The 41,713-nt window shown below is 72.7% G+C and carries 43 protein-coding genes; 23 read left to right on the forward strand and 20 right to left on the reverse strand.

Annotation, left to right across the window (positions count from 1 at the left end; all coding sequences use genetic code 11):
- The 8 genes from ACWEQG_RS38135 to ACWEQG_RS38170 form a co-directional block, all read right to left on the reverse strand.
- Positions 1 to 704: hypothetical protein (locus ACWEQG_RS38135; protein WP_452292400.1), on the reverse strand; the 704-nt coding region annotated here is incomplete at its 3' end.
- Between the two features lie 110 nt (positions 705 to 814).
- Positions 815 to 1,906: a cysteine--tRNA ligase gene (locus ACWEQG_RS38140; protein ID WP_452292402.1), complete on the reverse strand. Its 1,092-nt coding sequence runs from the start codon at positions 1,904 to 1,906 to the stop codon at positions 815 to 817.
- A 43-nt stretch (positions 1,907 to 1,949) separates the two neighbouring features.
- Positions 1,950 to 3,815, reverse strand: a complete 1,866-nt coding sequence (locus tag ACWEQG_RS38145; RefSeq protein WP_452292404.1) for a sigma factor-like helix-turn-helix DNA-binding protein — start codon at positions 3,813 to 3,815, stop codon at positions 1,950 to 1,952.
- A 55-nt stretch (positions 3,816 to 3,870) separates the two neighbouring features.
- A complete protein-coding gene (locus tag ACWEQG_RS38150; protein ID WP_452292406.1) occupies positions 3,871 to 5,931 on the reverse strand; it encodes a UvrD-helicase domain-containing protein in 2,061 nt (686 codons plus the stop codon).
- Between the two features lie 3 nt (positions 5,932 to 5,934).
- Positions 5,935 to 7,518 carry a hypothetical protein gene (locus tag ACWEQG_RS38155; protein WP_452292408.1) on the reverse strand — a complete coding sequence of 528 codons (1,584 nt, stop codon included), beginning with the start codon at positions 7,516 to 7,518 and terminating at the stop codon, positions 5,935 to 5,937.
- Positions 7,519 to 7,588: 70 nt separating this feature from the next.
- Positions 7,589 to 8,365, reverse strand: coding sequence for a class I SAM-dependent methyltransferase (locus ACWEQG_RS38160; protein WP_363462083.1), 777 nt, complete (start codon positions 8,363 to 8,365; stop codon positions 7,589 to 7,591).
- A gap of 125 nt (positions 8,366 to 8,490) precedes the next feature.
- Positions 8,491 to 9,591, reverse strand: coding sequence for an ABC transporter substrate-binding protein (locus tag ACWEQG_RS38165; protein ID WP_452292410.1), 1,101 nt, complete (start codon positions 9,589 to 9,591; stop codon positions 8,491 to 8,493).
- A gap of 86 nt (positions 9,592 to 9,677) precedes the next feature.
- Positions 9,678 to 9,914, reverse strand: a complete 237-nt coding sequence (locus tag ACWEQG_RS38170; RefSeq protein ID WP_396706218.1) for a putative acetyltransferase — start codon at positions 9,912 to 9,914, stop codon at positions 9,678 to 9,680.
- Positions 9,915 to 10,008: 94 nt separating this feature from the next.
- Here ACWEQG_RS38170 and fdxA point away from each other — a divergent pair, with 94 nt between their 5' ends.
- The 7 genes from fdxA to ACWEQG_RS38205 all read left to right on the forward strand — a co-directional run bounded on the left by fdxA (position 10,009) and on the right by ACWEQG_RS38205 (position 15,562).
- Positions 10,009 to 10,335 (forward strand): ferredoxin, encoded by a 327-nt coding sequence (gene fdxA / locus ACWEQG_RS38175; RefSeq protein ID WP_346228349.1) that lies wholly within the window; start codon positions 10,009 to 10,011, stop codon positions 10,333 to 10,335.
- 44 nt (positions 10,336 to 10,379) lie between these two features.
- On the forward strand, positions 10,380 to 11,459 hold the full coding sequence (gene dapC, locus ACWEQG_RS38180) for a succinyldiaminopimelate transaminase (protein ID WP_452292412.1): 1,080 nt from the start codon (positions 10,380 to 10,382) through the stop codon (positions 11,457 to 11,459).
- An 11-nt stretch (positions 11,460 to 11,470) separates the two neighbouring features.
- Positions 11,471 to 12,103 carry a DUF4178 domain-containing protein gene (locus tag ACWEQG_RS38185; protein WP_452292414.1) on the forward strand — a complete coding sequence of 211 codons (633 nt, stop codon included), beginning with the start codon at positions 11,471 to 11,473 and terminating at the stop codon, positions 12,101 to 12,103.
- 49 nt (positions 12,104 to 12,152) lie between these two features.
- Entirely contained in the window at positions 12,153 to 12,926 is a 774-nt protein-coding gene (locus ACWEQG_RS38190; protein ID WP_452292416.1) for a hypothetical protein, read from the forward strand.
- A 24-nt stretch (positions 12,927 to 12,950) separates the two neighbouring features.
- Positions 12,951 to 14,006, forward strand: a complete 1,056-nt coding sequence (gene dapE, locus ACWEQG_RS38195) for a succinyl-diaminopimelate desuccinylase (protein ID WP_452292418.1) — start codon at positions 12,951 to 12,953, stop codon at positions 14,004 to 14,006.
- A 221-nt stretch (positions 14,007 to 14,227) separates the two neighbouring features.
- On the forward strand, positions 14,228 to 14,974 hold the full coding sequence (locus tag ACWEQG_RS38200) for an LOG family protein (RefSeq protein WP_363462095.1): 747 nt from the start codon (positions 14,228 to 14,230) through the stop codon (positions 14,972 to 14,974).
- Between the two features lie 9 nt (positions 14,975 to 14,983).
- On the forward strand, positions 14,984 to 15,562 hold the full coding sequence (locus ACWEQG_RS38205) for an LOG family protein (RefSeq protein ID WP_363462097.1): 579 nt from the start codon (positions 14,984 to 14,986) through the stop codon (positions 15,560 to 15,562).
- Here ACWEQG_RS38205 and ACWEQG_RS38210 read toward each other — a convergent pair.
- Positions 15,559 to 15,831: a hypothetical protein gene (locus tag ACWEQG_RS38210; RefSeq protein WP_452292419.1), complete on the reverse strand. Its 273-nt coding sequence runs from the start codon at positions 15,829 to 15,831 to the stop codon at positions 15,559 to 15,561. The genes ACWEQG_RS38205 and ACWEQG_RS38210 overlap by 4 nt on opposite strands.
- Positions 15,832 to 15,874: 43 nt before the next feature.
- On the opposite strand from ACWEQG_RS38210, the gene ACWEQG_RS38215 reads away from it, so the two are divergent.
- Both ACWEQG_RS38215 and ACWEQG_RS38220 read left to right on the forward strand, forming a co-directional pair.
- Complete coding sequence (locus ACWEQG_RS38215; RefSeq protein WP_452292421.1) at positions 15,875 to 16,276, forward strand: hypothetical protein; 402 nt, start codon at positions 15,875 to 15,877, stop codon at positions 16,274 to 16,276.
- Complete coding sequence (locus ACWEQG_RS38220; RefSeq protein WP_452292423.1) at positions 16,273 to 16,851, forward strand: DNA-3-methyladenine glycosylase I; 579 nt, start codon at positions 16,273 to 16,275, stop codon at positions 16,849 to 16,851. Before ACWEQG_RS38215 ends, ACWEQG_RS38220 begins: the two co-directional genes overlap by 4 nt.
- Positions 16,852 to 16,865: 14 nt before the next feature.
- On the opposite strand, the gene ACWEQG_RS38225 is transcribed toward ACWEQG_RS38220, so the two are convergent.
- Together ACWEQG_RS38225 and ACWEQG_RS38230 are read right to left on the reverse strand one after the other, a co-directional pair.
- A complete protein-coding gene (locus ACWEQG_RS38225; RefSeq protein WP_452292425.1) occupies positions 16,866 to 17,645 on the reverse strand; it encodes an enoyl-CoA hydratase-related protein in 780 nt (259 codons plus the stop codon).
- A 1-nt stretch (position 17,646) separates the two neighbouring features.
- Complete coding sequence (locus ACWEQG_RS38230; protein WP_452292427.1) at positions 17,647 to 18,474, reverse strand: PaaX family transcriptional regulator; 828 nt, start codon at positions 18,472 to 18,474, stop codon at positions 17,647 to 17,649.
- Between the two features lie 126 nt (positions 18,475 to 18,600).
- Between ACWEQG_RS38230 and ACWEQG_RS38235 the strand changes: the two genes are divergently transcribed.
- Positions 18,601 to 18,768, forward strand: coding sequence for a DUF3117 domain-containing protein (locus ACWEQG_RS38235; RefSeq protein ID WP_076433904.1), 168 nt, complete (start codon positions 18,601 to 18,603; stop codon positions 18,766 to 18,768).
- Between the two features lie 162 nt (positions 18,769 to 18,930).
- On the forward strand, positions 18,931 to 20,295 hold the full coding sequence (locus tag ACWEQG_RS38240) for a leucyl aminopeptidase (protein ID WP_452292460.1): 1,365 nt from the start codon (positions 18,931 to 18,933) through the stop codon (positions 20,293 to 20,295).
- A gap of 21 nt (positions 20,296 to 20,316) precedes the next feature.
- Here the strand turns inward: ACWEQG_RS38240 and ACWEQG_RS38245 are convergent, their stop codons facing one another.
- Positions 20,317 to 20,946, reverse strand: a complete 630-nt coding sequence (locus tag ACWEQG_RS38245) for an O-methyltransferase (protein ID WP_169987219.1) — start codon at positions 20,944 to 20,946, stop codon at positions 20,317 to 20,319.
- A 185-nt stretch (positions 20,947 to 21,131) separates the two neighbouring features.
- Between ACWEQG_RS38245 and sigE the strand changes: the two genes are divergently transcribed.
- The 4 genes from sigE to ACWEQG_RS38265 all read left to right on the forward strand — a co-directional run bounded on the left by sigE (position 21,132) and on the right by ACWEQG_RS38265 (position 24,195).
- Positions 21,132 to 21,740 (forward strand): RNA polymerase sigma factor SigE, encoded by a 609-nt coding sequence (sigE, locus tag ACWEQG_RS38250; protein WP_363462211.1) that lies wholly within the window; start codon positions 21,132 to 21,134, stop codon positions 21,738 to 21,740.
- Positions 21,737 to 22,300, forward strand: coding sequence for an anti-sigma factor family protein (locus ACWEQG_RS38255; RefSeq protein WP_452292429.1), 564 nt, complete (start codon positions 21,737 to 21,739; stop codon positions 22,298 to 22,300). Before sigE ends, ACWEQG_RS38255 begins: the two co-directional genes overlap by 4 nt.
- Before the next feature lie 127 nt (positions 22,301 to 22,427).
- Positions 22,428 to 23,771, forward strand: a complete 1,344-nt coding sequence (locus ACWEQG_RS38260) for a S1C family serine protease (RefSeq protein WP_452292431.1) — start codon at positions 22,428 to 22,430, stop codon at positions 23,769 to 23,771.
- Positions 23,772 to 23,847: 76 nt separating this feature from the next.
- Complete coding sequence (locus ACWEQG_RS38265; protein ID WP_363462115.1) at positions 23,848 to 24,195, forward strand: sec-independent translocase; 348 nt, start codon at positions 23,848 to 23,850, stop codon at positions 24,193 to 24,195.
- 4 nt (positions 24,196 to 24,199) lie between these two features.
- Here ACWEQG_RS38265 and ACWEQG_RS38270 read toward each other — a convergent pair whose 3' ends face one another.
- The 3 genes from ACWEQG_RS38270 to ACWEQG_RS38280 are packed head-to-tail and all read right to left on the reverse strand — an operon-like array spanning position 24,200 to position 27,052.
- On the reverse strand, positions 24,200 to 25,339 hold the full coding sequence (locus ACWEQG_RS38270; RefSeq protein WP_452292433.1) for an Mrp/NBP35 family ATP-binding protein: 1,140 nt from the start codon (positions 25,337 to 25,339) through the stop codon (positions 24,200 to 24,202).
- A gap of 17 nt (positions 25,340 to 25,356) precedes the next feature.
- A complete protein-coding gene (locus ACWEQG_RS38275; protein WP_363462119.1) occupies positions 25,357 to 25,851 on the reverse strand; it encodes a DUF1003 domain-containing protein in 495 nt (164 codons plus the stop codon).
- On the reverse strand, positions 25,844 to 27,052 hold the full coding sequence (locus tag ACWEQG_RS38280) for a magnesium transporter MgtE N-terminal domain-containing protein (protein WP_452292435.1): 1,209 nt from the start codon (positions 27,050 to 27,052) through the stop codon (positions 25,844 to 25,846). Before ACWEQG_RS38280 ends, ACWEQG_RS38275 begins: the two co-directional genes overlap by 8 nt.
- 85 nt (positions 27,053 to 27,137) lie before the next feature.
- On the opposite strand from ACWEQG_RS38280, the gene ACWEQG_RS38285 reads away from it, so the two are divergent.
- Complete coding sequence (locus ACWEQG_RS38285; RefSeq protein WP_452292437.1) at positions 27,138 to 28,082, forward strand: EamA family transporter; 945 nt, start codon at positions 27,138 to 27,140, stop codon at positions 28,080 to 28,082.
- A gap of 5 nt (positions 28,083 to 28,087) precedes the next feature.
- On the opposite strand, the gene ACWEQG_RS38290 is transcribed toward ACWEQG_RS38285, so the two are convergent.
- The gene (locus tag ACWEQG_RS38290; protein ID WP_452292439.1) at positions 28,088 to 28,465 is read right to left on the reverse strand and encodes a hypothetical protein; all 378 of its coding nucleotides are present in this window, start codon (positions 28,463 to 28,465) and stop codon (positions 28,088 to 28,090) included.
- Between the two features lie 35 nt (positions 28,466 to 28,500).
- Between ACWEQG_RS38290 and ACWEQG_RS38295 the strand changes: the two genes are divergently transcribed.
- From ACWEQG_RS38295 to ACWEQG_RS38305, 3 genes are all read left to right on the forward strand, one after another.
- Positions 28,501 to 29,439, forward strand: coding sequence for an HpcH/HpaI aldolase/citrate lyase family protein (locus ACWEQG_RS38295; protein ID WP_452292441.1), 939 nt, complete (start codon positions 28,501 to 28,503; stop codon positions 29,437 to 29,439).
- Positions 29,440 to 29,467: 28 nt separating this feature from the next.
- A complete protein-coding gene (locus ACWEQG_RS38300; protein WP_452292442.1) occupies positions 29,468 to 30,574 on the forward strand; it encodes a CPBP family intramembrane glutamic endopeptidase in 1,107 nt (368 codons plus the stop codon).
- Between the two features lie 135 nt (positions 30,575 to 30,709).
- Positions 30,710 to 33,850, forward strand: coding sequence for a hypothetical protein (locus tag ACWEQG_RS38305; RefSeq protein ID WP_452292444.1), 3,141 nt, complete (start codon positions 30,710 to 30,712; stop codon positions 33,848 to 33,850).
- Here ACWEQG_RS38305 and ACWEQG_RS38310 read toward each other — a convergent pair.
- Complete coding sequence (locus ACWEQG_RS38310; RefSeq protein WP_452292446.1) at positions 33,837 to 34,247, reverse strand: NUDIX hydrolase; 411 nt, start codon at positions 34,245 to 34,247, stop codon at positions 33,837 to 33,839. The genes ACWEQG_RS38305 and ACWEQG_RS38310 overlap by 14 nt on opposite strands.
- A 72-nt stretch (positions 34,248 to 34,319) precedes the next feature.
- On the opposite strand from ACWEQG_RS38310, the gene ACWEQG_RS38315 reads away from it, so the two are divergent.
- Genes ACWEQG_RS38315 through ACWEQG_RS38325 form a run of 3 tightly spaced genes read left to right on the forward strand, consistent with a single transcriptional unit; the run spans position 34,320 to position 36,635 of the window.
- The gene (locus ACWEQG_RS38315; protein WP_363462135.1) at positions 34,320 to 34,964 is read left to right on the forward strand and encodes a DUF6758 family protein; all 645 of its coding nucleotides are present in this window, start codon (positions 34,320 to 34,322) and stop codon (positions 34,962 to 34,964) included.
- A gap of 14 nt (positions 34,965 to 34,978) precedes the next feature.
- Entirely contained in the window at positions 34,979 to 35,689 is a 711-nt protein-coding gene (locus ACWEQG_RS38320) for an MBL fold metallo-hydrolase (RefSeq protein WP_452292448.1), read from the forward strand.
- Positions 35,690 to 35,693: 4 nt separating this feature from the next.
- Positions 35,694 to 36,635 carry a RecB family exonuclease gene (locus ACWEQG_RS38325; protein WP_452292450.1) on the forward strand — a complete coding sequence of 314 codons (942 nt, stop codon included), beginning with the start codon at positions 35,694 to 35,696 and terminating at the stop codon, positions 36,633 to 36,635.
- Here ACWEQG_RS38325 and ACWEQG_RS38330 read toward each other — a convergent pair.
- The 3 genes from ACWEQG_RS38330 to ACWEQG_RS38340 form a co-directional block, all read right to left on the reverse strand.
- The gene (locus ACWEQG_RS38330; RefSeq protein WP_452292452.1) at positions 36,586 to 37,497 is read right to left on the reverse strand and encodes an oxygenase MpaB family protein; all 912 of its coding nucleotides are present in this window, start codon (positions 37,495 to 37,497) and stop codon (positions 36,586 to 36,588) included. The genes ACWEQG_RS38325 and ACWEQG_RS38330 overlap by 50 nt on opposite strands.
- Positions 37,498 to 37,507: 10 nt before the next feature.
- Entirely contained in the window at positions 37,508 to 38,392 is an 885-nt protein-coding gene (locus tag ACWEQG_RS38335; RefSeq protein ID WP_452292454.1) for an alpha/beta fold hydrolase, read from the reverse strand.
- Between the two features lie 304 nt (positions 38,393 to 38,696).
- Positions 38,697 to 40,658, reverse strand: coding sequence for a DEAD/DEAH box helicase (locus ACWEQG_RS38340; RefSeq protein ID WP_452292456.1), 1,962 nt, complete (start codon positions 40,656 to 40,658; stop codon positions 38,697 to 38,699).
- A gap of 419 nt (positions 40,659 to 41,077) precedes the next feature.
- Between ACWEQG_RS38340 and ACWEQG_RS38345 the strand changes: the two genes are divergently transcribed.
- Positions 41,078 to 41,641 (forward strand): ferritin-like fold-containing protein, encoded by a 564-nt coding sequence (locus tag ACWEQG_RS38345; RefSeq protein ID WP_452292458.1) that lies wholly within the window; start codon positions 41,078 to 41,080, stop codon positions 41,639 to 41,641.
- Positions 41,642 to 41,713 lie beyond the last annotated feature (72 nt).

The following is a 41,713-nucleotide window of genomic DNA, read 5'->3' on the forward strand; positions in this document are numbered from 1 at the left end:
GCCTTGGCCACCTCCGCCGCACCCGCCCTGCCCGCCAGCTCCAAAAGGATCGGCTCGGCCAAGCCGGCCTGCTCATCCGACAGACCGGCAACCGCGGCGCAGATGGCCTCGGCCACCCCCGCCGCCAACCCACCGGCGGCCAACATCTCCCGCACCCGAGGCAGACGCGCCAGCTCCACCGCCAACGTCAGCAGGCGGCCCGCACCCGCCACGCTCATCCCGCCCGCGGTGCGCAGCCAACTGCGGGTGGAGGCATGCCCATGCCGCTTGGCCTGCCCTGCCCGATGCACCCGCCCGACTCGATCAGCAAGAGCACACGTGATCCGATCCCGCGCGAACATCAACTCCTCGGCCTCGGCCAGGCAGATATCCACATCGTCCGGAACCGCCGCCAACGCCAACGCCTGCGCCGACTCCCTCAAAGAGGCCACCAACACCCACGACGACCGACCCTGGCGATCACCCGCGCCAGCGGTACCCGCCCTGGCAGAGCCCGCTCCGGCAGAAGCCGCGCTGGCGGCGCTCCCGGCATCGTCGGCCTCCTCGCCGTTGCCGGCGGCTCCTTCTTTCGGGCCTCCACAGCCGCAGACGCATGAATCCTTGGAAACCCACAACGGTGAATCGGCCGTCAGCCGATCCCACCAGCCGCCGTCGGTGCCGTTCGAACGGTGGGGACGATCAGGATCGACAGCGAACGGATCCATGACACCTCCCACCTGATTCGAACTCGTGTATGAATTCTTTCACGCCAACGCATCGCGAACACCTGTGAGCGGCGATTTGTTGGAGCGACAGGTTGGGCGGGAGGTGCCCGTCAGATCCGGCCGATGTCGGCGGGCAGGTCGAGGGCGAGCACGTGGTCGAAGTGGAGGAAGGTCTCGAACCTGGAACCCGGCGTGACCGACTCGTCGGCCTCCAGGTCGCGCAACAGGCGCAGCGCCTCCGGTGTGTCGAGGTCGTCGTCCAGTGCCCGCTGGACGCGCTCGGCGTGGGCGTCGTCGATCGGGCGGCTCGGTGACTCGGCCCATTCGGCCACCCGGCGCCGAAGCCGCCGCAGTTCCTCGTCGGCGGCGCGAAGGGCGTCCCAGGTGAGGTCGACCGGCCGCCGGTAGTGGTGCTCGAGCAGGGCCAGCCGTACGGCGAGGGGGTCGAGGCCGGCGGCGGCGATGCCGGACAGCGAGACGACGTCGCCGGTGCCGGTGGGGCGGCCGTCGAACAGCAGGCGCCCGGAGTGGGCCCAGTGGGCGGCGGCCTCCTGACCCGTCGCGGCGTTCGACTGGGCCCGCGCCCTCTCGTGGTGGGGGGAGCACAGGTCGGCCCCGCCCACGTACAGGTCGAAGCGCGCGCCGAGGAAGCGCAGCGGCGTGGCCGAACATTCGATGTCGCGGCCGGGCAGACCGCGTCCCCATGGTGCGGCCCAGACCGCCCCGGCGCCGCCGTCCGCCGAATCCCCCAGAGGCTCCCACAGGGGCCAGTCGGACGCCGAGCCCGGCTTGCCGGAGATGCCCCCGTACGCGGGGAAGGAGGCCGCGTCGAAGAACACCGCCCCTTCGGGGGTCACGTAGGCGTGGCCACGCTCGATGAGCCGTCCGATGAGCTCGATCACCAGGCCCATGGTCTCGCTGGTACGGGGGGAGTGCTCGGGGGCGCGCATGTTGAGTGCGAGCGTGTCGGCGTCCATCGAGGCGCCGTCTCCGCCGCCGAGGTCGGAGACGTTGCGGCAGGCGAGCACCCGCAGTCCGGCGCGCTCGGCGACGCGGCGGACCAGGTCGGCGAGCAGGGCGGGGCGCAGGTCGGCGAGGCCGGCGGTCTCGTGCGCGGTGCAGGTGTACACCCGCAGGATCCGCGAGCCGGCCGGGGCGGCAGGCACGACCTGCCGGGTCAGGGTGTCGTGGAGCCGCAACATGGTCCGAGCCTACGTGCTGCCCCTGACATCCCTTTACCCGGAGTCAGGCGAGGAAGGTCAGGATGTCGCGGTCGCCGCGCTCGCGCAGGCGATCGAGGACCTCCTCCCGGGCGATCCCCTCGGGCAGGCCGATGCGCGCGCCGATGAGCCGCAGGCCCTCGGCCTCCGACGCCACCGGAGCGGTGTACCCGATCAGGTGCAGCGCCTGGTTGATCGCGGGCAGTCCGGCCGCCGCGGCGGGCAGGAAACGGGTCAGCAGCTCGCCGCCGTCGGAGACCGTGAGGAAGACGTGGTCGCCCTCGGACGCGTTGTACTCGGCCAGCACGTTCCTGATCGAGCCGATCGTCGGCTGGTTGTGCCAGCTGATCACCACCTCGCCGGAGGCGGTGGAGGCGGTCAGCTGGCCGCCGGGCGCCATGCCGAGGTGCGCGGCGAAACCGGTCGGCAGCGGGGAGCCCGAGCCGCGCAGGTGCTCGGCGTTCACGTCCACCCGGTGCCACCAGCGGCCGTCCCTGCTGCGGAAGCAGCGGCGGGTCATCGACACGTCACGGCGCGGCTGGTACGGCTCGGCCTGGTCCTGCCCGGCCACCCTGATGTAGCCGCGCTGGGTCCGCTCGAAGCCCGGTCCTCCGGCGTACGCCCTGATGGAGCTCTCGCTCACGTCGTAGCGGGAGGTCAGGTTGTCGACCACTGTGCTCACGGACGCCTCGCCGCCCGCGCGCTCGATCTCCCGGATGATCATCTCCCGGATGCCGAGGTACTCGTCGCCGCCCCAGCGCCGCAGGCCGTACTTGCTGCGGTCGAGCCGGATGAACCGCTCGTCGGAGGCGAGCTGGTTGCGGATGCCGACGAGGCTGTAGTCCTCGCCGATGCGCGTCTGGATCTCCTCGGGGGTCAGCGGCGCGCGGGTCACCGCCAGTACGGCCTCCGCCTTGTCGCCCATGCTGCGCGGCCAGGGGACGACGTGGCCGTCCAGTACGCGCAGGTGCGGCACCGACGCGAGCCAGCGCTCGGCGACGTCCTCCCGGATGCCGAGCTGGGCGACGAGGGAGACCGCCTCGTCGAGTGGCCGGGGGCCGTCGGTGAAAAGCTGCCGTGTCTTCTCCCTGAGCTCGTCCGCGCCGCCCGCGACCAGCCAGCCGTCCACCTGCTCGTACCCCGTGAGCAGCGTGCGGACGAACCGCCAGGCGGGGATCGCGAGCGTGATCAGCTCGGTACGGTGCCACGGCACGGCCGCCGCGAGGTCATCGGCGGGCACGGCCGAGCCCAGCCGGGTGCGCAGCCAGGACAGGTGGGCGTTCAGCGGCGCGGCGGCCGGGCCGTTCAGCCAGTCCATCACGTGGTCGCGCAGGTCGCGCTCGATCTGCCGGATGCGCTCACGGGTGACCGAGAAGCGCTGGGCCAGCTCGTCCAGGGTGGCCCGCTGGGCCTGGCCCGGCTGCTGGGAGGCGTCGAAGTAGAGCCGGTCCCGCGCGATGGCCCGCTGGCGGTCGTCCAGCCTGGCGAAGATCTCGTCGATGATCTCGGGCATCGGCCGCTCGGGGAGAGCGGGCGGGACCGCGGCCCCGGCAGGCTCCCGTGCCGGCTCGGTGGCCAGCAGCTTGTCGATCACGTCGACGTACAGCTCGTGGACGCTCTCCCGCGGGCCGGGCGTCTGCAGGCTCTCCTCGGGATGGGTGAACCTCAGCAGCGGCAGGATGTCGCCGAGGACCAGGTGCGCCCAGCAGGCGATCGTGAGGTCGGCGAGCCGGGAGGCGACCTGACCGGTCCCCACCGCCGCACAGGCCCGGTCGAGGGGGAGCGCCTGCCACCACGCGTCGGGAAGACCGGGGTCGCTCGCGATCGGCTCTACCTGGCTGGGCGCGGTCCAGCGCAGCGGAGGCACGATGTCGCTAAGGCTGAGGTTCATGCAGGTCCAACCGGCAAGGGGAATATATCCGCAGTTCAGACTAGGGGATCCGACGTCAGGCCGGGATGAAGGGACTGGCTCGGCCGGAATAGGACACGTAGAGCAGCTCCCCTGCCCGCGTACATGCCACGTAGAGCAGCCCCCGTTCGCGTTGCAGATCGTGCGCCCGGGCCGTCGGATCCTCGTCGGCCGGGGTCAGCGCGTCCGGCGCCGGCACGATCCCGTCAGCCACGCCTATCACGGCCACGCGGCGGAATTCCAGCCCTTTCATGCCATGAAGGGACGTGACTTTGACCGTGATGCCCGCTTCGCGTAGTGCGGTACGGGCGCTACGCACGAGGTCGGGGGTGCGTGCGGCGACCGCGATCTGCGCGGTCGGCACGCCCTCCTCCAGCCACTCGGCCACGGTGGAGACGAGCCCGGCGATCTCCGCCTCCGCGCTCACGTACTCGCGCACCGTCGGACGCGGGCCGTGGTCCAGCGCGCGGTAGCCGTACATCGCGGCGTTGCCCGCGACGAGTCCGTCCGCGGGGCCGCCGCCCCGCAGCCGCACCCCCCACGAGAGGATCTCGGCGGGCAGGCGGTGGGAGATCCTCAGGCGGAACCCGCGGGCGGGGATGCCGACGTCCGCGAGCGCGACCCGCGTGTCGAACATCCGCTGGTGCGGGTCCCCCAGGATGAACAGGTCGTTGGGCGCGGCGGGGACCGCCGCGCGCAGCAGCCGCCACTGCGCCGGGTGCAGGTCCTGCGCCTCGTCCACGACGATGTGCCGGTACGGCTCCCGCCCCGGCGCCTCGTCGCCCAGCAGATCGCCGACGGCCCGCCCGAGCAGGCCCGCCGCCTCGGAGGCGAGCTGGAGCAGGGTGCGCCGGCCGGACTCGCGCAGCCGCCGTACGACGTGCTGGACGGCCTCCCACACCATCGTCCTCGACTCGGCGTCCAGGCGGACGCCGCGGCCGGGCCGGGCCGCGGTCTGGTACTCCTCCAGCGTGCGAAGGTCCTGCGCGAGGATCACCTGTTCCCACTCGCGCAGCAGGAAGGCGCTGCCGAAGCGCCCGACGGCCGCCTCCTGCCACAGGTCGGCCAGGTCGTCGGAGGAGACGAGCGCCGGCGCGCGGCCCTCCGCCGCGGCGACGATGCGGTGGGCGATCCTGTCGACGTTGCCCACCTCGACGCGCTTGCGGACCAGCTCGTCATCGATGATCATGTCGAGCCGCGCGGACAGCTCGGTCGCGAGGCCCTGCGAGAACGTGACGAGCAGCACCGGGCCGGTGGCCGCGCGGGCCAGCAGGGCGGCCCGGTGCAGCGCGATGACCGTCTTGCCGGTGCCCGCGCCGCCGGTGATCAGCACCGGCTGCTCGTACGCCGGCCAGTTGGCGTACGTGTGCTGCGGCGGGTACAGGAACGTGCACCAGGTGGGCAGCGTGAGGATGCGCTCGAGCTCCGCGGCGTCGGCGGCGAACGCGGCCCGGTCGGGGCTGCGCCGCAGCGCCGCGAGCAGGTCCTCGGGGTCGACGTCGTCGGCGACGCGCGAGCGGCAGGCGTCCAGCTCGCGCCAGGCCGCGGCGAGCGAGCCGCCGCGGGCGAGCGCCGCGAGCGGCGCGTACTGGCTCTGCGGGAGCATGGGCTCGACGGCCGCGAGATGCGACTCCGACGTCATCAGCCGCAGCAGCGGCAGCAGGCGGGCGTCGACGCCGATGTTCAGCAGGTCGGTGTCGCACCAGTGGTCGAAGAGCGGCCGGCCGCCGGACTCCGCCGCGCGGCGCAGGGCGGGCTCGACCCGCTCGAGGGCCTCGGCGTCCCAGGTCTCGACGATCCCGATCGCCGTGTTCACGCCGACCCTGTGCCGCTGGGCGTACGACCACGCCTCCGCGTCCGGGAGCACGGTGAGCAGCCAGTAGACGTCCTCCTGCCGCACCACCACCCCCCGGTGACGGTCGGCGAGCCGGAGCGTGGCGACGCGGGGATCGCGGCTGTTGCGCACCCTCTCGGGATGCGGCGCGGCGGACGCGTTCAGCAGGAACCTGCGCACCGCGACGGCGACGTCCCTGCGGACGGTCCGGGTGAGCGCGCCGAGCCCGCGCAGGAACTCCGGGGAGATCGCGAGCCGGGGCATGGGCTATCCCAGCAGGGTCAGCAGGTCGCGGTCCCCGCGTTCCCGCAGCCGCGCGAGGAGTTCCGGCCGCTCGACGGCTCCGGTCAGGCCGACGCGCGTCGCGATCACCTGCTCCGCCTGCTCGGGCGTGCCGCTCGGCGTGGTGTGGCCCACCAGACGCAGGGCCCGGCTCGTCTGGTCGCCGCCGTCGGCGGCGGGCAGGTGCCGTACGCGCAGCGTGCCCTCCTCGGACAGGGTCAGGAAGATGTGGCTGCCCTCCTCCGCGGAGATCTCGCTGAGAAGGCGCTGGAGGGAGTCCAGAGCCGGCCGCGCGTGCCAGGAGAGCGCGACCTCGCCGGCCGCGCTGTGCACCGTGCGGTCCTCGCCCGGCGCGAGGCCGATATAGGCGGCGAACCCGCTCGGCAGCGGCACCTCGACACCGTCGAGGTGCTCGCCGGACACGTCCACCCTGAGCCACCACCTGCCGTCCGGCTGCCGGAAACACCGCCGGGTCAGCGCCACGTCCTTGAGCCCGCTCTGTTGCCGGTCCGCCTTCTGTGCGCGTAGTTGCGGCACGCTCTCCAGCCACTGCCGTGCCACGTCGGGACGTACGCCGAGAGAGGAGATCATCTCCAGCGCCTGGGAGACGGTCGGCGGGCGCTCTGCCGAGGCGATCAGGTTCCGCGTCTTCTCCCGCAGTTCCTCGATGTCGCCGGCCACGAGCCAGTCGCCGGACAGGCGGTGGCCGGGGAGCGTGGCGAGCACGAACCGCCAGGCGGGCACCTCCAGCGAGCGCAGCTCGCGCTCGTGCCACTCGGCCGCCGCGACGAACCGCGCCTTGGGGACCGCGGCTCCGAGCTCGTCGGTGAGACGGGCCAGGTGCTCGTTGTACGGCGCCGCCGCGGGCAGCGCGAGCCAGCGCGACAGCCGGTCGCGCAGGGCCGCTTCCGACTCGTGGATGACGGCGGGAGGGACGGCCAGCAGTTTGGCCAGTTGCTCGGGCGCGGACGGCTCGCCGGTGAAGACCCGGTTCTGTGCCACCATCCAGGTCTGGTCGTCCAGGTCGCCGAACGCCGCGTCGATCAGCGCGGGCAGATCCTGTTCCAGAGCCGGCTCGGCCTCCTCCTCCGGCGGCATCCCTTCAGGGGGCGTCTCCTCCGGAGGCGCCTCCTCGGGAGCCGTCTCTTCGGGGGCCATCTGTAAGAACACGGCGGTGAAGAGAGCCGTCAGCACGGGCCGTGCCTTGACGAACGGCTGGTCGGCGAGTTCCCGGCCGGACAGCGCGAGCAGGCCGTGCCACGACCCCGCCCGGTCGAGCGCGATCGCGACCTGGGGGTCGTCGGCCTCGTCGGGGTCCATTACGTGCAGCGCGGGCAGCACGTCGCCGACGGCCGCCGCCGGCCAGTGGTCGAGCGCGAGCCCGGTGAGCAGGTCGCCGAGCGCCTCGGCGTCCAGGACGGCGAGCACGCGGTGCAGGGGCAGCGTCCGCCACCAGGCGTCCGGCAGGCCGGGCCGGTCGGTCAGCGCGGTGATACGGGCAGCGTCACTCCAGCGCAGCGGTGGCACGAGGTCACTCAGGCAGAAGTTCATGCTTTCCCCATCACTCACAGAGACCAGTCCATAGTCTGGCAAATCGCCCCCGCTGTGGTGGAGGTTCGGGGTTCACGCGACTCGCGGCTCAGCGGCGTTCGGCCGCGAAGCGGAGGCGGACGTAGTCGGCCATCCAGCCGGTCTCCCGGCGCAGGGCGGGGGCGGCCAGTTCGTTGACCCGGCGCAGCAGCGGCTCCACGGCCGCCGGGGGGACCCGGTCGAGCAGCGAGCCGGCGAACATCCGGACCCAGTCGGCCGCGCCGTTCGGGCACTCGTCGAGGGGGGTGGGGCGGTCGAAATACTCCAGCAGCCGGACCGTGAAGCCGCCCTTCTCCAGGCGGAGGGCGTACTCGGCGGGACTGGGGAAGTACCACGGAAACTCGGGCTCGGGCAGGCCGTACTCGCGCCAGGCGGTGAACACGGCGGCGGTCAGGGCCGCGCAGTTGCCCGCGCCGCCCATCTCGGCGACGAACCGGCCGCCCGGCCGCAGCGCCTCCCGCACGCAGCCGATCACCGCGTCGGGGTCGCGGCTCATCCAGTGCAGCGCCGCGTTCGAGAACACCGCGTCGTACGGCTGGGCGACGGTGAAGTCGTGACCGTCGCCCACCGTGAAGTCCAGGCCGGGATGGTGCGCGATGGCCTGCTCGATCATGGAGTGGGAGCCGTCGATGCCCAGGACCTGGGCGCCGCGCGCGGCGACGTCGGCGGTCAGCACGCCGGTGCCGCACCCGAGGTCGAGCACGCGCTCACCGGGGCGAGGGTCGAGCAGTTCCACCAGCGGGGCGCCGTGCGCGGAGACGTATCCGAAGGAGCTGTCGTAGGCGCGAGCGTTCCATCGGGTGAGACTGGGAGTTTCGTACCTCAAGATCGGCTCGCATTCTGACACGTGGTGCCCGGTGTCGGGATTGCCGCAGACTCATGCCGACTTGTGAGACTGCTGGGCTAACGACACACTTTACGGCTTCCGTCGCCTCCGCGAGATCAGGTGGCTCAGCCGACCATCCGGGCCCAGTTCGCGGCCATGTACGACTTGGCCCGATCCTGCTCGGGGACGCTCAGGATGACCGGGTCGCCGGACACCGTGGGCAGCCTGGCGGCGGCGCCCCTGTCGAGCGTGTCGCGCATCTCCATCGCCTCGATGCGGGCGGGGCGGGCGAACGCCTTGAGGAAGAGGTTCTGGCCCTCGTCGGACAGCAGGAACTCCTCCCAGAGCCGCGCGGCGGCGGGGTGCGGGGCGTCGGCGCTGACCGCCTGCATGTAGTAGGAGGCGAGCACCTCGTTCTTGGGGATCGTCACCCGCCAGGCCGCGGCGCCGCGTCCGGAGGCCGCCCGCGCCGCGTTCATGAAGTCCCAGTCCACCATGGCGGTCGCCTGGTCGGGCCGGCCGAGCATGCCGCCCTTCTTCAGCCGCGCGAACAGGTTCACGCCCCGCGCGGCGTCCGGCAGCCCCTTGCCGAGCGAGGCGGCCATCACGGCGTCGAACGCCGACGCCACCCGGCGCGGGTCGCCCGGCAGCGCCACCACGGTCCCGGGCCTGGCCAGCGCGCCGTACGACGCGGGGGCGGGCACCTTCCGGGGGTCGTAGCCGATCGACATGTAGCCGCCGTAGGCGGCGAACCAGCGTCCCCTCTGCTCCTTGACGTCGTCGGGGATGTCCGCCCAGCCGGTCACCCGGTAGGGCGCGAAGAGCTTGGCGTTGGCGACCGCGACCTCCAGGGTGAGGTCGAAGACGTCGGGCGCCTGCTTGGTCCCCTTCAGCCGGGCCGCGGTGTCGATCTCCTGCTTGCTGCTCGCCTCCGGCACGATCGAGGTCACCTTGATGCCGTACTTGTCGGAGAACCTGGCGATGATCTCCTTGTAGCCCACCCAGCCGCCCGGCAGGCCCACGACGGTGAGCGCGCCCTCCTTCTTGGCCGCCTCGACGAGCCTGTCCATGGTGCCGAACCCGGACGCCAGGCTGTCGGCGCGGGGGTTGAGGGGAGGCAGCGGCTTGTCCGACGAGGACGGCGACGACGGCTTCGAGCACGCGGAGGCCGCGGACAGGAGGATCGCCGCCGAGGAGATCGTCACGACGCAGGCACGTATGGTCACGCCGCGTATGCTCCCCGCGTCGCGGCGGCCGTTCGCGTCGGCGCGCTAAGGGATTACCGAGTCGGCGTCCGCACCATGCACGCCGATTACCGGGCGGGCGGCGCGGGCGGCACGATCTTGGCGGCGGCCAGGGTGTCCTCGGCGATCTCGACGAGGCTTCCGTCCCGTTTCCGTACGATGAGCACGCCATCGTGCCAGGACTCCAACACGCCGACCGCGTCCCGGTACCCACCGGGCACCCTGCGCCGCGTCGTCACCCGTTTGCCCACGTCGGCAGGGGTGACGGCGACCACGAGACGGGCTCCGAGCCGAGGGGCCACCACGATTGCCCCCCTCCTGTTCCAGCTAGTCGGCAGGCACCGCAATACTAGGGCTAGCAACCCGCGGTCGAGCCGTGCAACCCAGAAGGAGCCTGAGGTGACGTACGTCATCGCGCAGCCTTGCGTGGACGTCCTGGACAAGGCGTGCATCGAGGAATGCCCCGTCGATTGCATCTACGAGGGCGAACGCATGCTCTACATCCACCCCGACGAGTGCGTGGACTGCGGTGCGTGCGAGCCGGTGTGCCCCGTAGAGGCGATTTTCTACGAAGACGACCTTCCCGAGCAGTGGAAGGACTTCTACAAGGCCAACGTCGACTTCTTCGAGGAGCTGGGCTCGCCCGGCGGCGCCTCGAAGGTCGGCAAGATCAACAAGGACCACCCGGTGGTCGCGGCGCTCCCGCCGCAGGGTGAGGACCACTGACCGACGCCTGACCGGCGTCGTCCGTGACGACTGGGGGATTTTCTTTGCTTGCGTTGCCGGACTTCCCATGGGATCGGCTCGTGCCCTATCAGGACCTGGCACGGGCGCATCCCGGCGGGATCGTCGACCTGTCGGTCGGCACGCCGGTCGACCCGGTTCCCCCGGTCGCCCGCGAGGCGCTCGCCGCCGCCGCCGACAGCCCCGGCTATCCCCTGACGTACGGCACGCCGCGGCTGCGTGAGGCGGCCGCGGGCTGGCTGCGGCGGCGGCACGGCGTCACGGTCGACCCCGGCGACGTGCTGCCGACCATCGGCTCCAAGGAACTGGTGGCCTGGCTGCCGACGCTGCTCGGTGTGCGCCCCGGCGACCGCGTGGTCTTCCCCGAGCTCGCCTATCCCACGTACGACGTGGGCGCGAGGCTGGCCGGGGCCGAGCCCTACGCGTCCGACGGGCTCCTCGCGCTGGGCCCGGAGCGGGTCCCGCTCGTCTGGGTGAACTCGCCGTCCAACCCCACCGGGCGCGTCCTGCCCGCCGAGCACCTGCGCAAGGTCGTCGCGTGGGCGCGCGAGCGCGGCGCGGTCGTCGCGTCCGACGAGTGCTACATCGAGCTGGGCTGGGAGGAGCACCCGGTCTCCGTCCTCCATCCGGACGTGTGCGAGGGCTCCCACGAGAACCTGCTCGCGGTCCACTCGCTGTCGAAACGGTCGAACTTCGCCGGATACCGCGCGGGCTTCGTCGCCGGCGACCCCCGGCTCGTACGGCGGCTGCTGGAGGTGCGCAAGCACGCCGGCATGATGATGCCCGCCCCGGTCCAGGCCGCGACGGCGGCCGTGCTCGACGACGACGCGCACGCCGACGAGCAGCGCGAGCGGTACGCCCGGCGCAGGGCGGTGCTGCGGCCCGCGCTGGAGCGGGCCGGCTGGCGGGTCGAGCACTCGGCCGCCGGGCTCTACCTGTGGGCCACGAACGGCTCCGGCTGCTGGGACCAGGTGCGCGCCCTGGCCGAGCGGGGCATCCTCGTCGCGCCGGGAGAGTTCTACGGCGACGCCGGGCGTGGGCACGTCCGCATCGCCATCACGGCCACGGACGAGCGCGTCGATGCGGCGGTCAGCCGCCTCCAGTAGGATCGCGCGCCATGACGACAGCGATCGTGATCGTGCTGAGCCTCGCCACGGTCGTCATGCTGGGCGTCCTCGCCGTGGCCCGGCGCACGCGGGCGCGCCGGCCGGTCCGCACCCCGCCCGCCCCCGCGGGAGGGTCCTCGTCGCCCGACCCCGCGGCGGACCCGGACTTCTTCGACCCCCGCACGATCCGGGTGGGGGACACCGTCTACGTGGAGGCCGCCCGCTATCGGGCCGTCGGCGCCCTGCACTGCACCATGCAGGGCGAGAAGTGGACGGAGTACCTGCTGGACGAGGGCGCCCGGCGGTACAACTGGCTGTCGGTCGAGGAGCGGCCGGGCGTGGAGGGCGAGCCCCTCCACCTGGAGGTCCTGCTGTGGACCGATGTGCCGACCCAGGGCATGGTGCCGGCCAAGCACATGCTGATCGTGGACGGCGTCGAGTTCTCCCCGATCGAGCGCGGCACGGCCGCCTTCCGCTCCGAGGGGACGACCGGGCTGCCCGAGCGCGGCCTGCTCGACTTCGCCGACTACCGGGCGGGCGACGGCCGCCTGCTGTCGTTCCAGCGTGTCCAGGGCGGTCAGTGGGAGACGTCCTACGCCCGTCCGCTCACCCCCGGTTCGGTCCGGGTGGATCGGCTGCCCTGATCACCGGGGTAGGTTCTGCTTCGTGGAACGGCGCCTTACCAAACCTGTCGTGACCGTCGTGGTCATCGTCGTCCTGCTGGGCGCGGCCATCTTCTACGGCGCCTACCTCTTACTGAAGCGGACCGAGCCGTTCGCTCTGGGCGAACACTGCATCGTCAAGACCACCGACGGCACGCTCGACATCGACATCGAGCAGGCCCAGGTCGCCGCCACCATCGCGGCCGTCGCCGTGCGGCGCAAGCTGCCCGAGCGCGCCCTCCAGATCGCCTACGTCACCGCGATCCAGGAGTCCAAGCTGGCCAACCTGCCGTACGGCGACCGCGACTCGGTGGGCGTCTTCCAGCAGCGGCCCTCGCAGGGCTGGGGGACGGTCGAGCAGTTGCAGGACCCCGTCTACGCGACGCGGAAGTTCTTCGCCGCCCTGGAGAAGGTGAAGCACTACCGGACCCTGCCGCTGCACGAGGCGGCCCAGGCCGTGCAGCGCTCCGCCGACGGCTCGGCGTACGCCGAGCACGAGTACGACGCCAAGATCCTCTCGGCGGCGTTCATCGGGCGCGTGCCCCAGGCCGTGCACTGCTGGTACCCGCCCTCGGACAAGCCGGCCTCGCCGCAGCCGGAGGTCGCGCGCAAGCAGCTCGTGCGCGCGCTCGGGACGGACTCCGCGCCCAAGCGCGGCTGGCTGGTGGCCGCCTGGTACGTCGCCCACGCGCAGAAGTACCACCTGCGCCAGGTGCGCTTCGAGGGCGTCACCTGGACGGCCGCCAGCGGGCACGACGGCTGGCGCAAGAACGCCAAGCCCGTCGCCACCGTGCAGATCGCGTGAGCCTGTGGATTAGGGTCGGGTGACATGCGGCTTGACCTTGCCCAGGACGTGGGCGCGCTGACGGCGCGACTGGTGGACATCGAATCGGTGAGCGGCGCGGAGAAGGCGCTGGCCGACGCCATCGAGGAGGCACTCGTCCCGCTGCCGCACCTGACGGTGCTGCGGGACGGCGACGCCGTGGTGGCGCGCACCGATCTCGGCCGGGCCGAGCGCGTGGTGATCGCCGGGCACATCGACACGGTCCCGGTGGCGGGCAACCTGCCCAGCAGGGTCGAGGACGGGGTGCTGCACGGGTGCGGCACCTCCGACATGAAGAGCGGCGTGGCCGTCCAGCTCAAGCTCTGCCTGCTGGCCGAGCCGAACCGCGACCTCACCTTCGTCTTCTACGACTGCGAGGAGGTCGAGGCCGAGCGGAGCGGCCTGCTGCGGCTCACCCGCACCCATCCCGAATGGATCGAGGGTGACTTCGCGGTCGTGATGGAGCCGACGGACGGGCTCATCGAGGGCGGCTGCCAGGGCACGCTGCGGGCCGACATCACGGTGAAGGGCGTGCGGGCGCACAGCGCCAGGTCGTGGGAGGGCGTCAACGCCATCCACGGCGTCGCGCCGGTCCTGGAGATCCTGTCGGGCTACGAGGCGCGGCGTCCGGTGGTGGACGGCCTCCGGTTCCGCGAGGGGCTCAACGCGGTGGGCGTACGCGGTGGGGTGGCCGGGAACGTGATCCCGGACGAGTGCGTGGTGACGGTGAACTACCGCTTCGCCCCCGACCGCACGCTGGAGGAGGCGTTCGCGCACGTCCAGGAGGTCTTCGACGGCTTCGACGTGCGCCTCACCGACGGCGCGCCGGGCGCGCGGCCCGGGCTCACCCACCCGGTCGCGGCGGCGTTCGCGGCCGCGATCGGCGGCACGCCCCGGGCCAAGCTCGGCTGGACCGACGTCGCGCGCTTCTCCGCCCTCGGCATGCCCGCGGTCAACTGCGGCCCGGGCAACCCCGACATCGCGCACACGGCAGGGGAGAACGTGAGCCTGGCGAAGATCGTCGAGAGCGAGCGCCGCATGACGGCCTGGCTGACCGCATGACCCGTAGATAGAAGAAAGTGGCTCTCCTCGCCGGCCATTTGGCGGGGAAAGCCACTTTCGTCCCGAGCAGCACCCTCGTTCCTTAGACGGGGCCTCGGCGACGACCGGTTCCATCCTTCCGCGGATGTTTTTCAGATTTCTCCGGAACGTTTGGGGCGTGGGCGCCGGGGCAGCGCGTTCGTCTTGCACCGTTACCGATCCCGACCGTTAGCGTGACCGTCATGAACCACTCCCGACCCGAACGCCGGCAGGGTCCGTCCCTGGTCCGCGGCGGCCTCGTCCCCGAATCCACCCACGACCAGCGCCTGCTCGACCGCCGTGGTCCCACCGGCTGGCTGCACGAGGATCCCTGGCGGGTCCTGCGCATCCAGTCCGAGTTCGTCGAGGGCTTCGGCGCCCTCGCCGACCTTCCCCCCGCCGTGACCGTCTTCGGCTCGGCCCGCACCGGTCCCGACAGCCCCGAGTACGAACTCGGGGTGAAGGTCGGCTCGGCGCTCGCCAAGGCGGGCTACGCGGTGATCACCGGTGGCGGCCCCGGCGTGATGGAGGCGGCCAACAAGGGCGCCCTCGAAGCCGGCGGCGTCTCGGTCGGTCTCGGCATCGAGCTGCCGCACGAGCAGCGCCTCAACGACTACGTGGACCTCGGCATCGAGTTCCGCTACTTCTTCGTGCGCAAGACGATGTTCGTCAAGTACGCCAGCGGGTTCATCGCCCTGCCCGGTGGTTTCGGGACGCTCGACGAGCTGTTCGAGGCGCTGACCCTGGTCCAGACCCGGAAGGTCACCTCGTTCCCGGTGATCATGATGGGTGTCGCGTTCTGGGCGCCGCTCATCGACTGGGTCCGCGACACGCTGCTGACCACCGGCAAGATCTCGAAGCAGGACGTCGACCTGATCTCGGTCACCGACGATCCCGACGAGGCCGTGCGGATCATCGTGGAGGCCGACCGGCGCGCCGCCAATCAGTAGGGTTGCCCTGTGTTCGTCTGCGTGTACTGCTCGTCCAGCCAGAAGATCGACCGCAAGTACCTCGACCTCGCCCGTGAGGTGGGGACGGAACTGGCCCACCGCGGCCACGGTCTCGTCAGCGGAGGTGCGATCGTCTCCTGCATGGGCGAGGTCGCCCGGGCGGTCCGGGCCGGCGGCGGCCACACCGTCGGCGTGATCCCGCAGGCCCTGGTCGACGTCGAGATCGCCGACACCGACTCCGACGAGCTGATCGTCACGGCCGGCATGCGCGAGCGCAAGGGGATCATGGACGCGAGGTCCGACGCGTTCCTCGTGCTCCCGGGCGGCATCGGCACCCTGGAGGAGCTGTTCGAGATCTGGACCTCCAGGGTGCTCGGCATGCACGAGCGGCCGCTGGTCGTCCTCGACCCCTGGGGCCTGTACGCGCCGCTGCGCGACCTGGTCGACGGCATGTACGAGCAGGGCTTCACCCGGCCGAACGTGTTCGACGCGATCTCGTGGGCGACCACGGTGGAGGAGGCGCTCGACATGCTCGAGCTGTCCACGGTCCGCCTCAGCCCCACGGGCGAGGAGCTCGGCGAGAGCTAGGCCAGGCCGCGGCGGGTCAGGGCGGGGGGCCTGCGGCCCAGCAGGGCCTCGGTCATGTCGAGGGCCTGCCGTACGTCGTGGGACGTCCGGAAGACGCTCGCGCCCGCCCAGGCGAACGCGGCGGCGGCCGCGAGGGCCTCGGTCTCGTCGCCGGGGAGCGTCACGACGACGGTGCGCCCCGCCCGGGCCAGCGCGGACACCTCCGGCAGCGAAGCGGCCTCGACCCAGCCGGGCTCGGTCTCGTCGTCGGGCCCGATCACGCGCGTCATGCTTCCATGCTCGCACGCCGGAGAGTTGTGGCACGATTCGTATGTGCTGGTCGTACTCGTCATCGCCGGGCTCGCCGTGATCGTCTGCGTGGTCATGGTCTCGTTGGGACACGGCGGCGAGATGGCGGAGTTCCCCCCTGACGCGCCGCCGCTCGATCTTCCCGCGGCCGGTCAGGTGACCCCCGCCGACCTGATCGCGCTTCAGCTCCCCATCGGTCTCGTGGGCTACAGCACCCAGGCCGTCGACGAGACCCTGCACCGCGTCTCGGTGGCGCTGGGGGAGCGTGACACCCGTATCGCCGTGCTTGAGCAGCGCGTGGCCGAGTTATCGTACGCCCGGCCGCAGGTGCGCCAGGAGACGCGGCAGGCCGAGGCGGAGCAGACCGACGACGCCGACGAGAGCCGGGCCGAGCGTGACCGCGCCGAGGCCGAGGAGGCGTGGTGACGACGCACGACGGGCTGGTCCGCTGCGGGTGGGCGGGCACGACGCCCGACTACGTCGCCTACCACGACGAGGAGTGGGGCCGTCCGGTCCGCGGAGACGACCTCGTCTTCGAGCGGATCACCCTGGAGGCGTTCCAGTCCGGCCTGTCGTGGCTGACGATCCTGCGTAAGCGGGACAACTTCCGAAAGGCGTTCGCCGGGTTCTCCATCCCGGCGGTGGCGGCATTCGGCGAGAGCGACGTGGAGCGCCTGCTCGCCGACACGGGCATCGTGCGCAACCGCGCCAAGATCGAGGCGGCCGTCGCCAACGCCCGCGCCGCCGCGGAGGTGCCGGGCGGGCTGTCGGCGCTGGTATGGCGGTACGCCGAGGAGCCCGGGCGGGTGCCCGCCACCCTCGCCGACGTCCCGGCCAGCACCGCCGGCTCCACGGCGCTGGCCAAGGACCTCAAGAAGAACGGCTTCCGCTTCGTCGGGCCCACCACGGCGTACGCCCTGATGCAGGCCATCGGCCTGGTCAACGACCACGTGGCCGACTGCCACGTCCGAGAGGCCGTCAGCGCCCTGCGCCGTGTCTGATCGCTTCGAAGCGCCTATCGGCCTTCGAAGGTAGGGAGTTCCTTGTCGAGGAACGCCTTGGTCGCCGCCGCGTGGTCGGCGGTGGCCGCGCACTCGTCCTGAAGCTCCGCCTCCCGCTCCAGCGCGTCGGCGAGGGAGCAGGACGCCGCCTGGTCCAGCGCCGCCTTCGTCGCGGCGTACGCCCGCGTGGGCCCCTGCGCGAGCCGTACGGCGAGGTCGCGGGCGGCGGACGCCAGCCGGCCGGCCGGGACCACCTCGGCGACCAGGCCGAGCTCCAGGGCCCTGGCGGCGTCCACGACGTCGCCGAGCAGCAGCATCTGACGGGCACGCGCGGGGCCGACGAGCCGCTGCAGGGTCCACGACGCGCCGGAGTCGGGCGCCAGCCCGATACCGGTGAACGCCATCGAGAACTTGGCGCCCTCCGCCGCCACCCGGAAGTCGCACGCGAACGCCAGCGAGGCGCCCGCCCCCGCGGCGACCCCGTTGACGGCGGCCACGACGGGCTTGCCCATCGTGGCGATGGCCAGCACGATCGGGTTGTAGTGCTCGCGCACGGTGTTCGCCAGCCCGAGACCCCGGTCGAGGTTGTCGGCGTGCTCCCGCAGGTCCTGCCCCGCGCAGAAGGCCCGGCCCGCGCCGGTGAGGAGCACGGCCCGCACCGACGCGTCGTCCGCGGCGCGCCGCACGGCCGCGAGCAGGCCGGTCTTCATCGCGACGGTCAGCGAGTTCATCGCGTCGGGGCGGTTCAGTGTGATCGTGGCGACGGCTTCGTCGACGTCGTAGGTCACGGTCATCTCAGGCGGCTCCATTCAGTGTGCGGTCCACGAACGCGGCGGCGGCGGGCAACAGCCGCGCGGCCTCCTGGTCGAAGAAGGCGCGGGCCTTCTCACCCGGCCAGCCCGGCGGCAGCAGGTCGGCGGGGAGCCCGGGGTCGCGGAACAGGAAGTTGCGCCAGCCGTGCACCAGTCTGCTGCGGACGGCGAAGACCCGGTCGTCCGGCGCGTCGTCCGGCAGCGAGCCGACCAGGTCCGCGGCGCTGGCCAGCCAATCCTCGTACGCGTCGCCGATGGCGTCCAGGTCCCACGCGCGGGCGAGCAGGTCACGCGGGTCGCCCTCGTACGCGGCGTCGAACCGATGGCCGGGCACCCGCAGCGCGTCGAGTTCCGGCGAGGGTCGGGGGCCGATCCAGGTCGTCTCCGACAGCGGCGCGTACCCGAGGAAGGCGAGGTCGGCCCGGAGCCGCTCGCGCCGGGCCCGGTCCCTGACCGGTTCGAGCACCAGGACGTGCCAGTGCCCGGCCCACGGCGCGTCGCCCCCGCGGTAGACGCGGGCCGCCGTCTCGTCGAGCCTGCGTTCGCACTTCGGGGTGACGGCGTACCCCGGTCCCTGCGGCAGCCGTACGGGGTCGAGCCAGCCCTGCCTGACCATGCGGGATATGGCGGTCCTCACGGCGGGCGCCGCGATGTCGAGCGGCGCGAGCAGCCTCACGAGCGCGGCCACGGAGGCACGGCCGCCACGGGTGCGAAGGTGGTCCCCATAAAGATCGAAAAGCGCGGCTCGGGCGTTCACCCCACCCAGTGTGGGGTCACGTCCGGTCCGTCCACAACGCGTGCCGCGCCGCATTGATCCACTGACCGGAGCCGGGCCGTTACCTTTTTGAGCTCGGAGGCGGGATAATAGAACATCACAGAAACGTGAATACGCCGGTTACCCTCCGGGGCGGCCGACAACGCGGGAAGGGATACACGCATGGCGGCGATGAAGCCGCGGACCGGTGACGGTCCGCTGGAGGTCACCAAGGAAGGACGGGGCATCGTCATGCGGGTCCCTCTCGAAGGTGGCGGCCGACTCGTCGTGGAGCTGTCCGCGGACGAGGCCAGCGCCCTCGGTGACGCGCTGAAGAAGGTGGTCGGCTGATCTGATCAGCCGACCTGTTCGATTAACGGCCCTGGCGGCGGGTGATCCCGCCCCGGGGCCGCCCTGTTGGAGGTGGACGTGCCCATCGAGACCACGCCGGTTTTCGCCGGTCCTCGCGGTGCTGACGACGGTCGCGGTGCCGGGCCCGCCCCGGACGCCGACCTGGTGGCCGTGCCTTTCGGTCCGGATCTGACCCCCGCCGCGGCGCCCTGGCTCGAGACGCCCGTGCCGGTGGACGCGCTGCTCGCGCACTACGAGGCCAAGGGGGACCCCGGCGAGGTCGTGGAGGTGCCGGTGGCGCGGGACGGCGCCGTCCGCCGCGTCCTGCTGTACGGCACCGGCGACGGCTCGGCCGCCGCGCTGCGCAAGGCCGGGGCGGCCGTCGCGAGGCGGGCGAAGGGCCGCGCCTCGCTGTCGGTCGTCGTCCCGTCCGAGGGGGAGGCCGCCGCCCTGGTCGAGGGGGCGCTGCTCGCGGCGTACACGTTCACCATCGGCAACGGCCGCACCAAGCCGGTGGGGGAGATCGCCTTCGTCGGCGGGGACGAGCGGGAGCTGAAGCGCGGCGAGGCGGTCGCCCGGGCCACCGCGCTCGCCCGCGACCTCGTCAACACCCCGTCCTCGGTGAAGACGCCCGCGTGGCTCGCCGACCAGGCGAAGGCGGTCGCGGCCGAGTCCGGGCTCGCCGTGCGGGTGTGGGAGGAGTCCGAGCTCGCCGAGTTCGGCGGCATCAGGGCCGTCGGGCAGGGGTCGATCAGCCCGCCGCGCCTGGTGCAGCTCTCCTACACCCCCGAGAACCCGCGCGCCCACGTGGTGCTCGCCGGCAAGGGCATCACGTTCGACACCGGCGGCCTGTCCCTGAAGCCCACCGAGGGCATGAAGGCGATGAAGACGGACATGGCGGGCGGCGCCGCCGTCATCGCCGCGATGAGCGCGCTGGCGGCCTTCGAGGCGCCGGTGCGGGTCACCGGTCTCGTGGCGTGCGCGGAGAACTCCATCTCGGGCTCGGCGCAGCGGCCCGGGGACGTCATCACCCAGTACGGCGGCCGCACGGTCGAGGTGCTGAACACCGACGCCGAGGGCCGTCTGGTGCTGGCCGACGCGCTGGCGTACGCGGACGCCGAGCTGGACCCGGACGTCGTCGTCGACATCGCGACGCTGACCGGGGCGGCCAAGGTCGCGCTCGGCCAGTCGCTCGCGGCCGTCTACTCGACCGACGACGCGCTGGCCGCCGCGCTGGTCGACGCCGGGGAGGCCAGCGGGGAGCGGCTGTGGCGGATGCCGCTCGTCGAGGACTACCGCGCGATGCTCGATTCGGACGTGGCCGACCTGGCCAACATCGACACGATGAAGTCGGGCGCGGCGGGGTCGATCACCGCGGCGCTGTTCCTGCGCGAGTTCACCGGCGGGCGGTCCTGGGCGCACCTGGACATCGCGGGGCCCGCGCGGGCCGGCTCGGACGAGGGGGAGATCACCAAGGGCGGCACCGGCTTCGGCGTCCGCCTGCTCCTGCGTTACCTGACCGCCTGACGCCCGCTCAGGGCGGTTCCCTCAGGTCAGCTTCACGGCGGCCAGGAGGCCGGAGCCGAGCGGCAGCATCAGCGGACGCAGCCGCTCGTCGTTCCTGACGAGCTTGCCCAGCTCCCGGATCGCGACGGTGTCCGGGTCGCGCTGGGTCGGGTCGGCCACCTGGTCGCCGCAGAAGGCGTCGCAGAAGACCACGACCCCGCCCTGACGCAGGAGCCGTACCGACTCGGTGAGGTAGTCGATGTACTCCTGCTTGGCCGCGTCGCAGAAGACCATGTCGTAGCCGCCGTCGGCGAGGCGGGGGAGCACGTCGAGCGCGCGGCCGCCGATCAGGCGGATCCGGCTGCCGGAGAACCCGGCCTCCGCGAACGTCTGGCGCGCCATGCGCTGGTGCTCCGGCTCCACGTCCACGCTGGTGAGCGTGCCGTCCGGGCGCATCCCGCGCAGCAGCCACAGGCCGGAGACCCCGCACCCGGTGCCGACCTCCACCACCGAGCGCGCGTTCACCACGGTGGCGAGGAAGCAGAGCGCCGCTCCGCACCCGGGCAGGATCGGGTGCGCCCCGACCTCGATGCCCCGCCGGCGCGCGGTCCGCAGGATGTCGTCCTCCGGGACGAACTCCTCCGCGTACTCCAGGCTGGCCGGTGTCGCCATCGGCCTCTCCCTCCCCTGCTTCATCTTGGTCGCAGCCTAGGGGAGTCGGACCGGAACGGGAACTCACGCCACAACGGGGACGTTGCACGCTTTGAACGGTCTTTGTTCGAGACCGCTCGGCCCGCGGTGCGCAGGAAGGGGCGAAACCAGGCACTATGGCTGTAGCGACGATCCTGCAGAGAGGAATGCCGGTGGACGAGCACGACCACCAGGCGGAGACTTCGGTGTCCGACTGGACGCCTCCCACATGGGAGGAGGTCGTCCGCACTCATTCCGCCCGGGTCTACCGGCTGGCCTATCGGCTGACGGGCAACGTCCACGACGCCGAGGACCTCACTCAGGAGGTCTTCGTCCGGGTCTTCCGGTCCCTGTCGAGTTACACCCCGGGCACGTTCGAGGGGTGGCTGCACCGGATCACGACGAACCTCTTCCTCGACATGGCGCGGCGCAAGCAGCGCATCCGCTTCGAGGGGCTCGCGGACGACGCGGCCGAGCGGCTGCGCGGGCGCGAACCGTCCCCGGCGCAGGCGTACGACGACGCGCACCTGGAGCCCGACATCCAGGCCGCGCTCGACGCCCTGGCGCCGGAGTTCCGGGCGGCCGTGGTGCTGTGCGACATCGAGGGACTGTCCTACGAGGAGATCGCCGCGACGCTCGGCGTGAAACTCGGCACGGTGCGCAGCCGCATCCACCGCGGCCGCGCCCAACTGCGGGAGGCGCTCGACCACCGGGCGCCCTCGGCGAACCGGAACGGCGATCAAACCCCCCCTTCATTCAGCAGGGAGGGACTGTGAGTCATCTTGGCGAGCGCGTCTCCGCGCTCATCGACGGCGAACTCAGTCACAACGAGCGAGAACGCGCGCTCGCGCACCTGACGTTCTGCGCGGACTGCCGCGCGGAGGTCGAGGCGATGCGGGCGCTGAAGACCCGTCTGCGGTCCATGGACCCGCCCGCGATGCCGGCGGACCTCACCATGTCGCTGCTGCGGATGGCGGAGCCGGGAGGGCCGTTGCCGCCGCGGATGCGGCCCTTTCCCGACCACCCGGCCTTCGGCGCCGGGCGGCTTCCCGGCATGCACGCCGCCGGGCCGCTGGACAACCGGCCCCGGGGCAGGGACGGCGGACGATCGGGTCCGGGGCGGCCCGGCAGGATCAGACGCGCGGGATACGTCGCCGTGGGAATGGCCGGCGCCGCCGTCGCCCTCGGCACCATGCTCATGGCCGGCGGATCCACCGCCACCCCCAACCCGACGCCCGGGCAGATGTTCGTACAGCATCCCGCCCAGAACAGGGCGCCCGTGGTGAGCGTGTCGCCCAGCCCGTCACCGAGCGTCACCGGGGGGCCTTCGCGCTGAGCCGAGGAGACGGCATACGATCGGACACCGCAGCCGTCGTGTGCCGCTGTCCTCAGGGTTTCCGGCATGGTGCCGGCACCGCGTGGCTGCCAGCGGATGACCCCGTGCGCGAGGAGTGAGTGCCGCGATGACCGACAACACGCGTTCCTTCGGCGCGTCGGACCGGCCCGAGTTCCTTCCCGCCGGCGAGGAGCCCCCTCAGGAGCCCTCCCAGGAGCCGTCTGCGGGCCCGTGGGGCGCCTCCGGGCAGGAGACCTCTCCGGGCGGCCCTCCGCCGCCCACCGGCGCGTACGGCATGGGTCCCGGCTGGGCGCCGCCGCCGCTGTATCCCGCCGCTCCGCAGCGGGAGCCGCGTGGCCCCAACATCGCGTTGTACGCCGCCCTGGCCGTGGTCGTCGCGCTCGTCGCGGGCGGGGTGGCGAGCTGGGGGACGTTCCTGCTGACGCGCCCGTCCTCCGGCATCGACCCCGGATACTCGCTCAGCGCGCCGTCGAAGCAGCCCACGGCGCGGCCGCCGGGGTCGGTGGCGGGGGTGGCCGCCAAGGTCCTGCCCAGCGTGGTCTCGCTGGAGGTCAAGGGCAACAGCGAGGCCGGCACCGGCTCGGGCTTCGTCATCAAGGGCGGCTACATCGTCACCAACAACCACGTCGTGGCCGTCGCGGGGCAGGTGGGCGAGATCCGCGTCCGCTACAACGACCGCACCTCCTCGGGCGCGCGCGTCGTCGGCCGCGACCCGAACTCCGACATCGCGGTGGTGAAGCCCGACGCGCCCGTCAGAGCGCCGGAGCTTCCTCTCGGCAACTCCGACGGCGCGGTCGTCGGCGATCCGGTCATCGCGGTCGGCTCACCCCTCGGCCTGACCGGCACGGTCACCACCGGCATCATCAGCTCGCTCAACCGCCCCGTCGAGGCGGGCGGCAGCACCGGGTCGGACTACGCGCTCATCAACGCGATCCAGACGGACGCCGCCATCAACCCCGGCAACTCGGGCGGCCCTCTGGTCAACGCCTCGGGCGAGGTGATCGGGGTGAACTCGGCGATCGCCACGGTCGGCGGCTCCCTGCTGGGCGCGCAGTCCGGCAGCATCGGCCTCGGCTTCGCGATCCCGGTGAACCAGGTGCGCCGCATCGCGCAGGAGCTCATCACCACAGGGGCGGCCCGCACCTCCAGGATCGGCATCACGATCGACCAGAGCTATCAGGGCCAGGGGGTGCGGATCGCCACCGAGACGGCGGGGGGCGCCCTGCCGGTCACCCCCGGCGGACCGGCCGCGAAGGCGGGGCTGCGCCCGGGGGACGTCATCCTCGAGGTCGACGGCCAGCCGGTGGGCGACAGCCGCGAGCTGATCGTGACCATCCGCAGCAAGGCCCCGGGCGACCAGGTGCGGATCAAGTTCCGGCACGACGGGGAGGTCCGTACGGCGACCGTCACGGTCGGCGCGGCACCGGTTCCCAGCGCGCGTCCCTCGTGAACCGGCCATCACCTGTCCACAGCTCAGGGCGCGGGCATTAGTCTGATTTCAGTCGTACGCGCAGGAGGAGATCACCATGTTCGGACTCGGCTGGGCAGAGGCCCTGGCGTTGGTGGTGATCGCCCTGCTCGTGTTCGGGCCGGAGAAACTGCCCCAGGCCGCCTCACAGGCGGGCCGTACGCTCAGGCAGCTCCGGCAGATGGCCAACAACGCGAAGGAGGACCTCCAGGCCAACATGGGCCCGGAGTTCGCCAACTTCGACCCGGCCGACCTCAACCCCAAGAACTTCGTGCGCAAGCACCTGCTCGACGACATTGAGAAGGACTGGAACGCCACCCCGGGAGTGGAGCCGGAGCCGGTGGCCTCCCCCACGCCGGAGCTGGGCGTGGGAGAGATCCCGCCGTACGACAACGAGGCGACCTGACCGGTCAGTGCTTGACCGGTGAGATGTCGAGCTTCAGGCCCTTGAGGCTGGTCGGCTTCTTCCCGAGACCGGACGCGATCCGGCGCAGCTCCGCCGCCGCGGGGGCGTCGGGGTCGGTCAGCACGAGCGGCTTGCCCTCGTCGCCGCCCTCACGCAGCCGCATGTCGATGGGCACCTGACCGAGCAGCGGCACCCGCGCGCCCAGCGTGCGGGTCAGCGCGTCGGCCACGGACTGGCCGCCGCCCTCGCCGAACACCGAGATGCGCTCGTCGCAGTGCGGGCAGGGCAGCCACGCCATGTTCTCGATGACGCCGGCGATCTGCTGGTGGGTCTGCGCGGCGATCGACCCGGCGCGCTCGGCCACCTCGGCGGCGGCCTGCTGCGGTGTCGTCACGACCAGGATCTCGGCCGTGGGCAGCCGCTGGGCGACCGAGATGGCGATGTCGCCGGTGCCCGGGGGCAGGTCCATCAGCAGGACGTCGAGGTCGCCCCAGTAGACGTCGGTGAGGAACTGGTACAGCGCACGGTCGAGCATCGGGCCGCGCCACACCACCGGCGTGTTGCCCTCGGGCTTGAACATGCCGACTGAGATGACCTTGATGTCATGCGCCACCGGCGGCATGATCATGTCCTCGACCTTGGTGGGACGCTCGCCCACGCCGAGCATGCGGGGCACCGAGTGGCCGTAGATGTCGGCGTCCACGACGCCGACCTTCAGGCCCTGGGAGGCCATCGCGGCGGCGAGGTTCACCGTGACCGACGACTTGCCGACGCCGCCCTTGCCGCTCGCGACCGCGAACACGCGGGTCAGCGAGCCGGGCTTGGCGAAGGGGATCTCCTTCTCCGGCCCGCGGTCGCCGCGCAGCTTCGTCTGCAGCCCCTTGCGCTGCTCCTCGCTCATGACGTCCAGGTCCACCTGAACGCCGTTGACACCGTCGACCTTGGAGACCGCCTCGGTGACGTCGCGGGTGATCCTGTCCTTCAGCGGACAGCCGGCGACGGTCAGCAGCACGCGGACGCGCACCACACCGGCGGGGGAGACGTCCACATTGTCGACCATGCCGAGGTCGGTGATCGGCCGGCGAATCTCGGGGTCGTTGACCGTCGCCAGCGCGGCCATGACCAGTTCAGGGGATGGTGCCATGAATCCATGCTATGGACTCAGCGGGTGTCCTCCGAACCCGCCCCGGGCGATCTCACCCCGGCCTCGCTCAACTCTTCCTGCAGGCGCTGGAGCTCCGAGCGGATGTAGTCGCGCGTGGCGACCTCGCCGAGCGCCATGCGCAGGCCGGCGATCTCCCGGGTGAGGTACTCGATCTCGGCCTGGTTGCGCTCGGCCGTCATCCTGTCCTGCTCGTACTGGACCCGGTCGCGGTCCGCCTGCCGGTTCTGCGCGAGCAGGATCAGCGGCGCGGCGTACGACGCCTGGAGCGAGAGCATCAGGGTCAGGAAGATGAAGGGGTAGGGGTCGAACTTGAACGGCGCGAACACGTTCCACAGCAGCCAGAACCCGACGAATACCGTCATGTAGACGATGAACCGCGCGGTCCCGAGGAACCGCGCGATCCGTTCGGAGAGCTGGCCGAACGCCTCGGGGTCGTAGTAGAGCCGCAGGCGCGGGGTCAGCTCACGCGGCTGGTCGAGGCGTTCAGTCATGTCGTTCTCGCCAGTCCTCCGGCAGCATGTGGTCCAGCACGTCGTCGACGGTCACCGCGCCCAGCAGACGGCACAGCTCGTCCACGACGGGGATCGCGACCAGGTTGTACGTCGCGAGGTACGACGCCACCTCGTGCACGGTGAGCTCGGGCCTGATCGGATCCACGGTGATGTCTATCACGCTGCCGAGCAGCGTCGACGGCGGCTCCCTGAGCAGCCGCTGGAAGTGCGCCACCCCGAGGAAGCGCCCGGTCGGGGTCTCGGTCGGCGGGCGGGTGACGTACACCTGGGCGGCGATGGCGGGGGTCTGCTCCTGCTGCCGGATGTGCGCGAGGGCCTCGGCCACGGTCGAGGTCGGCGGGAGGACGACCGGCTCTGTCGTCATCATGCCGCCGGCGGTGTACTCCCCGTAGGTCAGCAGCCGCCGGACCGGCGCGGCCTCCTCCGGCACCATGAGCCGCAGCAGCCCCTCGGCTTGCTCCGCGGGCAGTTCCTGCAGCAGGTCGGCGGCGTCGTCCGGGCTCATCTCCTCCAGCACGTCGGCGGCGCGCTCCCGGTGCAGCCGGCTCAGCACGAGCACCTGGTCGCGCTCGGGCAGCTCCTCCAGGACGTCGGCGAGCCGGTCGTCGTCCAGCGCCGCGGCGACCTCGGCCATCCGCTTGCTGGGCAGCTCGTGCAGCATGTTCGCCAGGTCCGCCGGGCGCAGCGCCTCGAAGACGGCGAGCAGATTGGCCGCGCCCTGGTCCTTCTGGATGCCCGCGAAGCCGCTGACCTCGTCCCAGTCCACGACCAGGGTCTCGCCCCTGCGCCGCTTCCCGCGGCGTACCGCGACCTTGGTGATGAGCCAGTCGGACGGCCGCGGCTGCTCCATGGCCAGGTCCTGGACGGTCACCCGCTCGCCCTTGTAGTCGACGGCGCGGTCGAGCATCTCCCCGATGGCGAGCGTCTCGGCGTCCCGGCACTCGAACCTGCGCATGTTGAGCTTGCCGGTGAAGATGACGGCGCGGGCCTCGATGCTGGTGATCCTGGTGATCGGCAGGAATACCCGGCGGCGTGGCTGGACCTCGACGACGAAGCCGTGGACCCGGGGGAGCAGCGGCCCCCGCAGCGAGACGACGACGTCCCGGATGCGGCCGATCTGGTCGCCGGCCGGGTCGAAGACCGCCAGCCCCGCCAGGCGGGCCACGAAGATCCGATCCACTCTGTCAGGTTACGCAAGGATGCGCACCGCTCGGTGTTATGACAGGATCCAAGCCGTTTATTGGTCATTACATGGGCAGGTGACGATGAGGGCTGTCAGCCTGGCGATCGCGGGCGTCTCGGCCTTCTGCTTCGGGTTCTCGGGGCCGATGGCGAAGATCCTCGGCGTGGCGGGGCTCACGCCGCTGGAGGCCGTGTGGATCCGCATGGCGGGGGCCGGCGTGCTCCTGCTGGCGGTCCTGGCCGTCTTCAGGCCGCGTGCGCTGCGCATCCCCCGCGACCGCCTGCTGTTCTTCGCCGCGTACGCCGTGATCGCGGTGGCGGCCGTGCAGGCCCTGTTCTTCGTCGCCATCACCCGGCTGCCGGTCGGTGTGGCGCTGCTGATCGAGTACACCTCTCCGGTGATGGTGGTCCTGTGGGTGCGGTTCGTCCGGCGGCTACGGCTGCCGCGCTCGGCCTACCTGGGGGCGCTGATCGCGGTCGTCGGGCTGGCGATCGTCGTGCAGGTCTGGGAGGGGCTGCGCCTCGACGCGCTCGGGCTGCTGCTCGCCCTGGTGGCCGCCGCCTGCTGCGCCGGATATTTCCTGATGAGCGACTCGTTCGGCGACGACGTGGACACGCTCGGCCTGATCGGCTGGGGCATGCTCGGCTCGGCGGTGGTCCTGCTGCCCGTCTCCCGGCCCTGGAACATCGACTGGGCGGCGCTCACCGACGCCGTCGAGGTCTCCGGGCGCACGGTCCCGGTCGCCGCGGCCGCCGTGGTGCTGGTCGTGGTCGCCACCGTCGTCGCGTACGCCACGGGGGTCACCGCCGTGCGGCGGCTGTCGGCCGCGGTCGGCGCGACGGTCGCGTCGGTGGAGGTCATCGCGGGGGCGGTGATCGCCTGGGTGCTGCTCGGCGAGCGCCTGGAGACCGCCCAGATCACCGGGGGCCTGATCGTGCTCGCCGGGGCCCTGCTGGCCCAGACGGCGACCGAGCGGATCGGCTCCGAGCGGCACGCCGCCGAGGCGGCCGAGACCGTACGCGTCTGACGCCGTCACGTCCGGGGCGCGAGCCGGACGACCGTGGACCGCTCGGCCCAGCGGGCGGTCAGGCCGGCGGCGTCGCGGGCGTTCAGGCGCTCCTTGGCCAGCGCGGCCACGGCGTCGGGGGCGGCCGCCTGGTCCACCACCTCGGCGGCGGCCGGGAAACGGACGAGCTCGGCGCCGTTGTCCTTGCTGCGCAGCACGACCTCGATCTCGCCGCGCTCCGCCGCGATCTCGGTCAGGCCGGGCAGGGCCCGCTCCTCGCCGCCGGTCACCACGTAGAGCGCCCCGTCGTGCCACACGTGCCAGGCCAGCCGCGGCCCGGACGGCAGGCCGAGCCACAGCACATTGGACTTCTTCGCGCCCTCTTCGATCACCGACAGGGTCATGAGGCACAGCCTATTCACCGCGCTACCGTTGGCCCATGCGCGCTCGACGTTCGTGCCTGGCGGTGCCCGGCAGCAACCCTCGTTTCCTGGAGAAGGCCCAGGGCCTCGCCGCCGACGAGATCTTCCTCGACCTGGAGGACTCCGTCGCGCCCGGCGCCAAGGACGAGGCGCGCCGCAACGTCGTCGCCGCGCTCAGGGAGGGCGACTGGACCGGAAAGACGGTCGTCGTCCGGGTCAACGACCTCACCACGCGCTGGACCTACCGGGACGTCATCGAGGTCGTCGAAGGCGCCGGCGACCGGCTCGACTGCCTCATGCTGCCGAAGGTCTCCGACGCCTCCCACGTGGTCTGGCTCGACACCCTCCTCGGCCAGATCGAGCGGGCCACGGGCCTGCCCGAGGGCGGCATCGGCGTCGAGGCGCAGATCGAGGACGCCCGGGGGCTCGTCAACGCCGACGACATCGCCGCGTCCTCACCCCGGCTGGAGACGCTGGTCTTCGGCCCGGCCGACTTCATGGCCTCGATCGGCATGCGCACGCTGGTCGTGGGCGAGCAGCCCCCCGGGTACGGCGAGGGGGACGCCTACCACTACATCCTCATGCGCATCCTGATGGCCGCACGCGCGCACGGCCTCCAGGCCATCGACGGGCCGTACCTGCAGATCCGCGACCTGGACGGCTTCCGCCGGGTCGCGATGCGGTCGGCCGCCCTGGGGTTCGACGGCAAGTGGGTGCTCCATCCGTCGCAGGTGGAGGCGGCCAACGAAGTGTTCTCGCCGTCCCAGGAGGACTACGACCACGCCGAACTCATCCTCGACGCGTACGAGTACTACACGACGGTCGAGCAGCGGGGCGCGGTCATGCTGGGGGACGAGATGATCGACGAGGCCTCGCGGAAGATGGCCCTCGTGGTGGCGGCCAAGGGCCGCGCCGCCGGACTCGCCCGGTCCGGCTCCTTCACCCCGCCCAGCTGATCGGCCGCCGTACGCGAAGAATGGACATATGAACGAACCACAGCCGGGCCCGGATCCGGCCGCCGGGCCGCCCCAGCTGCCCGGTCCCTATCTGGCGCCGGGACCGTACGCCGGCGGGACGGCCTGGCCGGCCGGTCCGCCGCAGCCGCCACCTCAGGCGCCACCTCAGCCGACGCAGTGGGCCTATCCGGCGCCATATCCCGGTCCCTATCCGTGGGGGCCGCCGCCGCGTGCCCGCTGGGACGTCCCGCCCCCGCCCGGCACCCGGTACGACCGCCTGGCGCGTACGTCGTCGCACCGCTGGTGGCGCCCGATCGCCGGCACGCTCGCGGTCATCGTGGCCTTCCTGGCGCTCTCGATCGCCGCCGGCCTGGTGGCCTTCATCGTGTCGCTGGTCACCGGGGTGCCCATGGTGCGCTCGGGCACCCGGCTGTTCGCCGATCCCGTCGTGGACCTGGGTTTCCAGCTGGGGGTCATCGCGCTGCTGCTGCCGCTGGTGCTCGGCGCGGCGTGGCTGTTCCAGCGACGACCGCCGGGGTCGCTGTCGTCGGTGGCCCTGCGGCTGCGGTGGCGGTGGCTGGGGGTGTGCCTGCTGGTCGCGCTGGTGGCGGTCGTGCTCGGGCAGGCCGTCGAGGCCGTGACGCTGATGTCCGCGGGGGTGGACCCCGGATTCCGCTGGGCGGGCTGGGAGGAGTTCCTCCCGGCCATCGTCGTGATCCTGCTGCTGGTGCCGTTCCAGTCGGCGGCCGAGGAGTACGCCTACCGAGGCTGGATCATCCAGGGGTTCGGGGCGTACCTGCGCAATCCGTGGCCGGCGATCCTGGTGGGCGCGGCGGCCTTCGCGGCCTCGCACGGCTACACGGGCTGGGGGATCGTCTACGTCTTCGCGTTCGGCATGCTCATGGGATGGCTGGCGGTCCGCACGGGCGGGCTGGAGGCGCCGATCGCCCTGCACGTCACCAACAACGTCGTGGCGTTCGGAGTCGTCGCGGCCTCCGGGGACATGGGCAGCGCGATGGAACAGGGCGAGGTGCCCTGGGAGGCGCTGATCGGATCGGGCGTGCAGTTCGCGGTTTTCGGCGTCGGCGTGCTGATAATCGCCCGAAAGTGGGCAATTCAGACCCTCTCCCGATAAATCTCACTAGAGAGGTATGGTCCCTGGGCTCTTCCCGTGTTGCTCTGGATCCGTGATGGGGTATCACTGTGATCGCTTTGCCGTACCACAGGTGGAACGGTCCGGATCGACCTCTCCGGGGAGGAGGTACTGAGCGTGGCCTCGGGCCCCCACGAGCGCGACCGCCGGCACGCCGCAGACGAGCAGGCGACCCCTCCCACGCCCCCGCCGGAGTTACACCACCGGCCGCCCGGCCCGTCCCCATGGGCGCTGCCTCCGTTCGCCGCCCCCGTGCCGGAGGACGCGTCCGACGACGCGGGCGATCCGGACGCCGGCGACCCGGACTTACCCGGCGGCGGCCCGGACACGGCGCCGCAGACATGGGCGCCGCGCCCCGATCGGGACGCGCCGCGCGATCGCGGGCCCCGGACCGGCCGCAGGCCGTACGCCGCGCCGTACGGGGGCGGGGAGCCGCGCCACAGCCGCTCCGAGGACCGCGGTGAGCACGGCGACGCGGACGCGACCGGTCCGCCCGGTCCCGGTCCCGCGGGTTCCCCCGCGCCCCGGCACGGCGAGGGTGCCGGGTCGGCGGGGGAGGCGGCGTCCTCCGGCCACCAGGAGGGCCGGGGACGCCGGATCGTGAACCGGCCGGACAAGCTGGTCGCCTCGGGGCCGCCGCGGCGGCGGCGTGCGCAGATCCCGCGTGAGAACCCCGACGGGCCGGACGCCCCCGAGATCGACACCCCGCCGTCGGGGCCGCTGCGCGAGGGGGACCCCGGTGGTCAGGGGCGCGGTGGTCAGGGGGAGCACGTGTGGACGCACACGCCCCCCGAGCCGGTCGAGCGCATCGGACGTCCGCCGGGGGGCCGTCCGGCGCGTCCCGACACGCTCGTGGCCGTCGGCCCGCCCCGGGCGGGCGGCGGACGCCGCCACAGACGGGTGCTGCCGGTCCGGCGGTTCCCGCCGCGCCTGCCCCGGCTGGTCGCTCCCGCGGTGATCGCCGTCGTCCTCGTCGCCGCCGCCGTGCTGGGCGTGGCCGTCGTCAGATGGGCCGGCGGCCCGTCCACGGCGGGACTGCGCCTCGCGGCGGGCGACGGCCAGTCGGGCGACGCGGCGTTCTCGGCGCCGGGGCTGCCGGGCAACGGCTCCAGCCAGGTGCTCAACGCGTTCGCGGCGGCGGGCGCGACGGTGGTGGCGGCGGGCAGCGACACGACGAGCCCGCTCACCCGGCCGCTGTTCCTCGTGTCCCCCGACGGCGGCGCGCACTGGCAGACGGGCCGGGTCGCCGACGCCCCGGGGTACGAGTCCGCGCCCGGGGCGGTCGGCAGGCTCGCGGGCGGCGACGGCCGCTGGCTCGCGGTCGGGACCGACGCGCCCGGCTCGGCGGGCCCGGCCGCCCGCGGCATGTGGGTCTCCTCCGACGGCCGGTCCTGGACCGCGGTGGACCCCGCACGGCTGACCGCGTTCTGGAGCCAGGACAGGATCACCGACGTGGCGCGGACCGCGACCGGCTTCCTGGCCGTGGGCGCCACGACCCTGCGGGACGGCACGGCGGGCCCGGTCGCCTGGGTGTCACCGGACGGCGTCGGCTGGACGAGGGTGGACACCGACCAGATCGGCACCCCCGACAAGGTCCGCGCGATGCGGGCGGTGGCCGCACGGGGCGACCGGGTGGTGGCGCTCGCCGATCCCAGCTCCGGTAATCAGGCGTCGGGCGACTCGGTCTCGGTCGTCCTGCGCTCCGACGACGGCGGGCGCACCTGGCTGCGTACGGCCGCGGCGCTGGCGGACGTACGGCCCGAGCCCGGCGCGCTGGCCGTCACCGCGAAGGGTTTCGTGCTCGTGCCCACCCGGCAGAAGTCCGACGGCGGCGAGGTGCGGGTCTACTGCTCGCCCGAGGGCGCCGACTGGAGCCAGTGCGGCACGATAGGGCCGCTCGGCGCGGAGGGGACCGGCGTGCGGGGCCTGGCCGCGTCGGCGGCGGGGATCGCGGCGGTCGCCGAGTCGGCCTGGGAACGGTACGCCGTCTACACCAGCCGCGACGGCCGCGAGTGGACCAGGAGCGCCGACCTCGGCGGCATCCCGGGCACCCTGCGCGGGCTGGCCGTGACCGACGCGGGGGTGCTCGTGGCGGGCGGCGACAAGCGCGGGCCCGGCGACGTGGAGAACCTTCCCGTGCTGATCACCGCGGCGAGGGGTGAGGCGGCGCGCGGCGTGCCGCTCAAGGAGATCGCCGGGCTCAACCGGCTCGCCAGGGACACCGCGGACCTCGTCGCCGCCGGTGGCACCTTCGTCGCCGTGGGCTCGGCCAACGGCGACGCCGCGATCTGGACGAGCGGCAACAACGGCGCCAACTGGAAGGACGCGGCGTTCCCCGACCTGCTGGGCGGACCGGGACGTCAGGCCCTCAGCGGCGTCGCGCACGGCCCCAGGGGGTGGCTCGCCGTCGGCAGCACGACGACCGACCCGGCGGTGACCCGCCCGCTGGTCGTCACCTCTGCGGACGGGAAGAGCTGGCGGCCTGGTCCGGCGATCGAGGTGCCCCCGGGCCACTTCCTGCTCGCGCCGAGTGTGGCGGCCGCCGGGCCGAAGGGCTACGTCCTCGCGGGGGAGGACCGCTCCGCCACGGGAACGCTGCCCGCCCTGTGGTTCAGCCCCGACCTCAAGCGCTTCACCCGCTCCGCGCCGGGCAGCATGCCGGCCGGTGGGGCGGGCGTGCGCCTGTACGACGTCACGGCTACGCCTCACGGGTTCATGGCCGTCGGCGGATCGGGCACCGCCGACCGGGAGACGGGAGTGGTCTGGGTCTCCTCCGACGGCCTCAACTGGAACGCCCGGGGCCGGGTCCTGCCGCCGGACGCCACCTCGGCCGGGCTGCGCCACGTGGTCGCGACCGAGGCGGGCGTGGTGGTCGTGGGCACCGCGATGACCGAGGACGGCCCCCGCCCGTTCTCCGCGCTGTCCACCGACGACGGCGCCGAGTGGGAGTACGGCACGCTGCCCGCCGACGCCGCCGCCTCGGTCCTCGACGTGACCGCGAGCGGGCGGGGACTCGTCGCCGTCGGGTCGCACCGGTCGTCCGCGGAGGGCGGCGAGGGCGACAGCGCGGCCTGGGTCTCCGCCGACGGAGTGGATTGGTCGCGCCAGGCGCTCACGCAGGACGGCCTCGGCGGCCAGGGGTCGCAGTGGCTCGGGGCGGTGGCGGTCTCCGGCAACCGGGTCGTGGCCGTCGGCAGGTCGGCCGGCCACACCGACGACCACCTGACGATCTGGCGCAGCACTGTCACGGATCGGTGATCCCGGGGATGACCCCCCATCCGGCGAGGGTGTCGGCGAGGCCGTCGGTCAGCGGGAGCCGTGCCAGGTCGGACGGCGCCCACCAGCGGGCGTCGGCGGCGTCGTCCCCGGCCACCGGCACGCCGCCCGAGGCCGTCGCCACGTAGTCGTGGATCTCGTAGGTGCCCCCGCCGGGGGCGGGCCACCGGACGGTCCCGGCGAGCCGTACGACGGTGACGTCGAGGCCGGTCTCCTCGCGCAGCTCGCGGCGCAGCGCCTGCTCGTCGGTCTCGCCGGGCTCGACCCTGCCGCCGGGCAGGGACCACAGCCCCTCGCCGGGAGGGCGGCCCCGCCGCACGAGCAGGAGACGTCCCTCGGCGTCGGCGACGATCGCGCCCACACATCTGATACACCGCACATCACCAAGATTACGACTAGATAACGGGCAGACTCTTGACGTACGGACATCACGGACGCACCGTGAATATTTGTGAGAACCGCGCCAACTTGTCCGCGGTGCTTCGGGCCGCTGCATGAACCGAATGTCTGGTCGAGTTCCTGGCGTTGCGACGCCCACGGGGACGTCCTGCCCTTCCAGCCGCCCCGGCGGCCCTCGCAGGCCGCGCTGGAGGCCCTCTGCGAGACGGCCAGGGTTCCCGTCTGGCTCCCGTGGCCGCTCCCGTCCGGATGGCTGGTGACGGGCTTCGCGGAGGTGGGTGACGAGCGCACCGGTGTCAGGGCCAGCGTCGTCGCCCTCGCCGGCCCGTCGATCACGCACGGCCCCGCCGACATGCTGCTCATCGCGGAGGAGCCGGGCATCGGTCTCGGCGCCGCGTACGCCGGGCTGCCCGGCCCGGACCCGGGGGCGGGGTTCGACGCCGGGCCGCCGCACGCCAAGATCGACGCACGTGGCCACCCCACGGCACTGTGGTGCGCGGGGCGGGCGGTGCCGGGGGACCGGGCCGTCTACGTGGGCGAGGCCCTCGGCAACTGGCTGTGGACGGTCGCCTGGCCCGTCGAGGCCGGCTGCTTCATCGCGCTGGCCAACCTGTCGCTGCGCGATCTGCGGGACCAGGACCAGGCGCTCGACCTGCCCTTCGGCGCCTTCTCGCCGCGTCTGGACGGAGAGGGATAGTAAGGTTCTGAGCCGTGACAGCGCGCATCGAACGAGTGGTGACCTCGGGCCTGGTGGACTACGAGGGCGACGAGCACAAGGTCGAGAACAACACCTGGATCGTGGGTGACGACGACGAGGTGATCGTCATCGACCCGGCGCGGGACGCCGACAAGATCCTGGCGCAGGTCGGCGAGCGCGAGATCCTCGCCGTCATCTGCACGCACGGCCTGCCCGACCACGTCGGCGCCGCGATCGAGGTCGCGGCCAGGGACGAGGCAGTGATCGCCGTTCATCCCAAGGACAAGCGCCTGTGGCGGCAGACCTGGGAGGAGACCTGGCCCGACATCGAGATGGAGGACGAGGGGCTGTTCTCCGTGGCCGACGTCGAGCTGGAAGTGCTCTCCACGCCGGGGGTCACGCCGGGCGGCGTCTCGCTCTACTGCGAGGGCCTCGGCGCGGTCTTCACCGGCAAGACCCTGCTCATGGACGGCCCCGGCAAGCTCGGCGGGGAGTACCCCGCGCTCGCCGACCAGCTCACCTCGATCGGCGAGCGGCTGTTCACGCTTCCGCACGAGACGAGGGTGCTGCCCGCGCACGGCGAGGAGGGCAGGATCGGCGACCTGGAGCCCGAGTTCGACCGCTGGCTGTCGGGGTCGCTGACCGGCGCCCAGGAGGCCGACCCGGAGCCGCCGCTCGTGGACGGCACCCGGGCGTCCGGCATCAAGCTGAACCTCGACGAGTAGGGCCGTGGAGCAGCTCGGCCTCGACGGCATGCCGAGGCGGCTCTACACCTGCACCCCGTCGCGCCTGAACACCTGGCTCGACTGCCGGCGTCGCTACCGCTTCACCTACCTCGACCGGCCCGCTCCGCAGAAGGGGCCCCCGTGGGCGCACAACAGCGTGGGGGCCTCCGTCCACAACGCGCTGGCCGCGTGGTGGCGGGAGCCGTACGACCGGCGTACGCCGGTCATGGCGGCCGTGCTGCTCACCAACGGCTGGATCCGCGAGGGGTTCCGGGACGAGGAGCAGTCGGCCACGTGGCGTGACCGCGCCCGCGCGATGGTCTCCTCCTACGTCGCCGCGCTCGACCCCGGCGACGAGCCGGTGGGCGTCGAGCGCACCGTCGCCACGCGCACGTCGGTCATCGCCGTCTCGGGCAGGGTGGACCGGCTCGACCGGCGCGGGGACGAGCTGGTCGTGGTCGACTACAAGACCGGCCGCCGCCCGCCGACCTCCGACGACGCCCGTTCCTCGATCGCGCTGGCCGTCTACGCGATCGCCTCGTCCCGCATGATGCGCCGGGCCTGCCGCCGGGTGGAGTTACACCACCTGCCCACCGGGACGGTCGCGGAGTGGGAGCACACCGAGGAGTCGCTCGCCCGCCACCTGAGCAGGGCCGAGGACATCGCGACGGAGGCGGCCGACGCCGACGACGCCTACCGCGCGGCGGTCCCGAAGCGGGAGGACCGCGCCGCCGCGGCCGAGGTGCCGCCCGAGATCGACCGGCTGTTCCCGCCCGAGCCGGGCCCGATCTGCTCCTGGTGCGACTTCCGCCGCCACTGCCCCGAGGGGCGGGCCGCGTCCCCCGACAAGCTCCCCTGGGACGGCCTGCCGGACACGCCCGGCTCCTCCGCCGGCCTCAGCCCGTCGTACGGCGGGGACGGCGGCGAGGGTCGACCAGCGCTCTGAGGCCCTTGCCGACGTCGTATCCGGCGGCGCCCAGGCGCTCGCGCGAGGCCCGCAGCATGGCCCTGGTGCGCTCGTCCAGCACCTGCTGGTGGACGAAGTCGGGGATCGTGTTCATGGTCAGCCGGAAGGCCCGCAACGCCGCCGTGACCGTGATCTGCGGCACCTCGGGCAGCACGCCGTACATCCCGCGGGCCCAGCCGGGCAGCGTGTAGTAGCACAGCGCCCCGAACGGGAAGTAGACCGGCTTGGCCGGGGACAGGAAGCGCATGTCGTCCGGCAGGCGCGGCCAGAGCAGGAACCGCACGGCGGCGGCCGACTCGGGGATGACCCGCAGGACCGGGCGCATCCGCGCGAAATACTCGTCCATCTCACTGACCGAGCCGGGCACGTCGTCGGCGTGGAGCCCGACGTACGTGGCGCTGCGCCGCTGCTCGGCGAGGTACTGGTCGGCCTGCCGGTCGCTGATCCGGGCGCCCGCGCGGCGGACGACCTCCAGGTAGGACATGACCTCCGCGCAGTGGACCCACAGCAGCAGCTCGGGATCGTCCACACGGTGGGTCCGGCCGGTGTCGGGGTCGCGGATGCGCAACGCCCGGTGGATCGCGCGCACCCGCCTGCCGATCTCCTCGGCCTCCTCGGGGCTGCCGTACGTCACCCGGCCCACGAAGTCCGCCGTACGGCGCAGCCGGCCGAAGGGGTCCTCGCGGAAGTTCGAGTTCTGCCACACGCCCCGCATCGCCAGCGGGTGCAGGGCCTGCAGCATCAGGCCGCGCACGCCGCCCACCCACATGGTCCGGTCGACGTGGACCAGCCACGTCGCGGACTCCGGGGGCTGGGCGGTCAGGCCGCTGGCGCCGGGCATGACGACCGGCTCATCCGTGCTGGTGCTGGAGCAGCCGGCTCTCCGCGGCGTTCCAGAAGCGGGTCAGGGCCGCCGCGGTGGTCTCGGGGGCCTCGACGGCCGGGGAGTGGAGCGCCCCCGGCACCACGACGCACTCGGCGTCGAGCCTGCGGGCCATCTCGGCCTGCAGCAGCGGCGGCCAGCCGTCGTCGTGCTCGCCGTACAGGACCAGGAGGTCGAGCCCGCACCCGGCCAGCTCCGCGCAGCGGTCCGGGGCGCCCAGGACCTCCTCCGCCATGGCCACGAGGCCGGTGGGGTGATTGCTGAGCAGCCGCTTGCGCAGGAACGCGACGATGTCGTCGGGAACACCCGCCGCCAGCGCCTCGGGCTCCAGCCTGTTCGACCACATGTAGTCCAGGCCGTACTCGGGGAGCTCGGCCAGCAGGACCCGGCCCATCCGCTCCCGGGGCCCGACGATGCCTCCCGGCCCCGAGCTCATGAGCGTGAGCGAGGCGAGCCTGGCGCCGCCGTTCAGCGCCGCCTCCCGGGCGACGAGCCCGCCGAAGGAGTGTCCCAGCAGGTGGACGGGCTCACCCTGGCCGACGGCCGCGGCGATCGCGTCGATGTCCGCGCCGAGAGCCGCGCACGTGTAGGCCGCGGGGTCGTCCGGGCCCGGCGTCTCGTACTGCCCGCGCATGTCGACGGCGATGACCCGGCGGCCGGCCTGCGCGAGCGTCTGCAGCACGGCGATGAAGTCCTCCTTCGACCCCGTGAAGCCGGGGACGAGAAGGGCGGGCCAGCGCTCGGGGACACCGCTGGACGGAAGCGCTTCGAGGACCGCGAACGAGCCCAGCGGGGTCTCGATCTGCTCACTGCTGACACCCGGCGGAAGGGTCAGGAACCGTGGCGTGCTCACGAGGTCTCCTCCACCTCACCCCGGATCCCGGGAACCGATGGGCCGGACCGGCCCCACGTCCTGGACCGTCTGCTGAAGGCTCGCTCACTCACGTGGCATCACGATACCCAGGAAAGATCCCGACGACACTGCCGAAGCGACTACGCGGGTTTCGGATGGTCATTGCGTATGCCTCCTGTCCAGGTCATACCCACTGCGGGCGAACCGGCCCCCGACGCGACGGGGGCAGGGCGAGCGCCGGCCGTCCGGCGCCCTCCCTGCCCCTACTGTCGTGCTCATCGACGAGCGGGCCTGTGCCGGCCCCTCACCCCGTACGGCGGGGCCGCGGCCGGGGCGGGCGACGCCGCTGCTGGGCGCGCTCGCTCGCGGCGGACGGCGCGATGTCGTCGTCGTCGGTCGCGATGTCGGGAGACCTGAACACGATCGCGAACGGGCTGGCCGGGATGATCCGCTCCGGCTCCGGCCGCTGCGCCGGCCGCTCGGCGGGCTCCCCGTCGGCGATCTCGCTCACGGGCGCCTCCCCGGCCGGCTCCTCGATCGGGAGTGTCTGCTCGGCGTCGGCGGCGCGGGTCCTGCGGCGGCGCGCCGGGCGCTCCTCCGCCGGCTCCTCGGCCACGGGAACCTGGTCGCCGGCGTCGGTGGCGATGCCGGTAGCGGTGGTGTCGGCGGTGGCGCTGTCGGCCGTGGTGGTCTCGCCGGCGCGGGTCCTGCGGCGGGTGGTCCTGCGCGTGGCCGCCTTCGGCTCGTGCCCGTCGCCGGTGGGCGCGGCCTCTCCGTTCACCGGTGCCTCGGCCTGCTCCTCCGAGCCGTCCTCACGGGACCCCACGGCCGCGACGTCGGCCAGCGCGCCGGTCAGGGCCGCGGCGTTCGCGCCCCTGCGCCCGCGGCGCACCGGCGCTGCTTCGGCCGGGGCCTCCGTAGTGGTCTCCGGAGGCTCCGCAAGAGCCTCCACCGGAGCCGGCGCCTCGGTCTCCTCCGACAAGGTCGTGTCGGAGTCCTGGGCACGGCCACCGCGGGTGCGCCGCCGCTCGCGGGTGCGGGCGGGGCGCTCGCGACGCTCCTCCCGGTCCCCGCGACCGGACTTGCCACGGGACCGCGTGCGGCCCGTCTCGCCGAGGTCCTCGATCTCCTCGGCCTCCAGGCCCGCCCGGGACCGCTGGGCGCGCGGCAGCACGCCCCTGGTCCCCTCGGGGATGTCGAGGTCGGTGTACAGGTGCGGGGAGCTCGAATAGGTCTCGACGGGCTCGGCGAAGTCCAGCGAGAGGGCGTTGTTGATGACCTTCCAGCGGGTCAGCTCGGTCCACTCGACGAAGGTCACCGCGACGCCGGTGCGGCCCGCCCGGCCCGTACGGCCGATCCGGTGGACGTAGGCCTTCTCGTCCTGCGGGCAGTCGTAGTTGACGACGTGGGTGACGTCGTCGATGTCGATGCCGCGCGCCGCGACGTCGGTCGCCACCAGCACGTTGATCTTGCCGTTGCGGAAGGCCCGCAGCGCCTGCTCGCGCTGGCCCTGACCGAGGTCGCCGTGAACGGCCGCCACCGCGAAGCCCTTGTCCTTGAGCTGCTCGGCGACCATGTCGCAGGCCCGCTTGGTCTCGCAGAACACCATCGTGAGCCCGGCGCCCCTGCTCTGCATCAGGCGGGCCAGGATCTCGATCTTGTCCATGCGGTGCGTGCGGTACACGTGCTGCGTGGTCAGCGTGGTCGTCTCGGCCTCGGCCGTGCCGCTCTCCGCCCGGACCCGGGTGGGCTGGGTGAGGTAGCGGCGGGAGAGGTTGACGATCTCGCCGGGCATGGTCGCGGAGAACAGCATGGTCTGCCGCTCCTCGGGCACGAGCTTGATGATCCGCTCGATGTCCGGCAGGAAGCCCAGGTCGAGCATGCGGTCGGCCTCGTCCAGCACGAGCATGGTGATCTGGCCGAGGTCGAGGTGCTTCTGCTTGACCAGGTCGAGCAGCCGCCCCGGCGTGCCGACGATCACGTCGACGCCGTTCTTGAGCGCCTCGATCTGCGGCTCGTACGCGCGCCCGCCGTACACGGTGAGGATGCGCGACCCCAGCTTGCCGGCGGCGAGGACCAGGTCCTCGGTCACCTGGAGGGCCAGCTCGCGGGTCGGGACGAGGACCAGACCGCGTGGCTTCTTGCGGTTCTTCCTCGGCTTTCCGACGAGCTGCAGCATGGCGACACCGAAGGCATAGGTCTTGCCCGTGCCGGTGCGCGCCTGTCCGATGACGTCCTGGCCGGCCAGCGCCAGCGGGAGCGCCATCTCCTGAATCGGGAATGGTGAAGTGATGCCCTCGGTCTCGAGCGCATCAGCGATCTCCGGGATGACTCCCAGGTCTCGGAACGTCGTTGTCAGCGTGGCCTGCCTCAATCAGTGCGAAGGGCGGCCTTCCGGGACATCCGGCCGGCAGATCTTCCCCGGTCCGGGTCCTCGCGGACAGTCGCGCCCTCGTCGTGATCAGCGACCGCGGCATTTAGTGGTTCCTGGGGGTCCGGGGGATGGCCCCGGATCGACACAGTGAGCGGCACAGTGCGGTCGCACTTCCACGAAGCAGTCTACTCGATACCACAACACGGAACCGATTTCTGCGTCTTCTCGCTAAAAGCTCTTGCTGTGTCGCGGGGGGCCGGGGGCCCGGGCGCCCCTCCGAACGAGGAGCCGGGGAGCCGTACGCTGCACCCATGAGTGATTCCTCTCCCGGGACCGTGGACCTGCTCGGTGTCCTCGCGTACGCCGAGCTCACCGCCTTCCTCCGGCTGGCCGAGGACGCCGCGCTGCTGGCTCCGACGCTGAACGACAGGGCCGCCCTCGGGGACGTGGCCGCCACCGAGTACGGGCACTTCCGGGTGCTGCGTGACCGGTTGGCCTCGCTCGGCGTCGATCCGGAGGAGGCGATGGCCCCCTTCGTGGAGGCCATCGACGCCTGGCACGCCCAGACCCGGCCGAAGGACTGGCACGAGGCGCTGATCAAGGCGTACGTCGGTGTGGGGATCGCGGGGGACTTCTACCGTGAGGCGGCGCGCCACACCGCTCCCTCGATCAGCGCCCTGGTGGACGAGGTGCTGACCGACGAGAGCCGTGGGGAGTTCGCGGTGGAGCGGGTGCGCGCCGCGCTGGACGCCGACCCGCGGCTGTGCGGCCGCCTGGCGCTGTGGGCGCGCCGCATGGTCGGCGAGGCGCTGAGCCAGGGGCAGGGGGGGGGGCGGGGCCCGCCCCCCCCCCCCCCCCCCCACGGGGGGGTGTAACGTGTGTTGCGCGCGGTGGTGGTGGGGGGTGTTTGCCGCATGAGAGCTGATGCAAGCCAACCGTAGGGTGGC

The sequence above is a fragment of the Microbispora sp. NPDC004025 genome, assembly GCF_053604425.1.

Coding starts and splice junctions, on each gene's coding strand:
- ACWEQG_RS38270 (WP_452292433.1), bottom strand. CDS start 25,339: ATGGCACCATCCCCTGAACTGGTCATGGCCGCGCTGGCGACGGTCAAC.
- ACWEQG_RS38275 (WP_363462119.1), bottom strand. CDS start 25,851: ATGACTGAACGCCTCGACCAGCCGCGTGAGCTGACCCCGCGCCTGCGG.
- ACWEQG_RS38260 (WP_452292431.1), top strand. CDS start 22,428: ATGACCGACAACACGCGTTCCTTCGGCGCGTCGGACCGGCCCGAGTTC.
- dapE (WP_452292418.1), top strand. CDS start 12,951: ATGCGGCTTGACCTTGCCCAGGACGTGGGCGCGCTGACGGCGCGACTG.
- ACWEQG_RS38245 (WP_169987219.1), bottom strand. CDS start 20,946: ATGGCGACACCGGCCAGCCTGGAGTACGCGGAGGAGTTCGTCCCGGAG.
- ACWEQG_RS38140 (WP_452292402.1), bottom strand. CDS start 1,906: ATGTTGCGGCTCCACGACACCCTGACCCGGCAGGTCGTGCCTGCCGCC.
- sigE (WP_363462211.1), top strand. CDS start 21,132: ATGCCGGTGGACGAGCACGACCACCAGGCGGAGACTTCGGTGTCCGAC.
- ACWEQG_RS38210 (WP_452292419.1), bottom strand. CDS start 15,831: ATGACGCGCGTGATCGGGCCCGACGACGAGACCGAGCCCGGCTGGGTC.
- ACWEQG_RS38340 (WP_452292456.1), bottom strand. CDS start 40,658: ATGGCGCTCCCGCTGGCGCTGGCCGGCCAGGACGTCATCGGACAGGCG.
- ACWEQG_RS38185 (WP_452292414.1), top strand. CDS start 11,471: ATGACGACAGCGATCGTGATCGTGCTGAGCCTCGCCACGGTCGTCATG.
- ACWEQG_RS38290 (WP_452292439.1), bottom strand. CDS start 28,465: ATGACCCTGTCGGTGATCGAAGAGGGCGCGAAGAAGTCCAATGTGCTG.
- ACWEQG_RS38330 (WP_452292452.1), bottom strand. CDS start 37,497: ATGCCCGGCGCCAGCGGCCTGACCGCCCAGCCCCCGGAGTCCGCGACG.
- ACWEQG_RS38230 (WP_452292427.1), bottom strand. CDS start 18,474: ATGCGGCGCGGCACGCGTTGTGGACGGACCGGACGTGACCCCACACTG.
- ACWEQG_RS38225 (WP_452292425.1), bottom strand. CDS start 17,645: ATGACCGTGACCTACGACGTCGACGAAGCCGTCGCCACGATCACACTG.
- ACWEQG_RS38265 (WP_363462115.1), top strand. CDS start 23,848: ATGTTCGGACTCGGCTGGGCAGAGGCCCTGGCGTTGGTGGTGATCGCC.
- ACWEQG_RS38150 (WP_452292406.1), bottom strand. CDS start 5,931: ATGCCCCGGCTCGCGATCTCCCCGGAGTTCCTGCGCGGGCTCGGCGCG.
- ACWEQG_RS38145 (WP_452292404.1), bottom strand. CDS start 3,815: ATGAACCTCAGCCTTAGCGACATCGTGCCTCCGCTGCGCTGGACCGCG.
- ACWEQG_RS38285 (WP_452292437.1), top strand. CDS start 27,138: ATGAGGGCTGTCAGCCTGGCGATCGCGGGCGTCTCGGCCTTCTGCTTC.
- ACWEQG_RS38300 (WP_452292442.1), top strand. CDS start 29,468: ATGAACGAACCACAGCCGGGCCCGGATCCGGCCGCCGGGCCGCCCCAG.
- ACWEQG_RS38295 (WP_452292441.1), top strand. CDS start 28,501: ATGCGCGCTCGACGTTCGTGCCTGGCGGTGCCCGGCAGCAACCCTCGT.
- ACWEQG_RS38345 (WP_452292458.1), top strand. CDS start 41,078: ATGAGTGATTCCTCTCCCGGGACCGTGGACCTGCTCGGTGTCCTCGCG.
- ACWEQG_RS38200 (WP_363462095.1), top strand. CDS start 14,228: ATGAACCACTCCCGACCCGAACGCCGGCAGGGTCCGTCCCTGGTCCGC.
- ACWEQG_RS38235 (WP_076433904.1), top strand. CDS start 18,601: ATGGCGGCGATGAAGCCGCGGACCGGTGACGGTCCGCTGGAGGTCACC.